Raw genomic sequence first — 57,671 nt, 5'->3', positions numbered from 1 at the left:
GCGATTCGCACGGTCAATCATTTACATGCTTTTATTTCTCATGGTGATTATGATTATGTGATTCCTTCACAATGGGGTATGGAAAGTAAAGAACTGTTTGAGCAATTTGGCGCCACAGTTACTTTCAAGCAATATCCAGATGGACATGGTGTTACACCAGAAAATTGGCGAGATTTAGGCATGTTTTTAGCACAACAACTACAAGAACAAGATCATATGCAGTAACCCTAAGTAATAGATAAAAGGCATCGGGAATTCAATTTCTCGATGCCTTTTGTTCGTAAATATTTATTTAGAGAGACTGCGGTCTTTATCTGTTACAGCTGCAACAGCATCATGGATTGTCGTTTCGAAATGATTGCTTTGAAGGGAAGATACGCCTTGAATGGTTGTTCCACCTGGAGAGCAGACTTGATCGACCAGCGCCCATGGATGCTCTTTTGATTGTAAAATCATTTTCGCACTGCCGAGTACTGCATTTGCAGCAATGTCGAGTGCCATGTTTTTCGGCATGCCTTCACGCACAGCAGCGCGAGCTAAGGCATCGATATACATATAGGTGAATGCTGGTGAAGCCCCACCAATTGTTGTAAAGATGGAGAATAAGTGTTCAGGTACTTCAATTATCGTGCCGATTGTTTCAAATAACATGGTGATAAGACGAAGTTGTGTCTCTGTTACTTGCTCATTTGCTGTATAGCAACTTGTTGATGCGCCAATTAGGGCATTGATATTTGGCATTACGCGAATAATAGGCGTGGACTCTGAAAGATAACCATGGAAGTAATTGAGGTTTTTTCCCGCAGCAATGGATACAATCATATGCTTTTCTTGGAGATGTTTTTTGACCTCAGGTAAAACATCAGGTAGCATTTGAGGTTTCACACCTAAAATAATGACATCACATTTTGCCATGAGTTCCTCGATGGAAGTTGTTGCTTGTATACCATAAGAGGTTGCGAGTTTTGTTGTTTTTGATTTTGTACGATTATAGCCATATATATAAGAGGAATCAAAATCTCCGCTATTGCACATTCCTTTAATAATGGCTGTGGTCATATTACCTAGACCAATAAATCCGTATTTCACGTGTTAGACACTCCTTCGTTTAGATAGAACATACCCATTAGTATAGTGCAGATTGTTTTTCTTGAATAGCATTATGCAGGAAAGAAGGCAATTAGGTTCAAATTCATGCAAGTCGGTGGTATCATAGAAGGAGTTGTGAATTGACATTATACCTTCTATTGATAAAATCATGTACTTTATGTGAACTTTGAGACATAGCTATCCTAAAAGGGGTAAAATAATAATTTGATATGTTTAATGCAAAAAATGTCTCATTCTATCGAAGGACGTAAGTAGAAATTATAAGAGAAAAGGAATTAAGAGGAATGGAACAAAATCTAAAAACGGACCAAAATCCACAAACTGTAGAAAAAACAATAGAGAAACATTCGCGCTCTAATGTTTTAGCTCAAACAGTTAAAACAGGTATCATAAAATCCAATTTAATTCCTATGTGGGCTGGCTTGTCGCTAGGGATGTATAAAAATAAAATGACATTATTGGACAATATACCAGAAATCATTTTCGCAACAATTGGTTCGGCACTTGTTATAGGTGCGGCAGGAGCTTTTAATAATGTGTATGACCGTGATATAGATGCCATTATGCCGCGTACGAAAAATCGTCCGACTGTAACAGGGGAGATGTCAGCAAAATCCACGATGAGTTTAGCGATTATTATGCTTGTTGTTGGAGTAGCTGTACTAGCATTAGCCTCACCACTAGCTGCATTATTTGGATTTTTAGGTGTATTTTTATATGTTGTGCCGTATACAATGTGGACAAAGCGTCGCACTATTTATAATACCGAAATTGGTAGTATATCAGGCGCAGTACCACCTTTAATTGGTTGGGCAGCTGTATCTACTGATATTACACATCCTGCTTTAATGGGGCTCTTTTGTGTGATGGTAATCTGGCAAATGCCACATTTTTATGCGATTGCGATTCGTAAACATGCGGATTATGAAGCAGCTAACGTTCCGATGCTTCCTGTAATAAAAGGGATGCGCCGCACATATTACCAAACAAATTTTTATTTAATACTGTTAATATTATCAAGCTTTTTATTTGGTTCATTAAGTATTGGTATTATGCTTGTCGCACTTATATTAAGTGTGGCATGGCTTGTAATGAGTATTTACGGTTATCATAGTAACACGGATCAAGTGAAGTGGGCGACGAAAATGTTTGTTTTCTCGCTTTTCCATATGACAATTCTCTTCTCAACAGTTATTATTTATTCCCTAGCTGGGGTCATTTTTAAATTATATTAAATAGCATATTTCGATGAATCATAATTGAAAAGCCAACAAGTTATTCTAAGCTTGTTGGCTTTTCTTTTGCAACAGATGTAATTTGTCGATTTGGCCATTCGAGTGCATGAAGCTGCCCTCCAAAAACAGCACCTCCATCAATACCAATAATATTATTATCGCCGAAATAAACACTGTAGTTAGTTGGGTCTTGATGCAATTTATAGGTTGGTGTATGCCCGAAAATTATAGTTTTCTCACCACTGTAGCCTGTATGAAACTCTTCTCGAATCCATAAAAGTTGTAAAGGATCTGTGTCCGCTAAGGCTTTACCAGGTACAACGCCACCATGAACAAAAATGGCATCCTCCAACTCTATATACGTTTCAAACGTCTCGATAAGCTGTAAATGTTCTTCAAGCTTTGGCAATGTTTGAATAAAGCTAGGTAATGTGTTTTGGGCAATGGCATCTTCAAAATCTTCAGGCTGATAGCCGTAGCTTGCAAGTGTTGCATCTCCGCCACAAAGTGAAATCCAATGATGCCATGCTTTTGGAATACCAGAACGACAAGCTTTGAGCATAATAGCCTCGTGATTTCCTAATAGTACACGTGCACCTGTTGCTTGTAGTTCCTCAATTATATTTAAAACGCCACAAGATGCAGGACCCCGATCAATATAATCCCCTAATAAAAGTAACTTATCTTGTGTGGCGTCGAACTTCAATTTTAATAATAATTTTTCCAGAAGTTCTAATTCACCGTGTATATCACTAATTGCTAGTATACGTGTCATAAAAAAGCATCCTTTCCAGTATAACAGGCGTTACTAATTATTATATAGAAGAATCTTACAAAATTCGACTTTTCTCGTTTGTTGATGATTTCCTCGGTATGGAAGAAATATTTTAAAGAGAAGTGTTGTACGACATAGTAATTGTTAGCGTTTGTCGTGTGATTCTATCTTATGTCACAATGTTTAAGAACTATTATTCGTTTGTCCATAGATTTCGAATAGTGGGGGAAGGATGTACTAGTGGAAGATGCGATGTAATTCAGAAGATTAGGTGATTTGAATATAAACCTTTTTTCCAAGGCTTATATTCAAATCGGTTAATATTATTCTTTGAGTTTGTGCCATTCTTGCATGGCAAGTGTTTCGTCAAAGGTTGACAGTAGACGATAGTTGTCTGTATCTAAAATGCGATAATGTTGACTAATGACGTTTTGTTGTAAACGATAGCCTTGCCATTCATTTAGGTTTTTCCACCATATGTATCCGCCCATCGTTTTTTCCTTTGGCGGTAATGTGCCGTTATTGGCGATTAAGTCAACGACCTCAAGTGGATCACCACCTAGCTCATGCTGTAATATGGAACTTTCACGGCATAAAGCACATACTGCAACTGTAGTTGTCCATCCGGTTTTAATGCGACCTTTTTCAATTTGCACGAGTGTTTTTTTGGAAAGCCCAAGGAGATCGCTCATTTGGTCTTGCGTTAATGCTTTTTCTGTTCGAATTAATTTTAGTTTTTCTGAAACGAGTAAAATGAGTTGTTCACGATTCATTCAAACACCCTTTCTTTCAGGTTGTTACGCTCCATTATACATGAAAAAAGTAAAGGAAGGTGTGCAAGTGATGATTTTGAAATTAGAGGTAAAGGGGAGCTTGGGCTAAGCTAAAGAAATAGACTGCTCAAAGAAAAAAGCTTAGTCATTGAGCAGTCTGTTATTTGTAGAACAGGCCATTACTTAATATTCATATTTTTTTGTGTCCGAAATAACACGGAAATGGATTCCTTTAATTTGGGCACTTACTTTATGTCGAAGTGTATCAAGATAGACTAGCTCGTCTCCATCGTTTACACATTCAGCAATTTCCTGTAAAAGTTTAGTGAATGCCTCTTTGAATAATGAGCGCATATTATCAAAGTCAAGACTTCTAAAGCTACCGTCGATATCGAACGCCTCTACAGAATTTAACTGCTTGGAAGCACCAGCAAAGCGGTCATCGTATACTGTGTAGTTTTCATCTGTTACAACGATAATATATAATACTTCTCCTGTAATTGTTTTTAACTCAATATTTGTTTTGTGTTTTTTTACATCCGTAATAATATGGATACCGTCTGAATGATAAAGTTTAAAAAGTTTCATAACAATGCCCCCTGATAATAAAATCATATACAGATTTATTATATCGAAATATGGCTAATAATGGAATGAGACAAAAGTATTTAGATAACTTTGTATAGCCCTAAAGTTGTGAAAGTTATATCAACTGAGCCTTTCGTTTACGTTTATTAGCCTTCTGTAGGAACGGGTGCAGCTTTATGAAGAGGACGCACTTCGATAAAGTGAAGCTGATGACCCTGTTGTTCATAAATGCTAAATACATATTGCGCTAGCTCGATGTTTTTAATCGCTTTGAGCCCGTTGTTCACTGTTAAGAACCAACCACCAAGTGTTTCTACTTCTTCATTATCAAGGGATACTTGCAATAAATTTTCTACATCTTCTACAAGCATTTTTGCATTCAAAATATAATGATTGTCACCAATCTTCCGAATTTCTGCAACTTCATCATCGTCAAATTCATCACGAATCTCGCCAACGATTTCTTCTAAAATGTCTTCCACCGTCACAAGCCCAGAGGTACCACCATATTCATCCATTAAAATCGCCATATGAATGCGATCTTTCTGCATTCGAACTAGTAATTGTTGTATAGGTGTTGTTTCAATTACTCGAATAACAGGGTTAATAAAGTTTTCGAGCACTAAAGAATCATCAGTTATTTGTTCCAATAAGCCATGTGTAAACAACTCTTTTGCATTAATAAAGCCTAAAATATTATCACGGTCACCATCATACACAGGGTAGCGAGTATATTTCTCGGATGCGATAAAGTGAATAATATTAGTGAAGGTTTCATTAATTTCAATACCCGCAATCTCTGTTCGGGGAATCATAATTTCGCGAGCAATTCGTTCGTCAAATTCGAAAACATTATTCACGAACTTTAACTCGGTTTTATTGATTTCACCATTTTTAAAACTTTCAGATAACAATGAACGCAATTCTTCCTCTGTATGTGAAATCTCGTGTTCATTAGCCGGTTTCATACCGAAGAAACTTAGAAGCATACGCGCCGATCCGTTTAAAAACCAAATGAATGGATACATCAATTTATAGAAAGCGATAATCGGTTTAGCAAAAAGCAATGAGATTGTTTCCGTCTTTTGAATAGCTGCCGTTTTTGGCGCTAATTCGCCGACAACGACATGTAGAAAAGTAGCGATAGCGAAAGCCGAACCGATTGTGAAAATAGGGATAAATTTATCCGAAATGCCGATTGTTTCAAAGAGTGGATGTAACATAAATTCAAAGGTTTTTTCACCAACCATCCCTATACCAAGTGCTGTTATTGTTATACCAAGCTGACAGGCAGATAAGTATTCATCTAAATGGTTGACAACATGCTTCGCAGGTATTGCCTTTTTATTGCCCTCTGCAATTAACTGATCAAGTCTAGAGGAACGCATTTTAACAATCGCAAATTCCGTTGCTACGAAAAAGGCGGTTAAAGCTAATAAAATAGTGAAAATCGATAAATTTAATATGGTCTCCAAATAGTCGTTCTGCAAAACAGAACGTCACCTCCTAGGTATTAATGAGTAGTAATAATGATTGCATTAATGCAATGCTTTCAGGTGAAACATTTTTTTTAATCGTTTGGCTATATTTCGTGTCTTGATTGTTCATTTGTTCCAGTAAAGAAGTTACATCATGCTCTAAATCTTGCATTTTTAAACGTAGTATTTGAACATCGATTTCTTCATAAGTTGTTGTGACATTAAGTGCTTGTTGTATTTCTACGAGTGAAAGTCCTTCCTGCTTGCGTTTCTCGATGAAATGAAGTCGTTCAATCATGGCAGGATCATAATAGCGGTAGTTTGATGGGGACCGTTCTGCCTCCAACAGGCCTAAATTTGTATAGTAATCAATTGTTCTTTTAGTAATGCCAGTTTTTTGAGCAAGCTCTCCGATTTTTAATTTTTCTGTCCCAATGCAAATACCTCCCAACCATCACGTGATGCTTTGATTATAACGTGACAGTTTTATAGCATACAAATAATACGCTTTAAAATTTTTAAAAATATGATTTTTTTGTGAATACTGCTTGTTGCTAAGGGCTTGCTAAAGGAATCGTCAATCGTTACAAAAAAAGCTCTTCTAAACGATAATATCGTTAGAAAAGCTACAGACCTTATTTATTTAAATAGGTATCGTATAGATGATGTAATGCATCCTCGCCATTCATTTGTAGTATTTTTTCTTGATTTAAAACAAGTGTTACGGCTGTTTGCGCGCTATCAATTTGATCGTCATCTATTGTACACGTAACAGTCACTAAACCGGTTTCAGCAAGCTTCTTTTGCATAGGAGTATCCCATGCTTGGTCAGAGAATAATGGTGCTCGCCATGTACCTTGAACATGTAGTTCATTTAATTCGGCGTCATATTCCCAGCGTATGTCACGTAAAATAGTTTTAAATAGGTCATTAATAGTAAATGTTTGGTCTTTGTAGTTAATCGTTAGCGCTCTTATTGCATGGACATCACGACTAACAGAGCTCGCGGCAGCATCAGCTGCTGAGTTAATGCCCGATGCCGCATCTTTGATTTCAGATAGTCGATCGCCACAGCCGGTAAGTAAGGTAGACAGGCATGCTACAAAAGTGAGTTTTGTCATCCATTTCACAAGGAGTACCCCCAGTTTACTAGTTGTTACTACTATATTAACGAAAAGAAAATTGTGAAGAAAGGGTATGTAACAGGCAGATTGTGACGGTTTTGCAACGATACAACCTTTTCAAATGAATTGGAAATAGCAATGGTTATCTAGAGTGAAATTTTACGTAACTTAAATCAAGAAGGGGAGCGGTTCATATGAAAATTAATGATGAGATACTCGATCGATTAGGAACATATTTTGTTTATCATGCGGTCTATGATAATTATGGAATAACCTTCGAAAATTTTGTGGAGCGTTGGTTGCGTGGGATACTTGAAGTTTAGTGATGTCTATTCAAATCGCAAGGAAGTCCAACGGGTAGGACCACGACAAGTGCTGTTAGGTTCTCTGTTGTATACATTAACGTTGACGACAAAAAGTGTTAGATTGATCACAGTCAATCTAACACTTTTACTTTTTAATATTTTCTTGTCAGTATTACTTAAAGTAGTTCGTAATAAACTGATTTGCTTCTTGCCAATTATACACTCGCACAACATTGTCAGGTACAGCAAGACGATTATATGGTGTATCGAATAAAATAACAGGTATTTTTAATTCTTCAGCGAGCATCACAGCATTATCATGTTTATCTTCAAAGAAAGCGGCGACATTATGCTTTTTGGCAGTCGCTAATTTATCATGACTTCCGATAAGTTCTATGTGATCGTACGGAATAGCCTGTGATTTAAACCAGTTCATCGTAATATCAGAAACATTCTGACCACGTGCAGAAATATAATATAGCTCATAAGTATGTTGCCAAGCATTTAAAATAGCTTTGGCATCCTTTGCAGCTTCTGATACTTCATACATATAAGGCTCATTTTCCTTAAACCATGCGTTAAATGCAGTGCGATCTACTGGATAAGGAAAGGCCGATAAAAAATCATATTCACAAACATCATCCAGTGTAATATTGACCTTATACTGCTTATTAATATGCGGGATAAGTGTACTCGGACATGTCACTGTACCGTCAATATCAATACCAAAACGGGGCTTTGTCATGCAAGCACCTCCCTTAGGCGTTCGCTTTTGCAGCTTCTTCAGCCGCACGTTTTTCAGCCATTTCTGCAGCTAGCTTATCAATTTCTTTTTTCAATTCTTCTACCATTGTTTCTTCTGGAACTTTACGAACCGTTTTACCTTTCATGAATAGCAGACCTTCACCACGTGCACCTGCAATACCGATATCGGCTTCACGTGCTTCACCTGGACCATTTACGGCACAACCTAGAACAGCTACTTTTAATGGCACATTTAATGTTGAAATATATTCTTCCACTTCATTTGCAATGGAGATAAGGTCGATTTCAATACGGCCACATGTAGGGCATGAAATTAACGTTGCCATGTTAGACGCTAAACCAAATGATTTTAATAGCTCACGAGCAACTTTCACTTCCTCCACAGGGTCGGCAGATAAAGAGATACGTAGCGTATTACCAATACCTTTTGACAGGATTGCGCCAAGGCCAGCAGCAGATTTTACAGTCCCAGCAAACAATGTACCGGATTCTGTAATACCTAAATGTAGCGGATAATCAAAAGCTTGTGCAGCTTTTTCATATGCTTCAATCGCTAAATTGACATCCGATGCCTTCATTGACACGATAATATCGTGGAAATCTAAGTCTTCCAAAATTTTAATATGGTGTAGTGCTGATTCTACCATACCATCGGCAGTTGGATAGCCGTATTTTTCAAGAATGTGTCGCTCTAATGAACCGGCATTTACGCCAATACGAATAGGAATGCCTTTTGCTTTTGCAGCTGTTACAACGGCTTCAACTTTTTCTTTACGCCCAATATTACCTGGGTTAATACGAACTTTATCAATACCATTTTCAATTGCTTTTAAAGCTAATTTATAATCAAAGTGAATATCAGCTACTAATGGAATATGGATACGTTTTTTTATTTCGGCAATTGCATCAGCCGCACGCTCATCTGGCACTGCAACACGAACAATTTGACAGCCCGCCTCTTCTAGTCGCAGAATTTCTGCAACAGTTGCTTCGACATCATGTGTTTTTGTTGTACACATACTTTGAATGAATAATTCATTACTACCACCAATTGTTAAATTACCGACACGTACAGGACGTGTTTTTGAACGGTGACAAATTTCACTCATTAACTTTCTCTCCTTTTCGGGCCACTACTTTCAGCCGTCACTGACACTTATTTTAGCAGTGTAAGAAAATAAGGACAAGGAAGAAACGTTAACTTTTCATTTTCCGCATGCGTTTTCGAATTCAAAAGAGAGGGGAAGCTTAATATTTTCGCCTGGTACAAGTGCTTGTAATTGTAAATGTGGATTTAATTGATAAAAGAGCTCCAGTCGTTCCGGAAAGGTCATCGGCATTTTTGCTGGGTGTAGTGCAAATAAGCTATGGATGGTATCGCCTTGAATTGTTTGGACCGTAATGTAAGCTGGCTCGCGCTGGTCTTCGCAAAGTGTATTTTGCCCATCTTTTGGATAGAAGGCAGCGAGAGATAATGTACCTTCTGTTAAATCTACTTTTACGACAAATGCGATAAGCACAATAGCAACAGTTAACAAGAATGCTCGCAAAAAAACCCCTCCTTTTTCTACACTATATTGAGAAGAGAGGGGAATCATGCCTATTATTTTGAAATTGGTTGTTTTGGATATTTTGTAAAGGCGATAATTAATAGAGTAATGGTTAAAAGTAATGACAAGATTGAGAGTATTGTTCGGGCAGTTGGTACGAATTCTGCTAACATGCTTAAAATAGTCGCCCAAGTAATAGCGAATGTTGTAGTGCGCCAAATATGGCGGTATTCACCACGACGTTTCATAACTTTTAAAATAAATAAACCTGCTAGAGCATAGAGCGCAATTTGACCAAAAACTAACATCGTTGTTAGTACAAATAACATGATGAATGTGACTGGGTATAACAGCCATTTTATTTGATCTATGTATTCCGTTATCCCACTTATATCGAGGGTATTAACAGACATATCAGTAGAAAAACGTCCAAATGAAAATACAGTAACAATGGTAATTAATAGAAAGGTATATTGAATGACTTTGCCGATAGGTAGTAAACGATAAGCTGCTAGTTTTTTAGGGTGTATTAAGCTATCGATTAATAATTGTGAGTGTTTCATATTTATATCTCCTCCATCCGCTATTCTAACATGTTCGTGAATGACTAGATATGGATTGCATCACTTTCACTGAGAATGAGATGCTAAAATGTTAACATTGTGTAAAGAAGTTAAAGGTTTTCTTTACTTTTTGTACATTTTCATTTAATGATTAGGAATAGATTAGTAGAGACGTAGGAATTGGAGCGAATACCATTGACAATAGATTGGCAAAGCATATTATTTCAATTTTTAGGCGGATTAGGGGTCTTTTTATTTTCCATAAAATATATGGGAGAAGGGTTACAAAAATCGGCAGATGACAGACTCCGTGAATGGTTGAATCGATTTACAACGAATCCGTTTATGGGTGTGTTAGTTGGGATAATCGTAACGGTTTGTATTCAGTCAAGTTCGGCTACAACAGTAATTACTGTTGGTCTAGTGAGTGCAGGCTTCTTAACATTACGACAAGCAATAGGTGTCATTATGGGAGCTAATATTGGCACGACAATAACTGCATTTATTATCGGTATTAATATAGGTATTTATTTTTATCCACTCCTCGCGATTGGCGCAGCATTTTTATTTTTCTTTAAAAAGGCTATTTATCATCACATAGGTCAAATTTTATTTGGCTTTGGTGGTTTGTTTTTAGGATTGGAGCTAATGAGTGCTAGTATGCAGTCACTGCATGAATTAGCAGACTTCGCATCATTAACCATTCATTTGAGTAATCAACCGGTAATCGGCATATTTTTAGGGACTATTTTTACATTGCTCGTTCAAAGTTCGACAGCGACAGTTGGCGTATTGCAAGGCTTATATGCTGAACAATTAATCGGTTTAGATAGTGCGCTACCGATTTTATTTGGTGAAAATATCGGCACGACAATAACGGCTGTCCTCGCTTCATTAGGTGCTTCGATTTATGCAAAGCGAGCAGCGGCTGCCCATGTGTTATTTAATGTGATTGGGACGGTTATTTTTATGTTGCTGTTTACCCCCTTTATAAATTATGTGCAGTGGATTAGTCAGTTGTTTCATTTAGAAGCTCGAATGCAAATTGCTGTCGCACATGGTTCGTTTAATGTCTTTAATATGTTGATTCAACTACCGTTTATCGCAGGATTATCATTATTAGTAACAAAATTATTGCCTGGACATGACGGTGGTATTGATGTTGCAACGAAACATCTGGACCCATCCTTCATTGATTCTTCGCCAGCCATCGCATTAGGGCAAGCTAAAGAAGAAGTTTTGCGGATGGGTGAACATGCGCTGAGGGGCTTAGAAGAAACGTTTTACTACATGAAAACAGGGGAGTCATCACATATCCCTACCGTATTACAGTTGGAAGTGGCACTTAATCATTTAGATAAAGAAATAACGAATTATTTAGTGATGGTGTCCAAGCAGCCGCTTTCTCATGCTGATTCGGTACGACACCATACCCTATTAACGAATGTGCGTGATATTGAGCGTATTGGCGACCATTTTGAAAATATTTTGGAGCTATTGCAATATAAGGATCACCATGAAGTGAGTTTAAGTAAGTCAGCGCGGCAAGATTTAATCGGTATGTTTAGTCTTGCCATCGAGGCGGTAAGGAAAAGCTTAGAGGCGCTTGATACGGCGAGTCTTAGCTTAGCGCAAGAAGTAACAGAGTTAGAGAGTTTGATAGATGATATGGAGGATAAACTAAGACAAAAGCATATTGCACGTTTAAATACAAACGAATGTAGTGGCGCAGCTGGTATTGTTTATACGGATATTGTTAGCAACTTGGAGAGAATTGGGGATCACGCTGTGAATATTGCAGATTCTATTTTAGGAATTCGCCACTAGATTGAAACTTTTTGGCAATATTTTTCGTATGTAAGGCATGCAAGACAAAAGGAGAGAGCTTTGATGGAAGTTGTTGGCTGGATCGTAGTGATTGCCTGCTTTATCGTTTCATTTGTTGGATTAGTGTATCCGATAATCCCAGGTGTTCTATTTTTACTAGGTGGATTTATTCTTTATGGATCATTTTTCTCATTTGCTGATTTAAGTTGGTGGTTCTGGGCAATTGAAATTTTATTTGTTGTCCTTCTCTTTGGAGCTGATACGGTTGCAAATGCTGTTGGTATTAAAAAATTCGGTGGCTCCAATGCAGGAATGTGGGGCAGTACAATCGGTTTATTGATTGGGCCATTCGTTATTCCTGTTGCCGGCATTTTAGTAGGGCCTTTTTTAGGCGCCATCATTGCAGAGCTTATTGTAGAGCGAAGAACTTTTAATGAAGCTGTAAAAAGTGGTGTGGGTTCGCTTATCGGTTTTTTAACGTCAACCGTAGCCAAGGCAGTTATTCAAATTGTGATGATTGTCGTATTCTTTATTGCTATTTAAACGTATTGTGGGGGTAACTATAAAGTTTAACAAATTAAAGAAGTGGGTATATTAGAAATTGGATTATTTATTTCGGTCAAAAGGCTGAAATCTTTAATTTGAGGTATTTTTCATTGAATGGTTTGACCAATTTTGATAATCTAAGGATGTACTAATTATTTCTTTATTTTAGGGAGGAACTTAATAATGGCTTACGAATTACCACAATTAACTTATGCTTACGATGCATTAGAACCAAATATCGATGCAAAAACTATGGAAATTCACTATTCTAAACACCACAATACTTATGTAACAAATTTAAACGCAGCAGTGGAAGGTACTGAATTTGCAGAAAAAGACATTAATGACTTAATCGCAAATATCGATGCACTTCCAGCTGACAAACAAACAGCAGTTCGTAACAACGGTGGCGGACATGCTAACCACACACTATTCTGGGAAGTAATCGCACCAGGCGGTTCAAAAACTCCAGTTGGTGAAGTAGCTAAAGCAATCGATGCTAAATTTGGTTCTTTCGATGCTTTCAAAGAAGAGTTTGCAAAAGCTGCAACAACTCGATTCGGTTCAGGTTGGGCTTGGTTAATCGTTGATGGTGATTCAGTAGCAGTTACATCTACACCAAACCAAGACTCTCCAGTTATGGAAGGTAAAACACCAATCTTAGGATTAGATGTTTGGGAGCACGCTTACTACTTAAACTATCAAAACCGTCGTCCAGATTATATCGGTGCTTTCTGGAACGTAGTAAACTGGGATGCAGTAGAAGCTAAATTTCAAGCTGCAAAATAATCATTTGCGATAAAAAAGCAAAATAATTAGGTTTCTGCGGAACTATTGTGAAGCGGAAGTTTACTAATTATTTCTATGTAAAGGGCTATGTATAAGGTGAAAAATCACCTTGGCATGGCCCTTTTTATATGATTTTAGCGCATTTAGTAATGTTGCTTTCGAATAGCAGAAATCCATATATACGGAAGGAAACTTTTCTTGCCAAGTACCGTCATTTAAAATGATGCTTCCTCTAGTTAAGGATTGTTACGGCAGATCATTTCATAAATAGTCGGAAATTACGAATAGGTCGACGAAGCAAACGGCTGGGACTCCTCCAACGAAGTGTGAAAAGCGACCATCTGTAGTGTAAGTGATGTGATTGCTTCTATTTTACATTTTTCAATAATTAGTATTTTAATGATGACAAGGCGAATTATGAAAATGATGCAAGAGTATGCTTTTCTGACGCAACTTCGAATGGTATACTAGGTATCGTGTATTTAAACAGTTATTAGATGAGGAGGGGAATACATATGCGCAAAGCACCGGGGAAAAATCGCGCAGCGAGTGTTAAAGCGAAACATCACTCTAATTTAACATTTCGTATGAATGTCCTTTTCTTTGCTATATTTATCGTATTTTCGATGTTAATTTTTAGACTTGGTTATATGCAAATTGTTAAAGGGGAAGATTATGTTCGTATTTTAGAGCGGACTGAGGAAGTACCTGTCAATACGAGTGTGCCAAGGGGTCGGATGTATGATCGTTATGGGCGTATTTTAGTGGATAATCAGCCTGAAAACGCGATTACGTATACAAAAATGCAGACGACTAAAACGGAGGATATGTTAGCAATTGCTGAAAAGCTGGCTCAATTGATTGAACAACCAACGAATCGTGTCACATTACGCGATAAATTGGATTTTTGGATTTTAAAAAACCATGACGCAGCATATGCAAAAATATCTGATGAAGAGCAAACGAAAATTAAAACACAGGAAAATATTACGACAAGTCAAGCGAATGCAGAAATCGATAAAATTGTACGTGAGCGCATTACAGACGAAGAATTAGCACAATTAACGGAAGCAGATTTAGAAGTATTAGCAATCTACCGCGAGATGGTATCAGGCTATAATTTATCACCTCAAATCATTAAAAGTGAGAATGTATCAGCAGATGAATTTGCGCGTGTTTCAGAGCGTTTAACTGAGTTACCAGGAGTCAACACAACGACAGACTGGAAGCGTGTTAAACTATCATCCCTTTCTGTGTTAGGCCGTACAACTGTACCAACAAAAGGGATACCGAAAGAGAAGCTTAATTATTATTTAGCACGTGATTATTCACGTAATGATCGCGTCGGAGAAAGTTATATTGAAGCGCAATATGAAGAGCTTTTACAAGGGCAAAAAACAGTTGTCAAAAATATTACGAATAAAAAAGGGCAAGTTGTTGATACCATTACAACATATGAAGGCGAGCCTGGTAAAGATTTAGTATTAACATTTGATAGCGAGTTGCAAGTCGCTAATGAAAAAATTGTAGAAGAAGAACTGCTGAAGTTAAAAGCAATGTCTGGCTCAAGTTTATTAGATCGAGCGTTCTTAATCATGATGGACCCAAATACGGGAGATATCCTATCAATGGTAGGTAAAAAAATCGAAAAAGATTCGGAAACGGGCAGAAATGTAGTTGTGGATTATGCATACGGCTCGTTTACAACAGCTTATGAGGCAGGGTCTGTCGTAAAAGCAGGTACACTACTGACAGGCTATAAACTAGGGGCGATTACTCCGAACACAGTATTAGGAGATGAACCAATCCATTTACTTGGTACACCCGTTAAAAGATCGATCTTTAATCCTGGTGGCTATATTTCAATGGATGGTTTAAGCGCACTTGAGCAATCTTCCAACGTTTATATGTTTAAAACGGCAATGCTTATTAATGGCACGCCATATAGTTATATGATGCCGCTGCGATTAAATGATCAAACATTCCCGAAAATGCGTAATTCCTATGCACAGTTTGGGCTAGGTGTTAAAACAGGTATTGATTTACCAAATGAATTTAGCGGTGTCCAAGGTCCGTCTGGTCCAACAATGGGTGGTAAAACACTCGACTTAGCCATTGGACAATATGATACGTATACACCGCTTCAACTAGCACAATATATTTCAACGATAGCGAATGGTGGCTATCGTGTTCAGCCCCATGTCGTGAAAGAAGTGCGTGATCCATCAAAAGATGGTCAACAGCTAGGGCAATTAGTGACAGAAGTAGGACCAAGAATTTTAAATCACATCGATAATACAGAAGAAGAAATTAATTATGTAAAAAAAGGCTTGCATCGTGTTTATACGGGTTCTCGTGGTACGGCACGTTCAGCATTTTCGAACGCACCTTTTACCGCTGCCGGAAAAACAGGGACAGCCGAAGTAGTATATTATGGACCATTACGTGAACGTTATGGTACAAATACGATTAATTTAACGCATGTTGGCTATGCGCCATATGAAAATCCTGAAGTTGCTTATGCTGTTGTCATTCCATGGGCAACTACGAACCTTAATCAACATTTATCGAATAATAACGTGATTGCAAGACGTGCTTTAGATGCTTACTATGAGCTAAAAGCAAAATATGAAAAGACAAAAGTGACAGATAATAAAGTAGAACAACCAATTTTACCTGCGATTACAAAAGATAAAATCGGTGAAGATGAACAAGAATAAAAAAACCGCTAGCGCATATTTATATGCCTAGCGGTTTTTTAGTATCTATATAGCTTTTTACTAGCGATTAAGCTGTTGAATCGCCAATTCAAATTGTTCCTTCGGTTTTTCTCCATAAAGCTCAATATTATTATAGAAATACGTCGTCATCATAAAATCAATAGCCTCCTGTAATGACAACTCTCGATGATCCATGATAAGTGTTAAATATGTTTTAAAGTAATCGGCATTTTGTACATTTGCATGATTAATCACAAAGTCAAACTCCTCTTATAATATTTCCTGACACAAATGAATATTATAGCATCTTTGCTAAAGGAAGCAAATCATTTAATTGCAATTGTAAACGTCTCTTTACAATCGTTTACAAAGCATTACATTCCTTTACGTGTCTTTTACGAACGGTTTATACGAATTCAACAATAAGTCATTATAGTAAAGATTGTAAGGCAAAACACAAATAAAAAAGTTAGTGACGGAGGCAAATGAGATGAAAAAGTGGAAGTACTTAACGATGACAGCGGTAATGGGTTCAGCATTAATGCTTGGTGCATGTAGCGGAGACAACTCAACGCAAAACAATAACAATGCAGAAACGAACTCAGGACAAGAAGCTGCTGACGAAAAACTGCAAGGTTCAGTTGCTGGAGATGGTTCATCAACAGTAGCACCAATTATTGAAGCAGTTGTTGAAGAGTATGCAGGTGCACAACCGGATGTCAAAGTATCGGTAGGTGTTTCTGGTACTGGTGGTGGCTTTGAAAAATTCATCGCAGGTGAGACAGACTTTTCAAATGCATCTCGTTTTATAAAGACAGAAGAGAAAGAAAAACTAGACCAAGCTGGAATAGCTTACACTGAGTTAGCTTTAGCATATGATGGTTTATCAGTAGTGGTGAATCCTGAAAACGATTGGGCAAAGGATTTAACTATAGAACAACTAAAGAAAATTTGGACTGAAGATGGCACAGAGAAAAAATGGTCAGATATCGACCCTTCATGGCCAGCAGAAAAAATCGTATTCTACTCACCAGGTACTGACTCAGGTACGTATGATTACTTTGATGAAGTCGTTTTAGATGGTGCTGATCTAGTAAGTTCAGCGACATTATCAGAGGATGATAATATGCTAGTCCAAGGTATTTCTGGTGACAAGTATGCAATTGGCTTCTTTGGCTTCGCTTACTACTTAGAAAATAAAGATAAGTTAAACATTGTTAAAGTCAATGGAATTGAACCAACACATGACACAATTGAAAAAGGCGAATATACGCCACTTTCACGCCCACTATTCACTTATGTGAAAAACAGTGCGATGAAAGATAATGCAGCAGCATATGATTTCGTTAAGTTCACACTTGAAAATGCAGGAGATATGGCAGAAGCAGTAGGTTATGTTCGTCTACCTGAAGAAAAATATGCTGAAGGCTTAAAAACTTTAGAAGGCTTAAAATAAGTAGACATGCATAGAGGGAAAGAGATGGATGCTCTTTCCCTCGCTTATTGGAAAGGAGCACCCAATGGTTTCTCAAAAGGAAAATAAGACATCATCTGTGCAACAATTAATTGCAAATTCGCGCAATCATAAAACTAAGAAAATAGTGGAAAAAGCCATGCCAGCTTTATTATTTTCTGCAGCGCTTATCTCGATTTTGACAACATTTGGCATTGTTTTCACCCTTATTTTTGAAACGTTTGAGTTTTTCAAGCGTGTTTCGATTACGGATTTTTTATTTGGTACACAGTGGCTACCATTTTCTGGAAAGGAGCCGTTATTTGGGATTTTACCGCTTATCGCAGGAACACTGAAAGTTACATTAATTGCAGTTGCTGTAGCAGTACCATTTGGGATTGCTTCAGCCATCTATTTAAGTGAATATGCGAGTGAGAAAACAAGACGTACAGTTAAACCGATTTTAGAAGTATTAGCAGGTGTACCGACAATCGTTTATGGCTTCTTTGCATTAACGTTTGTCACACCAGTGCTACAAGGAATTATTCCAGAGCTTAAACTATTTAATGCACTTAGTCCAGGGATTGTAGTGGGCATTATGATATTACCAATGATTACATCACTATCAGAAGATGCCATGTCATCTGTACCAAACAGTATGCGAGAAGGGGCTTTAGCGCTAGGGGCTACGAAGTTTGAGGTTGCTATAAAAGTAGTGTTACCAGCCGCTTTATCGGGAATTGTGGCATCAGTCGTACTTGCTATTTCCCGGGCAATTGGGGAAACAATGATTGTGTCCTTAGCAGGAGGATCGACACCTAAATTTGATTTAAATGTCACAGATTCCATCCAAACGATGACAGCCTATATTGTACAAGTTTCTACGGGTGATGCTGGTTATGGAACGACGATTTATTACTCGATCTACTCAGTTGGATTCACATTATTTATCTTTACGTTAGTGATGAACTTAATCGCTCATTATATTTCGAAACGCTTCAGGGAGGTTTACTAGCATGCGCTATATCGATGATACAGTCGTCAAGAAACGAATGACTAAACGTATTACATTCAATAAAGTCTGGAAATCCTTATTTTTCTTGGCAACTACATTTGCGCTTGTAATGCTAGCGATTTTGCTCTACCGCATTGTGACGCAAGGAGTAGGTTACTTAAACATTGATTTCCTAACGAATTTTGCTTCACGCTTTGCGGATAAGGCAGGGATTAAAGCTGCATTAATCGGCTCACTTTGGTTAATGGGAGTAGTAGCTCCGGTATCGATTGTTTTAGGTGTAGGAACAGCGATTTATCTAGAAGAATATGCAAAGAAAAATAGATTGAATGATTTTATTCGCATGAATATCTCAAACTTAGCAGGTGTACCTTCAATTGTTTTTGGTTTACTTGGGTTAACAATTTTTGTTCGTATGATGGAACTAGGTAAAAGTATTTTAGCAGCAGGTTTAACGATGAGTTTGCTAATATTACCTGTAATAATCGTGGCTGCTCAGGAAGCAATACGCGCTGTACCGAATGAACAACGTGAAGCTTCTTATGGGATGGGAGCGACGAAATGGCAGACCATTTTACGTGTCGTATTACCAGCTGCCATCCCTGGGATTTTAACAGGTAGTATTTTAGCTTTATCTCGTGCAATAGGTGAAACAGCACCACTCGTAGTAATTGGGATACCTGTCATTTTACAATTTTTACCTAACGATTTATTAAGCCAGTTTACTGCATTGCCGATGCAAATTTATGATTGGGCTAAACGTCCGCAAGAGGCATTTCAATATGTAGCGGCAGCGGGGATTTTAGTGCTGATGATTGTGCTGCTAATGATGAATTCCATCGCTATTTTTATTCGAAATAAATTCCAAAAACGTTATTAATGAGGTGACCTTATGGTACTAGATTTTAAAGAGGAAAATTCAGTTGTCAAATCAATTAATATAAATGTAAAGCCATCTGCTGAAGTTGCGAAAAAAGTAGTGTATGATACACGTAACTTAAATTTATGGTACGGTGATCATCACGGTTTAAAAGATGTTAATTTAAGTATTTATGAAAATGAAGTCACAGCTATTATTGGCCCTTCAGGTTGCGGGAAATCTACTTATTTAAAAACGTTAAACAGAATGGTAGAGCTAGTACCGATAGTTCGTACATCGGGCGAAATATTATACCGTGAACGAAATATCTTAGATAAAAACTATACAGTTGAGGAATTGCGTACTCGCGTAGGGATGGTATTCCAAAAACCTAACCCATTTCCAAAATCAATCTATGATAATATTGCTTACGGTCCACGTATCCACGGCATTAAAAACAAAAAAATTCTAGATGAAATTGTTGAAAAATCATTGCGCGGTGCGGCTATTTGGGATGAAGTAAAAGATCGTCTAAATCAAAATGCCTATGGTTTATCAGGTGGTCAGCAACAGCGTATTTGTATTGCACGTTGTTTAGCAATCGAGCCAGATGTTATTTTAATGGATGAGCCCACTTCTGCACTTGACCCAATTTCTACGTTAAAAGTAGAAGAGCTTGTACAAGAGCTTAAAAAAGATTATTCAATCGTTATTGTTACACATAATATGCAACAAGCGGCACGTATTTCAGACCGTACAGCATTTTTCCTAAGCGGCGAAGTTGTGGAATATGACAAAACAGATGTGATTTTCCAAACACCTTCAGATCAACGTACAGAAGATTACATTTCAGGACGCTTCGGCTAAGCATAGGGGGAACTATAGATGGTAGTACGTGAACGCTTTGAGCAAGAGCTTAAGGAAATTCAAGAACAGTTTGTAGAAATTGCAACAAATAGTATTAATGCATTAAAAATATCTTTTGAGGCATTGTTAGAGCAAGATTTGGAGAAATCATTAAAAATTATTGAAGATGATTTATATATTAATCGCCTTGAGGAAGAAATTAATGATCGAGTAATTTTGATGATTGCCAAGCAACAACCTGTAGCAACAGATTTGCGCCGACTTATGGTACTTGTAAAAGCTGCATCTGATATGGAGAGAGTGGGAGATTATGCAGTTAATATCGCAAAAGAGACGATTCGTTTAGGTAAGGAGCCTCTAATCTTCCCAACGACCAATTTACAATCGATGTGTAATAAGACAGTCGAAATGCTTGAAAGTATTATTACAGCCTTTAGGGAAGAAGATACTGTCCGAGCAAAAGAAATTGCTGAACTTGATGATTACGTAGATGATTTATATGGGGCAACAGTAACATTATTACTTCGTGCTGGTGCAGAAAGTCCATCTCATATTTCGCAATTTACACATTTAACATTTGTTTGTCGTCATTTAGAACGTTCAGCGGATCATGCAACGAATATTGCCGAACATTTATTTTACTTAATTAAAGGTAAACATTATGAATTGAATAATTAAAAGAGAAGGGCTGCGACTAAGTGGCCGTTCTCTTTTTGCCCTTTAATACACTATTAAATATAAGAAATGGCGGCAACATTACACTCTACACCTACGTCAACTATTGTAGTGTGTTTATTTGTATTGTCAAAAAAATTTTTTGGTTATACTATAGACATTATCCAAAAAAATGTTCTTAGGAGGTGCTGCTTCGTGAAAGACGGTGTAGAATCACTTATAAAGAAATTTGGTCTAGAGATTTCGTCAGAACAACGCAACTACTTAGATTATCTATATGAAAATTTACATGTAGAAGAGCTAAGTGAGAAGGAACAACATTTTTTTATTGATTATTTTTACAAAAGTGAGACACTGCGTAATATGGCAGCATTTGCACTTGAGCTAGCGGATGTTATGCATGAAATCCGAGAAAACGTTCCAGCTATTGAACAGGCCGAGCGCTTAGCCAACGGTAAAGAGCAACGCATGTACTATGCGCAAAAACGGCAAGAAGCGAGACGTCAAAAGTTAAAGCAGCATACAACTAAAAGTGGAAATGTACTATATGTGCCATTTGTTGATTACAAGGAAGAGCAAGGGCCTATTATTATTTGTCTGGAACAAACTTTTGGCATGGAGAGGTATTCAGCGCTTTGTAAAAGTATGATTTTGCCGTTATTTATGAATGCATATAAAGAGCAAAGAGATTTATATATCGTGCCATACGATTGTCAAATTCACGTGCACTTCCGCTTTGAAAATGGTCATTTAAATCTATCTGATTTTAAAGATTTTATTGAATATAAGGCACAAGGTGAAGCAGCTATTTTGCCTGTGCTACAGTTTGTAAAAGGTTTGCTACAAGAAAATCAGCAATGTGCAGAAACGGAGGTTCTTATTTTTACTGAAGGGAATCCTGTTGATGGACCACATTTATTAGGAAAGCGTGCAAAGACCATGTTAGATGAAATGAAGCAGCGCTATCATGCTGAATTTTCTGTTATTGCGATGAATGAGCATTGTTTTAATGAGCATCACTTCTGGTTTGCAAATAGAGCCATTTTTTCAGAGGATGCGATTCAATAAAATGCGAAGCTGACCAAATCGTTATTGGTCGGCTTATTTTTACTGTAAATCGTAACATCAATTTTTTTGCACAAGTATAATTGAAAAAGTACATAGGTATGTAAAAGGAGTATTACATGGATTCATTGAAATGGTTATTACCGAACTTGACTGTACCAACGTGGATAGACATTACCATTGCGGTCGCATTTTGTGTTGTGGGATGGTTGTTTCAGCATTTTGTGCTGAAGAAAATCATTACGAGCAGTGTTACATTTTTAAAGAATAGACAGCGTCATTTTCAAGCGACTGTTCTTGGACAATTTAATAAGGCAATCCGATATGCGTTTATGTCAGCAGTAGTTGTCCTAAGTTTATCGAATTTACTTAAAGTATTTTTATTTACACATTTTGCAACAAAGAATTTTGTGTTGTCTATCATGGTGTTTTTTGCCTTTAAAGGCGTATATGATGTGCTTCACTACTATACAAAGAAACCATTAGAGTTAAATAGTGACGAGGAGCAAAATGTTCTTTTACCGTTTTTCCTGCGTATTGGTAAAGTGCTTATTATGATTTTAGCTATGTTTACAATTGCGTCCTTTTGGAACTTTAATCTAAATGGCTTTTTAACAGGAATTGGTTTAACAGGGGTAGCGATTGCTTTTGGTATTCGTGACACCCTAGCCCATGTTTTTGGTGGGATGTCCGTTGCACTCGACAATCCATTTCAAATAGGCGATTGGATTGCGACAGAGGATCAAAAAATAGAAGGTACCATTGAGGATATCAACCTTCGCAGTACACTTATTCAAACAGGCGACAAAGGGCTTGTTTATGTGCCGAACTCATATTTAGTGAATCGTCCAATATATAATTTATCAAAACGAGAGAAACGAAAATGTGAGTTGTTTTTATATGTAGCTGCGGAAAACGAAGAAGAAACATTACGTAGTGCTTTAAGCACAATTCATCAGCAAATTCATTTGCATGCAAATACTGAAAAAGAGCTGATTCATGTATATATAGATGAGTTCTATCAAGCATCATATCGGGTTCTTGTTCGTTTTTATGTTGCAACCAATGATACGGCTGTTATGTTAAATGTACGGCAGGATATTTTATTTGTGATTCGCCAAGTTGTTCAAGATTATGAGATAGTACTTGCAGAACAACCGGACGAATGTAAACTTGAGAAAAAATAATTTGAATTGTTCGATATTTTACATTACAATATATACTAATAATCGGCTTAGATGAAGAGTAGTAACTATTATTATTTGTTCAAGAGAGCTAGCGGTTGGTGGAAGCTAGTACAAATAAATAGCGAATGGACTTCGGAGCCCTAATCCAGAAGTTAAGTATGGATTAGCGTTTGCCTACGTTACAAGGCGTTGAGAGGGTCTTTTAAGACCAATAAAGGTGGCACCACGGCTTTTCCGTCCTTTGCGATGGAAAGGCCTTTTTATATGGTTTTTTGGTGTAGTAGAGCAGAGCATAGTGAAGGAGAGATTAAGAATGACAGTTGAGCTTAGCAGATTTGCCATCAAAGTATTACAGGGGGATATGATGACGCCTATATCGGTGTATCAATCTCTGACAGGAAAGCATAAGATGCTATTTGAATCTTCAGCCAAGCATGAAGAAAGTGGGCGTTATTCCTTTATCGCCGTTAACCCAATAGCAGAACTGATTGGGGATAAAAACGGTTATCAATATACTAAAGGAATGAAAATGGATACGTCTAACGATAATGTCTTACAAAAACTAAAAGAAGTAATGCCATTCCATGAAGCGGATTATCCTTTTGCTTTTTTTGGTGGCGCAATCGGCTTTTTTGGTTATGAAACCGCCTTTTATGCTGAAAAAATTGGTGAATATTTACATGATAGTTTAGAAATGCCTGATGTCCATGTTTTTTTCTATGATACGTTTATCGTGTTTGATCATTTAAAGCAAGAGGTGACATTAGCAGCAATCGATTTATTTAATGAAGGGCGCACACTAGATAAGATGGAAGCCGCTATTGCTGAAATTGAGCAACAGCTACATGCAGGTACGACATTTGGTGCAATGGAGCTATTTACAATTGATTTTCAACCAATGATACCAAAGGAAGAGTTTATTGCGATTGTTGAGCGCGCAAAACAGCATATTGTGAAGGGAGATATTTTCCAAATCGTGTTATCCCAACGTTTTTCTTCATCGTTTACAGGCAATCCATTTGCCTTATATCGGCAGTTAAGAACGTCGAATCCATCACCTTATATGTTTTATATGGATTTTGAGGCATACACAATTTTAGGAACTTCTCCAGAGAGTCTTGTAAAGGTCAAGGATCGCAAAGTTACAACAAATCCAATTGCTGGAACGAAACCACGTGGTACAACGCAACAGCAAGATGAAGCGATTGCTGAAAGCTTATTGACGGATGAAAAAGAAATCGCTGAGCATCGAATGTTAGTTGACTTAGGGCGTAATGATATTGGAAGAATTTCCAAGATTGGCACCGTAAAGCTTGTGAAATATATGAACATTGAACGCTACAAACATGTCATGCATATTGTATCGGAAGTTATTGGTGAACTGCGTGATGAAGTCCATGTGTTAGACGTTCTTAGCGCATGTTTGCCAGCTGGTACAGTGTCGGGGGCCCCTAAGATTCGAGCAATGCAGTTAATTAATGAGCTAGAGCCAGTGAAGCGTGGCGTTTATGCTGGTGCGGTAGGGTATATTTCAGCTACAGGTGATATGGATTTAGCGTTGGCTATTCGTACGATGGTAATCAAAGATGGGTTTGCACATGTGCAAGCAGGTGCAGGCGTTGTGTATGATTCAGTACCTTTGTCTGAATATGAAGAAACATTAAATAAAGCTCGTGCGCTACTGGAGGTTAAACAATGATTTTACTCATCGATAATTATGATTCATTCACATATAATTTATTTCAGCAAGTCAGTATGCTTGGTAAGGAAGTTCAAGTAGTAAGGAATGATGAAGTAACAATTGAAGAAATAATTGACATGCAACCAGAAGCAATTATTTTATCACCAGGTCCAGGTACACCAAATGAGGCAGGAATCACAGTACAAGTTGTACAAGAACTATATACAAAATATCCGATTTTAGGGATTTGTTTAGGTCATCAGTCGATAGGGCAGGCATTTGGGGGAACAATTGAGCAAGCTAAAAATATAATGCATGGCAAACTATCCGCTTTACAGTATGAGCAAACAGGCGTTTTTGCGCAATTCGAAGGTGACATGGAAGTGATGCGCTATCACTCGTTAATCATAGAGCCATCCACGTTGCATGAAGATTTTATTATAACTGCCAGTTCGCGTGATGATGGAGAAATTATGGCTATTCAACATAAGCACTATCCACTTGTTGGATTGCAATTCCATCCAGAATCAATAGGCACTAAGACAGGTAGTGACATCGTGCAAGCCTTTTTAGCACTCGTTTAGGTGCGTGCCAGGCACTCAAACAATTTCCAAACAATTTGATTTTCAATAGAAAAAATCCACTTGCCTCCTGCGACTTATGAAGTGCTACGCGGAGAGCGAAGTGGATTTTTGTCATTTACGATGTATTATTGCTTTTTCCCAGTTATTAATTTGGCAATTTCCTCTAATGACATGGAAGAATTAACTTCATAAGAGCCGATTTGTAAACTTCGAGCATATTTTGCGTTCGCAAGTAATAGCTCCATCTCTACACTATTTGTAATAATGCCACCGTCTTCGAGCTTTTGCGCCACAATATAGGGCGTTATACCGCTATATATTTGAAGTGTCATTGTGACTTCATTATCAGCGTTCTTATCAGCTTTCGGGGTACTATCAGTACGCTTATCTTCTGCAGACGTGTCAGTTGCATTTTCTTGTTGCTTAGTTTCATTCCCAGTTTCATTCCCAGTTTCTTTCGCCGAGTTCGCTTTTAATGTTGCGATTTCTTTCGTTGCTTGCTCAAGTTTTTTTTGTAGTTCCTCTACATCCTTATCGTTTGAGGAGGCAACTGTCGGTAGACCAATATTCAGATCCAAGCGATCGGCTATAGAAAGCAATGCGCCGACTAGGAAAAGGGCGATACCAAATGCACGGATGGCGGATTTATTCATTATTATCTACCTCCGTTTGCAATCACTTGTCGCACTTGCTCTTCCGTTAAATTGGAGCGAATACTAATATCAGCAATGGAAAGTCCTTGCTTGTTGAGTTCGAGTACCTGACTGATAATGATTTCATGAATCGGCTTTAAGTTGCTTGGCATCGGCTCAGCCTTTTTTACTTGTGCAGCTTGTTGAACAGCCTGCATAACCTGTTGAACCTTTGGATTTTGCGTCGGAGGATTTTTAGCTATGGATGATTTAACCTGAAATTCAGGTTCTAGTAATAGCTCTTCTTCTACAATTTTGAGACGTCGCTTTAAATTATTCGTTTCTTGAAAAATAGAAATGGACAATTCTTCGACATCTTGTTCGACTTTTTTCGCACTATCTTTGAAAAAGAACGATAAAAAGATAAGAACGATACCGACAATCATAAGTATGATGGATAAATCCACTAGTTTCACCCCATTAAATTATGTAATTATAAGGTATTTTACCACATGCAAACTTAATATGAAATGAAGGTAGATTTTTTTTCAGTTTATGTTATAATAGGTTAGTCGTATAAATCATGCTCAAATTTAAATTCTTGATATAGAGTGGGAGGGTTAATAATGCGCGTAAATATTACTTTAGCTTGCACAGATTGCGGCGAACGTAACTACATTTCTAAAAAGAACAAGCGTAACAATCCAGAGCGTCTTGAACTTAAAAAATATTGCTCTCGCGAGAAGAAATACACTCTTCACCGTGAAACAAAGTAATCGCTCATTAAGCCAAAACCACACGTGGTTTTGGCTTTCTACATTTTAAAGGGAGGTGCGATGTCGTGGATAAAACATCGTTGCGAAACAAGGTGCGTGAAGCACTCTCAAATATGAGTGCAACTACATATCGCGAACAATCATTTGCTATCGCAAGAAAAGTGCTACAGGAACCATATATAATAGAAGCAAATACGATTGGCATTACAATTTCTAATAAGCCAGAAGTGGACACAATTCATCTAATCGAAGCACTTTGGAAGCTTGGTAAAACAGTGGCAGTTCCAAAATGTAACGCAAAAACAAGAGAAATGTCATTTTATGCGATAGAATCGTTTGCCCAGTTAGAAACTGTTTATATGCATTTGCGTGAACCAATTCCGGAAATAAGTGAGTTTGTTGACGCAAATGAAATGGATATCATACTTGTTCCTGGCGTAGTTTTTGACACACAAGGCTATCGAATAGGCTACGGTGGTGGTTATTACGATCGCTATGTATTACACTATAAAAAAGGTAAACTAATGTCTGTGCTTTTTGATGAGCAACTATATGAACAGGTGCCTGTAGAGACGCACGACTACCCAGTAGATCTTATCATCACACCGACAAAACGCATTGATTGTGAAGCGCAACGAGGAGCGAAATAAAATGGATAAAATGCTAGATATTTATGATTTATTAAAAACATATGGCACTTATATTTATACACGTGATCCTATTGGCGATTTAATGTTAATGGAGGATGAAATTCGTGAGTTGTACAAGGCGAATGTACTCGACATTAAAGATTACCAAATGGCACTGTTGTTAATACGACAAGAAACGACAAGACTGCGGGTTGAGCAAAATAAGCAGTAATGTTTCAATAGCGAATAATTTGGGTACGGTAAAAATATCGTAATATGTATGTAAAATTAGTAAAAACAGTGGTTTACCACTGTTTTTATGTTTTTACGAAACTTTTTACATTTAAAAACGTATATATTAATGTTAAGCTATAATGAAGCCGAGGAGAAAGGCTGCCAAAAATATATCTGTTGATTATCTGTAAAAAATGGATTAAGATATATTTTGTTTCAGAAATCAAATTGTAAATTTTATTATTTTTTTGTAAGGAATAGGGAGGATGTTAGGAATGAAATTAACTAAGTGGCCTAAACATTCATTTATGATACTAGCAATCGTAGCAACTTGGATAAAAACGGTCATTGTGTACCACACAAGCTTTGAGTTGAAAATTGAAAATGCAATGCAACAATTTATTTTGTTTATTAATCCATTAAGTTTTTTACTGTTTGTTTATGGATTATCGTTATTCTTTAAAACACCTAAAATAAGAAATCGCTATATAATCACTATGAGTATCGTATTATCGATTGTTTTATATGGAAACGTTGCGTTCTATCGATTCTACAATGACTTTATTACATTGCCGGTATTATTCCAGACAAGTAACTTTAGTGATTTAGGAACTTCCGCTGCAGCTATTATTAATCCATGGGATCTTTTATATTTTGCAGATGTCTTTATTATTATTATCGCTAATAAGTACTTACCTAAAATGAAAGCAGCAGTAAAAGTAAACGTTGAATTCCGCCGTGCATTTTTCGTGTTAGCTATTGCGATGACATTTTTAAACTTAGGTTTAGCGGAAACAGAGCGTCCACAATTATTAACACGTAGCTTCGACCGCGAACTACTTGTTAAAAATATAGGTACGTACAACTATCATCTGTATGATATTTATATCCAGTCAAAATCATCTGCACAACGCGCATTAGCGGATGGCAGTGAATTAGTAGAAGTGAATAACTACATTCGTTCTAACCAAGCAGCGATTAACGAAGATATGTTTGGAAAATACAAAGATCGTAACTTAATTGTCGTGTCTCTCGAGTCATTACAAAACTTTGTGATTAATAATGATATGAATGGACACGAAATTACGCCATTCTTTAACTCTTTAACAAAAGATCCAGATACGTATTATTTCAGTAATTTCTATCACCAAACAGGGTTAGGGAAAACATCGGACTCTGAGTTTATTGTAGAAAACTCATTATTTGGTCTTGGCCGTGGTGCGGTCTTCTTCACACATGGTGGTAATACGTATAACTCAATGGCAGAGCGTCTTGGGGAAAATGGGTACTTTACAAACGTTATGCACCCGAACAATAAATCGTTCTGGAATCGTGATATAATGTACCAATCATTAAAAATTGATAAGTTCTATGATGTAGACTCATATAAAGTAGAAGAAGGCCAAGCTGTCAACTGGGGTATGAAAGATATTCCGTTTATGGAGCAGTCCGCTGCATTGATGAAAGACATGCCACAGCCATTCTACTCTCGTTTAATTACGTTAACAAACCACTATCCATTCACTTTAGATCCAGAAGACGTGATGATTCCTGAATACACATCAAACTCAGGAACGTTAAATCGCTACTTCCAAACAGTTCGTTACATGGATGAGGCGCTAAAAGACTTCTTCCAAGATCTAAAAGACCAAGGTGTTTATGATAATTCGATTATCGTTATGTATGGAGACCATTATGGAATTTCCGAAAACCATAATAAAGCAATGGCACAATATTTAGAAAAAGACGGCATTACACCGTATGATAATGCATTATTGCAAGAAGTACCTTTATTCATCCATATCCCTGGCGATGGTCAAGGGAAAGAGATGACAGAGGTATCTGGACAAATAGATTTACGACCAACTATTTTACATTTACTTGGCGTTGAAACGTCAAAAGATATGCAACTTGGTGCAGATTTATTCTCACCAGAGCACGAGGATTTCGTTATTTTCCGTGACGGCCGATTCATTACAGATAAATACGTTTATGCTGGTGAGGCTTGCTACGACAAAGCAACAGGGGAACAAATTGATGTAGCGCCTTGTCAACCTTATGCAGACCGAGCAACAACGGAATTAGAAAATTCGGATGCCATCATAAACGGGGACTTACTCCGATTCTATGATGAAAAAACAGGCAATTTAAAACAAAATGCAGTGAAGTAAATCAAAAAAGGCATACTAGAACTTCTAGTATGCCTTTTTTTTGGTGCCAGTCACCCAAACAATTCAGGTAATTTTGAAAATTTAGCAATGCAATCGTTGCTAGTTATCCTTTATAGATGCGATAGGAACTGTTGTAAGTCCTTTTGTGTAACTTGCCCCTCCACTGTATATCTCAAAGTCCCCTCAGCATCAATAATAAAGGTAGTAGGGTAAGCCATGACTTTGAAAGCCTTCCCGAGTGCTCGATCATGATCTAAGAAAATAGGAAAACTTAAATTGTATAATTGTTGAAACTTGATTGCATTTTCACGACTATCATTTGAAGTTGCATTGATTGCGAGCAACTCAACATTATTTGGTTTTTGCTCATAAAAAGTATTTAAGTCCGGCGCTTCCTCATGACAGGGACCGCACCAAGAAGCCCAAAAATTAATAATTAGAATGTTCCCTTTATATTCTTCTAACGTTGTTGAGGATTCATCTAAGCGTGTTAAAGGGCTTTTGAAGTTAAGCATCTTTGCCCCTGTTTGTTTATCTACAATCAAATTAGGTTGGCTCTCTTTGTATATTTCATTTTTGACAGCAATACCAATGAGTGCCAGTACAACTACTAACGAAATGACCATTAAAATCGTTTTACGTTTCATCATAAATCTCCTTTTTGTGCATATAGATATAGGTTAATTGAATAAATTATTCCATATTTTAAAAATACTCCCTTATATAATAACGTAATTTATGAGAAAAAACCTCCTATTTTTTATAAGGGTTAGCATGATTCATGGATGAAAAAATTCTACAGAAAAGAAAAAGAGCAGCCTCCTAATAGAGACTGCTCTTTTCTGTCTGGATTTTAGTGTAACGCTGGAGGATATCCACTATGAACGATTGTCATGATGACGAACCAACCGAATACCCCAGCACTTGCTAAGTTGAAAACAATGCTTAGTAAGTTTTTTTCTTTAATTGCTTGGAATGTACCAACGACAGCTAAAATCGCTACTAGACCAAAAATAACCATTAATAAGTTCATTAAAAAAGACACTCCTTTCGACATCAGAAAATGAATGTCGTAAACAATATTCCTCCTTAATTGTAAACGTTCTACCTGTTTTTGTCGAGGACTAATATAGAGTAAAGTATGAACTTTTATCGTCAAATTGTGGCAAAGAATGTATAATATGAAGTTGAGGTGATAAAGATGATGAACGTACGAAGCTATTCCCTTGGACCAATCCAAACGAATTGTTATATCGTATCGAATAAAGAGAAAGAATGCTTAATATTTGATCCAGGCGAAGAAGCGACAAAAATTATAAAGGTAATTCGCAGCAATGGATTAAAGCCATTGGCCATTTTTTTAACACACGCCCATTTTGATCATATTGGTGCAGTGGATGAAGTCAGAGAAGCTTTTAATATTCCTGTGTGGATTCATGAAAAAGAGGTTAGCTGGCTAGATGACCCGATGAAAAATGGTTCTGGTAAATATGCTTCTTTACCAGATTATAAGGTTGCTGCTCCTGCTAAAGAACATATTATTAAAAAAGAGCAACTTTTTGAAATAAGTAATTTTGTATTTAATGCCGTATTTACTCCCGGCCATTCACCTGGTAGTATTTCATATATTTTTGAACAAGATGGTTTTGCCATCGTTGGAGATACATTATTCGAACAAAGTATAGGGCGTACAGATTTACTTGGAGGATCAACAAAACTATTACTTGCATCCATTCATGACAAACTCCTATCATTGCCTGAAGATACCATTGTTTACCCTGGTCATGGGAATTACACAACAATTGGTACAGAAATGGAAACGAATCCTTTCTTAAATGGCTTTTAATGGCGTTTTAAACGGCATGTGATAGCGATAGGTAATAAAAAAAGCGTGTCTCAAGATTTTGAGACACGCGATTTTTTGTATTAATGACCGCCACCAGGTACGTGAATGAATGTTGTATAGTACGTGAAGCCAGCGAAGAATACAGTTAAATATGCTCCGAAAATGTACATGTACATACGTTCTGAAAGGTTCAAGAAGCCTAATAATAAGAATAAACCTGTATTACCTACGAATAATAGCGATACCTCGTTCATACCACCAAGGTAGAACATAACTGCAAAAATACCTGTCCAGAATGCCATAACTTTATACATATTATCCATGAAGATTTCCCCTCCTTTTGCCCACGACACAATAATCTCTTACTTATTATAAATGATATGAAAGGTGTCTGTAAACTGGAACTTCTGCTTCTTTGTGACAAACAATTGGATTTTACAAATTAGCTATCGATTTCTGTCACGTTAATTTCATATTTGCATAAATCGCAGTTATGTACCATGCTTTCGATTTGGATAAATTCATTACTAGAAAATAATGCATTTAATTGTCCTTTTAAGTAAGATTCGTGTAAAGTACAAACGATGTCCGAGTGGGTATTAAGCTGCTCTTGGAATGGGCAATTAAAAATGGAGAACATAACTTTTTTCCCTTTTTCCGTTTGCTGTATTTGTGGAGTATAGCCAATTAATGCAGCATTGTCTGTTAATAGCTGAAGCTTTTGTTCGAAGGATAGCATGTTATTAAGTTTTAATTCAGCATTTACATAATTTCTCATTTGTTGATAGCCATCTTGATAACTAATTTCCTGACATTTAGTTAAAGCAGATGGTCCTAACTCTTGTACTAATTGGATCGTCCATTTTAATAAGCGCTCTTCATCACGTCTAGGGAATGTTAGTGAAACACCTTTTTCTGATGCCTTATAAACACGACCAGGTCGTCCACCTTTACCAGTTTTTGCGAAATCTGCTGTAATAATATTGATTTCTGAGAGCTTGGTTAAGTGAAGGCGTGCAACATTTGGATGAATGCTGAATTTATCAGCAATATTTTGTACTGTTACCGTTTTTTTCTCTCTTAAAATATACTCATAAATGGAGTACCTCGTTTCGTCGGCTAAAGTACTAGTAATTTTTAATGGATGGATCATTTACATCACCTCATTGTATTATTTGAAAAATTGCTGTTAATGAAAAGTTAGGAAAAAAATCATGCTGATTCTATTATATTGCATTATTGGAAAAGATACAGATTCTTTAGGCTTAAATATTATCTTTTTCATATGTTTTGTTCATAATTTGTGAAAATTTGTATGTTATCCACAATATTTTTAGAAAAATCTGCGTTTGCTAGTGAAATATCCATCAAATTTTTATTTTAGAAAAAGGGCTTTTCTCGTAACGTGTTCCTCTTTATACTAGGAAATAACGAATAGAGCGGTCATATTCGAATGAACTAGAAAGAAGGGGTAATTATGCAAACTTTTGAATCTGTTGTAGAACAAAAGAGTGAGCATCTTTTAGTGAAAGCCTATCATTTTGGTGCTTCGGATTTATTACTCATACCGCAAGAAAATCGGTATATAATCTATTTTCGAAAATATGATAAGTTACTGACAGCAGGAGAGCTCCCCACTGAACTCGCCGAGCGCATCGTGTCCTATTATAAATTTTTAGCAGCATTAGATATTAGTGAGCGGCGTAAACCACAAAGCGGCTCTTTTCAGAAAATAGTGGAGCAAAATCGTTTTGCTTTACGCGTTTCCACACTTCCTTCTGCTTATTTAAAAGAAAGCCTGATTATACGGCTTCTTCTTCAAAACCACGCATTTCCACTTACATCCTTAAGCTATTCCAAATGTGCAGCTGATAAGTTAACCAAGCTAGTAGACAATCAACAAGGCATTTTATTGTTTTGCGGGGCAACAGGTACTGGTAAAACAACGTCTTTGTACTCTTTAATACACCATTGTTCTAGCGAGCTTCAACGCCATGTTATTTCATTAGAAGATCCTGTAGAAAATAAACAAGTCAATCTTCTTCAAATTCAAGTAAATGAACGAGCGGGTATTACTTATGCGGCGGGCTTAAAAGCGATTTTGCGGCATTCGCCAGACGTGATTATGATCGGTGAAATACGCGATCAAGAAACAGCTAAAATTGCTATCGAAGCAGCTCTTACAGGTCATTTAGTGTTGTCTACTATTCACGCGAAGGATTCAGTAAGTTGTCTCTATCGGCTTTTAGATTTAGGGGTGTCACCAGAAGAGCTTCGTCAAACAGTAATTGCTATTGTGGCACAAATGTTATTACACCTTCCGCAACAGCAAGAGGAAAGACGAGCATTATTTGAAATACTATGTGATAGCCACCTTGATCATGCCATTCAAGCTTTGATACAAAAATCGCATTATGCAATGCCTTATCGTCTAACGTTGGCTGGTCAAAAAGAAGAAATTATGAGGCAACAATATGCTGCAGCTCAGAGCGTTTATTGACAAACTACAACTGGATTATAAAAGAACAACAAAATGGCGACTAAAAGAACAAGCACAATTTATTAGGCGTTTAAGTGTCTTAATACAGGAAGGCTATTTGTTTGCTCAAGCGGTGTCGATGCTGCTGCCACACCATGTGAAAAACTATGAGGAGGTTCAACAATTTGTAGATGAAGCACTTAAACAAGGAAAAGGTGTAATTGGCGTATTTGACACTTTACAATTAGCCAAGCATTATTTGGTAGCCATTTCAATTGCTGAACATAATGGACATATGGTTGAAGCATTAGGTGGTGTGGCCAAGCAAATGACGTTGAGCCAAGAGACTAAGAAAAAATTAATGAAGTTACTTTTGTATCCAGTAGTATTGATTGTATTTTTACTGTTGTTGTTCCTGTTATTTCGTACGTTTTTCTTTCCTAATATTGAAGCAATGGTGACAAGTCGCAACGATTATGGAACAGAGGAACAGTCGTCTATTGCCGTATCTAAATTATTATTACATGTTCCAGACGTATTTATCGTAATTCTTTTTGTTTTGACTTTAGGTAGCATCATTTTTCAGCGTATGCTAAAAAGGTTATCGGTTGCTAGACAGCTCCAAATAATGTTAAAAATACCTTTTGTGAATAGCTATTTTCGCTTAACCATGACAAAACAATTTGCTGCTTATTTGGGTAGCTTGCTGCACAGTGGTTTTTCCTTACAAGCAAGCTTGCAGATTTTAGAGCGACAACGGTACCAACCGAATGTACGCTTTTTAGCTAGTCGCATAAAGGAAAGGGTTACTTTTGGTGATACGTTAACACAGGCAGTTACTTTACTTCCAGTGTGGCAAAATGATTTCGCTACGTTTGTAGAGCATGGGGAGCAAAGCGGTTACTTAGGGAAGGAATTAGTATTGTATAGTGAATTATTGTTAGAAAAGCAAGAACTCCTGTTGCACAGATTGCTTACATTTGTACAACCAACGTTTTTTGTTTTTATTGCTTTATGTATTGTTGCGGCCTATGTCAGTTTATTGTTACCGATTTATCACATGATTGAACTTATATAGGAGGACCTATCATGAAACATATACAACAAGAAGCAGGATTTACTTTAATTGAAATGTTAATTGTTCTGTTGATTATTTCCATTTTAATCCTTATTACAATTCCTAATGTTACAAAACATTTTGCGACGATTGATGAAAAAGGATGTGCTGCATATATCTCGATGGTGCAAGGACAAGTTGAGGCTTATCGGGTAGATTTTATGGAGTATCCTTCATTAGACGATTTGGTGGCAAAGGGATATTTAAAAGAGCAGGGAACGACTTGCCCAAATAAGGAAAAGATCGTGATTACCACTAAAGGAGAAGTGCAATTAGCAAAACAATCCTCTACAGCAGAGGTTGATGGACAATGAATCACATTAAAAATGAACGAGGCTATACGCTACTTGAAATGGTCATGGTGTTATTTATAGTAATGTCATTAACTGCCATTGTAACAAAATTATCAGTGAAAGTAGCTGAAGCAAAAGAAGTGGAACGCTTTTTTATGCAAATGCAATTAGACCTTCACTATTTGCAAACGTATAGTATGCACCATAAGGATTATATATTTATAAAATTTGAGCCACACTTACAACGTTACAGTATTAAAAAAGATTTTTTTACAACAGAATATACTCGCCCCTTTCCAAAAGGGGTAGAACTATTGACAGAAGGGACAAACGTTTATACAGTGCGCTTTAACTTTATCGGTAATATGATGACGCCAGGGACACTTTATTTTCATACACCTCAAGGGCTTAAAAAAGTAGTCATAACGCTAGGGCGAGGGAGAATGAGGGTCGAATGAATGAAATGGGCTACTCCTTTGTTGAAACAATTGTTTCTGTTGTTATTGTAATGCTGTTATGCTCGACGTTAATTCCGATTAGCTACACAATGAAAACAACCCTCTATCATCAAAAGCTTGAAGTTGCCGCTGCCGAAACGGCTTATGAAGGGTTAAAGCAATATCGTTATTTCCAGCAAGTCGCAGGAGTAAAAACGATTGACGATGTAGATTATCATTGGCTATTTGATGGACAGAAAATATGTGTCACATTTCAAAATACAAGAGAACTACGTCAAAAGTGTATTGAATTAGCAGGTGAAATTCGATGAACAACAAAGGATATACTTTATTGGAAGCGCTGATTCAAATGGTCGTCTTTGTGCTCGTTTGCCATGTTTTCATCTTCATTATTCTGTGGGCTCTTACAATAAAAACTTCTATCATGACGGATGAACATTCAAAATGGGAGTTATTTGTTTTCGAAATGACTACTAATTTGGCCAATGCTACTTCCTTATCCGTAAGGCAAAATCAAAGAACGATCATGCTTCAAACAGCCAATACATGGCAGTATTTTGACTGCTATCACAATATGATTCGACAAAGAGTGAATGGTGGTCATGTCCCGATGCTTGTGGGTATAAACAATTGCCAGTTTCAATTGAGTGGCAATGAACTGACAATCGCTGTCGAATTTCCAAGCGGTTTAAAGAAGGAGCGGACCTATTTTGTACCAATTATTGAAAAATGACAGAGGGGCTGTTTTTTTAATCGCAATTGCATTATTATTTTTTGTAACTACTTTTGTTCTTACGTATTGCATGTCTTATGAGATTCAGTTTCGAACATATGATGGGTTAGAAAAGATGAATGTTCGAGCTACGATAAATTTATTAGGACAAATTTTGTCAGACAGTGTAGAATCGTAGTAAGAAGGTGATTCGAATGCGAAAAATATATTTAGTTGGCTTTATGGGCTGCGGGAAGAGTGCGTTAGGTAGACGGTTAAGCTATTTATTAAAATTACCCTACTATGATATGGATCATGAAATTGTCAGACAGCAGGGAATGACGATTCCACAAATTTTTGAGAAGTATGGAGAGGCTCGTTTTCGCGAAATAGAAACGGAATTTTTGAAAAATTTCCGCGACGAGGCATGTATTATCTCTACAGGTGGCGGTGTGGCTATAAATGGGGAAAACCGTAAAATTATGAGACGCAGTGGACTTGTATTCTTTTTAGATGCGACATTCGAAGATATTTATAAACGAATACAGCATGATCCAAATCGACCAATAGTACAAAGCTCAACCAAGGAAGAGTTAGAGGAGCTGTATCATTACAGAAGAAAGTATTATCGCGATGCAGGCCATATTCAAGTGCTGACAGAAGGTAGAACGATTCGGCATATTCTAGAGTATTTAGTATTTCAAGTAAAAAGATTAAAAAGCGAACGATGATTGATTTATATGACTGTAATATTCGTCTTTTGAGTTAAATTAAAAAATGTTTGCCTTTTCAATGCAATCAATGTTAGGATATAGACTAATAAGATAACTTTTTGTACATTGAATACTAAATAGTACCAAGATCATTCTTGGGCGGATGATTGTACGGGGAGAGCGCGTGTAGACGCCACCGAAGGAGCAAGTAGCAAAGGGCTATGAATCTCTCAGGTAAAAGGACTCGTACAAGACGCAACTCTGGAGAGAGCTGTAATACAACAGCCACCAAAGGGGAAAGCCTACTGATTGGCATTTTCGCAATGCGAGTTAGATTGGTGTAACTTTCAGGTGCAAGGACAGAGAATCCCGAAAAGGGGTTCGTCTGTCTTTTTTTATGTCTAGACATTGTTACGGCGTATGCGCTTGAAATGTCAAAAAAGCAGACGAACTACTACCAGTAAAATGATACAAACAATAAGGAGGCAATAGTAATGACGAATGAATTAAAACGTACACCTCTATTTGACGAATACGCAAAGTATGGTGGTAAAACAATTGACTTCGGTGGATGGGAATTGCCAGTACAATTTACTTCTATTAAAGAAGAACATGATGCAGTGCGTAATCGTGCAGGCTTATTTGATGTGTCTCATATGGGCGAAATTTTAGTAACGGGTCCAGATGCACTAGCGTTTTTACAAAATCTTTTGTCCAATGACATCGCTAAAATTGCTACTGGTCAAGCGCAATACAATGCAATGTGCTATGAAGATGGTGGCGTTGTCGATGATTTATTAACTTACAAACTTGCAGATAATCATTATTTACTATGTGTCAACGCAGCCAATATTGAAAAAGACTTTGATTGGATGATGGAAAATCAACATCAGTATGATGTCACAATCGACAATCAATCGGAAGCTTTTGCACAAATCGCTTTACAAGGACCACTTGCTGAAGAGCTTCTTCAATCATTAACGGCTACGGATTTAAGTGCGATTAAATATTTCCGCTTCCAAGAGGATGTTGACATTGCAGGACATACAGCGTTAGTATCTCGCAGTGGTTACACGGGTGAAGATGGTTTTGAGTTATACGGTGCTCCAGCGGATATTAAAGCTCTTTGGGATATTATTTTAGAGGCAGGAAAAGACAAAGGCGTTGTGCCAGCAGGCTTAGGTTGCCGTGATACATTGCGCTTTGAAGCGGGTCTGCCACTTTATGGGCAGGAACTTTCTGCTACAATTTCACCACTTGAAGCGGGCATTGGATTTGCTGTGAAATTAAATAAAGATGACTTCATTGGGCATGATGCGTTAGTAGCTCAAAAAGAGAATGGTTTAGCGCGTAAAATTGTCGGCATTGAAATGATTGATAAAGGGATTCCACGTCATGGTTACAAAGTGTTCAAGGATGGTCAAGAAATCGGTGAAGTGACAACAGGTACGCAGTTGCCTTCTTCAAAACGTAATGTTGGTAACGCCTTAATTGACAGCCAATTCGCAACTATCGGAACAGAATTGGAAATCGAAATTCGTGGTAAGCACTTAAAGGTAGTAACAGTTGAAACACCGTTTTACAAGCGTTCAAAATAAAATTTGAAAAGAGGGACCTACATTTATGAAACATCGTTATTTACCAATGACGGAGCAAGACAAACAAGACATGTTAGACGTAGTTGGTGTATCGTCAGTCGATGAGTTATTCGAGGATATTCCTGAAAAAGTACGTTTCAAAGGCCTTTATGATATTAAAGAAGCAAAATCAGAATCAGCACTTTTAAAAGAGTTATCAGCACTCGCTGCAAAAAATAAAGATACAAATGCGAACGTATCATTTTTAGGTGCAGGTGTCTACAATCACTATAAACCGATTATCGTGGACCATGTCATTTCTCGTTCAGAATTTTATACAGCTTATACTCCGTACCAACCTGAAATTTCACAAGGGGAATTACAAGCTATTTTTGAATTCCAAACAATGATTGCGGAGCTTACAGGCATGGATCTTGCCAACTCTTCTATGTATGACGGCGGAACAGCACTGGCAGAAGCAGGGATGCTAGCAGCAGGTCATACACGTCGTAAGAAAATTTTAGTATCTGAAACGGTTCACCCTGAATATCGTGATGTCGTTGCTACATATGCATACGGTCAATCAATCGACATCGTCACAATTCCTCATAAAGATGGTGTCACAGATGTAGAAGCTTTAAAAGAGCTGATTGATGAAAATACAGCGGCTGTTATTGCACAATATCCAAACTTCTTCGGTCAAGTAGAAGATTTACAAGTTATCGGAGATATTGCACATGATGCGAAAAGTTTATTTGTTGTATCATCTAACCCACTTGCACTAGGAATTTTAACACCACCAGGTAAGCTTGGTGCCGATATTTGCGTTGGCGATGCACAAGTATTTGGTATTGCGGAAAGCTTCGGCGGTCCACACTGTGGATTCTTCGCTGTCACAACAAAATTAATGCGTAAAGTGCCTGGTCGTCTTGTTGGGGAAACAGTAGATGGTGAAGGTCGTCGTGGTTATGTGCTAACACTACAAGCGCGTGAGCAGCATATTCGTCGCGACAAAGCAACATCGAATATTTGTTCAAACCAAGCGCTGTTAGCTCTAGCAGCATCTGTTGCTATGACTGCTTTAGGCAAGCAAGGCGTACGTGAAATGGCCATGCAAAATATTGCGAAAACACGCTACGCAAAAAATGCTTTTGAAGCGGCAGGCTTTACAGTGGCATTCCAAGGTGCACACTTTAACGAAATCGTTGTGAAAACTAATAAATGCGTGAAAGAAATCAACAAAGGCTTACTTGAAAAAGGCATTATCGGCGGTTATCCATTAGGTCAAACATACGATTCACTGAAGCAACACGTACTAATCGCCGTCACAGAATTACGCACGAAGGAAGAAATTGATGCACTTGTTGCAGAAATGGGGGCTCTCAATGCATAACGAAAATCAATCACTCATTTTTGAAATTACAAAAGAAGGTCGCGTAGGGTATAGCTTAGAAGCGTTAGATGTACCAGAAATCGATCTTGCGGATTTACTTCCTGCAAATTGTATTCGTGAAGAAGCGGCGGAGTTACCAGAAGTTTCTGAGCTTGATATTATGCGTCATTATACAGCACTATCTCGTCGTAACCACGGTGTAGACTCTGGTTTCTATCCACTTGGTTCATGTACGATGAAGTACAATCCAAAAATCAATGAGTCAGTGGCACGTCTATCTGGCTTTGCCAATGTACACCCATTACAAGATGAATCTACTGTTCAAGGTGCAATGGAACTTCTTTATGAACTGCAAACGTCTTTAGTCGAAATTACAGGGATGGATGAAGTCACATTACAACCAGCGGCAGGTGCGCATGGTGAATGGACAGCATTAATGATGATTCGTGCTTTCCATGAAGCAAACGGCGAAGGACATCGTAATAAAGTCATCGTTCCTGACTCTGCACACGGTACAAATCCAGCATCAGCAACAGTTGCAGGCTTTGAAACAATTACAGTTAAATCTGATGAAAACGGCTTAGTCGATATCGAGGATTTACGTAAAGTAGTAGGGCCAGACACAGCGGCATTAATGTTAACAAACCCAAATACACTAGGTTTATTTGAAGAAAATATTATCGAAATGGCAGAGCTTATTCATGAAGTTGGCGGGAAAGTATACTACGATGGCGCTAACTTAAATGCCGTAATGAGTAAAGCACGTCCTGGCGATATGGGCTTTGACTGTGTACATTTAAACTTACACAAAACATTTACAGGTCCACACGGTGGCGGTGGTCCAGGTTCAGGTCCAGTAGGCGTAAAGGCTGATTTAATCCCATTCCTACCAAAACCAGTACTTGTCAGAACAGAAGATGGCGCATACCACTTCGATTATGAGCGTCCACAATCTATCGGTCGCGTAAAACCTTACTATGGCAACTTCGGCATTAACGTACGTGCTTATACGTATATTCGTACGATGGGTCCTGATGGCTTAAAAGCTGTTACAGAATATGCTGTACTCAATGCAAACTATATGATGCGTCGCCTAGAGCCATTCTACGACCTACCATATAACCGTCATTGCAAGCATGAATTTGTATTATCTGGTCGTCGTCAAAAGAAACTGGGCGTTCGTACATTAGATATCGCAAAACGTCTGTTAGACTTCGGCTACCATCCACCAACAACGTACTTCCCACTCAATGTGGAAGAAGCGTTAATGATTGAGCCTACAGAAACAGAATCAAAAGAAACATTAGATGCTTTCTGCGACATTATGATTCAAATTGCCAAAGAAGCAGAAGAAAACCCATCGATCGTACAAGAAGCACCACATACAACAGTCGTATCTCGCCTAGACGAAACACGCGCTGCCCGTACACCAGTGCTTCGTTATCAAAAAGCATAAAAACAAAAACTGCTCGACTAGTATTGTAACTGGTCGGGCAGTTTTTTAGTGTAAAAGTGCGAATTGCTGGAAATCATTAGAATGACAATATCCTTCCTATTATTTCGTTTCGTAAAATAGAAAACAAAGCAGACATTTTCAATAAACACTGATATTATAGTTAGTTAATATAGTAATAAAATTGAATAAATACATTTAATTGTAATTAACTCTTGTCTTTTTATTAAAAATATAGTAAAGGATGGGCGGAAATAATGATTGCTATTCATTCGGAGTGTTGTTTATCAGTTCATACAACACTAAAAGATACATATATAATAAAAGAAATTCTATCCACAAGTAAATTGTCTATTGTATATCTTACCGAACAAGTGCAAACTGGCGAGCATCGGGTGATAAAGGAATTTTTCCCCAGTGAAATAGCTTTACGGGATTTAGATAATAAGACGATTATTTATCGCTCGCCATCTAAAAAACAACAGTTTGAGGAACTGAAGGACAATTTTATTCATGAAGCACAGATATTGGAACAAGTAAATCATAAAAATATTGTAGAATATGTGACACACTTTGAGGAGAATAATTCAGTCTATATTGTTATGACACTTCATAAAGGGACGCCAATGGATAAATATTTATTAGATTATCAATTAAATACTAGGGTTCAATTATTTGATACAATATTTCTTCCAATAATAGATGCACTTTGTTATTTACACAACAAAGGAATTATTCATCGAGATATAAAACCTAATAACATTATTATTGATAAGGAAGGCAGTCCTCGTTTACTCGACTTTGGCTCGGCAATTTACTATGAAACAACTATTAATCCTACTATATATACAACTGCAGGATATTCACCAATCGAGCAGTACTCAAGTCAATCTGAACAAGGAATCTATACAGATATTTTTAGCCTAGCTGCTACTATATACTATTCAATGACAAATATTGTGCCACTAGATATTTCGCAAAGAGTGATTGATGACCAGCTGGTGAATATAAGGAACTATAATAAAAATGTGAGTATAGTAATGGCGAAAATCATTAAGTGGTGCCTAATAGTCGAGCCCCAAAAACGGTGCTCCTCACTGAAATGGGTGGAAATAGCTATACTAATTGAGAAATTTAAACAAAAAATGCAAAATTACTTAGCGCGATATAATAATAAATAGCCACATGGGTATCAATTTTAATCCTTATTAATCATTTTATATTTACATAATTATAAATATAAAACAGCTTTTGGAATTTTTATAATGAATCCATAGGCTGTTTTTTTATTGATATATCAGCGTTTTTTTGCAATTTACTACGTCTAGATTGTGCTGTTTTTCTTTTGGTTAAAAATTACTAATAACAGTACATTAATAGAAAAATGTACCAATGCAAATATTGACAATAAAATAAGATATTGTATAGTTACTTTGTGATACAAATTGTTATTAGTGAAGGGTTCATTTAACAAAATTTTAGTGAAGCCATTTTACTCATCAGTGAAGTAGACAGTACATATTTTAAACATCAGGTACTATAGATTATCTATACCATATACGAATTTAAACTATGCTTGATGATGCATTAAAAATCTAAAATAAAAGGGATTCTAACGCCTAATTATTTACATAAAATAACTAAAAAGTTTTAAATAGGAATTTTTAAAGATTTTTAATGTGACTTCACTAATGACTATGCTTATTTAATCCATTATTAAGGGAGGGATGGCTGTACATTACAGCCGAAAAAATGGAGATTATTAATCAAACAAACAGAACGATGCTCTTTGAGGAAATTAATCCGGAAAAGTTAGATTTAATTACACTTGTTGGGGATGTTAAAGGAATTGATAGTCTAAGCGATGAGAAAATTAAAGAAATAAATCAATATCTACTTGTAAAAAGCTTCGATGAATTTTTAGATAAATTCTCTCCAACAGTTTATTCATTCTACAATGCTGCCAATCAAAAAGTAATGTATACGTTAAAAAAACCTGAAGGCATTCAAGACGATTGCATTTCTGAAATCGCAATTGATCAAAACAATGATTTTTTGAAAATGCTTTTCACCCTAATTGATACGAAACGAAGCCAAGGAATTACGAATGTAGATTTTAAATTTGAAAATCTATTAGACATGATTTCTCCTAAAAAAGTAATGGATGATATACGCCAAGTAAGAAAAGAAATTCATTACTTGTATGGTGAATATGACAAATTAGATGATGGTGATCCGAAGAAGCTAGACACTGGAGATAAGTTAAATCTTATGTTCGAGGTTGCCAGCAGAAACTATAACAATGTTATGGCCATGTTGCCATTAGCAATTGAAGATATAAAAACGAGACTTTTACTAGGTGCTAATCAGGAGGAAAATGAGTCCGAAAAGTTACAAATTGGAACACTTACTATTGGGGACACAGGTGAATTAAAAATTATTGAAGCACCTCAAACGAATTCATCAGAGCTGATGGTTATTGAAGAAAACAGTAATTATGGCTTAAGTACTGTTTTCGAAGAAGACTATGAAGCAATCACAGAATCTCCATCTTCTTATGTAAAAGATTTAGTCGTAAGAACATTTTCCCCTTTACCATCAGTGAAAGCGGATTTTGATGTTGAAACAGAAGTACAAAATTACAATACGTACCTAGAATTCTATAAGGATGCTAAGGATGAATTTGTAAAGACAGTAAAGCCATTAGTTGAAAAGCTACTGGGAGTCAAAATGTACTTTGACCAATATGCAACTAAAAATAAAGGGATGCAACCTTCGCTATTAGTTACAAATACAAAACTAGATATGCTTGTTAAAAGTAATAATTTGCCAAGATTGCGTACGTATTTAAATACTGTCAACTCGAAAAATGATTTTACGGATACAGTATGGTATGGAATCGTCCCATCACTTGAACTTGAAGCTTCTGGAAAGATGAAAGTGACTAGATCTCGATTTAAAGGAAATGAAAAAGTTGCAAAGCAGGAAGGCAACACGATGGAATCTTTATCTAGTCTTCTGGATACAGTCAAAGATTATAAAGTCCAAATATTCTTTAATTTTATGGCTGAAGAAGAGACAACGTTTAATGGTATCGCTACGGCAGGTATTGACCGTTTAATCGATAAATGTTCGGTGCTCGTTCGCAAAGATTATAGTGAATTTGCAATCCCTTGCTTGCCAAACTTTACTATAATTCCGAAAGATAAGTCTGGGGTTGTCATTGATACAAGAATGCAGACAACGGAGAATGGTGCACGACTATCAAAAGAAAAAGAAGATATTTTAAAACTTTGGATCGAGGGTGTATATGTAGGCGCAAGCTATGTAGCAGCAGGAATTGTGTCCGCTTATCAATGTCCAGAGTATTTAAAAGAATCATTTAGAAATGTGAAGAGAAATTATCCGGGGGTTCGTTTTGACATTGAAGCAGGTGACAACTCATTACGTGCTGTGACTACGATGGCAAAAGAAATTTCTGGATTTACAAATAATATTAAAGATGCGATTAATAGCAGAAGCTTTGGATTTGTATTCTCATCTGAAAATGCACAACTGCAGGATAAAGATATTAAACGTATTACAGTATATAAAGCTAGAAGCTTAGCGATGGAAGAAGATGGATTCGACTCAATCTACAAAACTCAAGTTAGTACGTATATTGAAAGAATTCTAAGATTCCAATCAGGTGACTTTAAGCATGAGAATATCGTTCGCTTCTTTAGTAATAATCCAAGTAGTCAAAAAAGCAAGTGGCTAAATGATAAAGGTCATGTAAACTCGATCATTCATGATGGAGATGATATTGGCTACATCATTGATGAGAAAACAAGCTTATGTCAAATCGACCTTGTATTTAACGGTAATGTTAAAAATCTTGAAGTCACGATTACTAAAGGGACAAGTGCTGTTAAAGCATAAAACCGAACATGAAGAAACTACGGACATCGATTGTTTAAATCGTATGTTTAAGATTTGTTATTTAAGCAAATCTTTTAACATAAATATGAATTTACTCAAATGACGGGCTTGATAAAATCCTTACATATTTCTCGTTACGTTCTTGCAAAACGATACGAGAAATGAAGTCAGCTAGAAATATGGTCAATTTTATCAAGCACGATTTAAAGAGTGAATTCAACAACTATTAGGAGGGAATAAGAATGGGTTTTGTATTAAAAGTAGAAGGTTCAGAGGCAATTGAATTAGGATTAGAGAGCATTATGACTGTCGAGTATGAAACAGATACACCGAATGACTCTAACGCTCGCTCAACGGATGTGGGTGCAACTTTAAAAGTAAAGGGTAAAATCCTAACAGCAACAGATGGTGATAATTCAGATGATACGATGAAATTAGGATTATGGTCATTAGTACCTGCTGAAAAGTCGGACTGTTACCGTAAAGTAACACTTGAAGTTATCTCAGCTGATCAAGTTGTACGAAAAATTCACTTCCCAAATGCGTTTGTTGTTGACTATACAGAAAGATATGGCGACACAGAAGGTATTGGTGAATTCTTCTTATTCATTAAGCAGAAGAAAGATAAAACAGATTTAGCGAAAATCGAAGGCGGCTATGCTGTTTAATGTAGAAGTTTGATAGAACACACTATTATCTAAGGGACTATATAGTTCCTTAGATAATTTTGAATAATCCTAATACAGGGGATGAAGAATAGTGAAAAATCATTATGAAACTTTAGGTGTCAGCAGACAAGCCACCCAAGATCAAATTAAGCTTGCATACAGAAAATTATCTAAAAAGCATCATCCTGACGTAAGTGGAGGCAATAAAGAGTCCGAAAAAATTTTTTTAGAAGTACAAGAAGCTTACAAAGTATTGAAAGATACGTCTACTAGAGAGGCCTACGATGCTCGCCTGAATGGGACGACAAAAAACAGTGATCATAGTTATGAACATTCGACAAAAACAAAAGCTCAAACAACTACCCATCAACAAGCATTTAATATGAATGATATTGAGAAAAATTTCGAACATTTTTTTGGATTTAATCCAAAAACGAAAGAAACATCATCCACACTGCATAAAACAGCAAAGAAGAACCCTTTAGATACAACTGATTTATTCGAACGATTTTTTAATAAATAAAACAAGTTTGCGAGGAGGAGAATGCTATCGTGAATAATATGAAAAATACTGTAGAAGTAAACACGTACAATGCAAATAGACAAATGATGATAAAAATTATCGATATTATCATCGTAATCATCGCCTTCTTTTTTATTTTATATGTATTTGTGATGAATCAGGACTTTCTGTTAAAAATTATTATTGGGTCGATGCTGGCAATAATTATCATTGCTTATGGATTAATTAAATACGAAGCAAAAGAGACAATGTATGAATATACAGATACAAATATTCAGAAAATTGTATTGCTCAATGAACGTGGGGCAGAAGTAGAAGAATGGTTGTTAAATGATAAAACCTCCATGTTGATTGGCAAAAGCTCTAGTGAACAAGAGGTAGATATTGATTTAACTGGCACGGAATATGAATCGCTTATCAATTATGAACATGCTGTTTTAAATTGTGTATCTGGTATGTGGTACATAGAAGACATAGACTCTGTAAATGGTGTCGGTATAAAAAAAGCACACAAACGTGTAAAAAGTAGTTTAAAACAGGAAAATCCTTATCGCTTAAATAGTGGCGATATTATATACATAGCAAATACACGAATTTTAGCAAAATAAAAAGTTGCTAGATTTGTTGCCAAGATGAAGATGGAGGTTAATGATATGAGTTTGATTAGATGTACAAATGGTCACATGTTTAGTTCAAGAAGACATAGAAATGTTTGTCCTTATTGTAATGTAACGGTTGAACAGGAGCCTAGAACTACTACAGCAACAGCGGTGGCAGAAGTAGATGATAAAACGATGCCCTATCTTGGAGAAATGGACGGGATTGACCCTGTAACAGGATGGTTAGTTTGTATTGAAGGGCCACCAATGGGACGTGACTATCGAATTTTGTCTGAGAAAAATTTCATTGGCCGAGCAGAAGATATGCATATACGAATAATCGGTGATAATAGCATTTCCAAACGTAATCATGCAGTTATAGTATACGATCCTAAAAAAAGAAATTTCTATCTTCTTCCAGGAGATGCATCTGGCTTGGCTTATTTAAATAATGAAGCAGTTTATACACCAACAGAGTTAGCGGCCTACGATGTTATTCAATTAGGAAGAAGTATGTTTTTATTTATTCCCCTATGTGGTGTTCACTTCGAATGGGAAAACAACCAAAGCGAGGAATGATGAGACATGGATCAGACACTACTATCTTACATAATTGTACTTAGTTTCATTGTCGTCATCATGACTTTGCTCATCCTACGCAAGATTCTTATGCGTAAAGGAGAGCACGGCAAGATAGAAATAGGAAATGGTCAAACTATTGGCAGACGAGCCGAACAAGATGATTATTTCTCTACAGTTGAAACAAAAGTTGGCACGATGGCAGTTCTTGCAGACGGCATTAGCGGATTAGCCAATGGCAGAATGGCAAGTACAATCGCAGTTACCACATTTATTCAAGAGTTTATGAAGCAAAAAAGTATAGCAAATATACAATCTTATTTTAAGGAAACGGCCTTAACAAGTAATCGCATGATTGTAGAAAATTTAAATGGTTCTAATGGGGGAACCACTTTAGTAGCTGCAGTAATTGATAAGGAAGGTTTCCTACATTGGGGAGCTGTTGGAGATAGTGTTATTACACTATTTCGAAATGGAGAATTTATAGCAATTAATCAAAAACATATTTTTGAATCTGTATTAAAAGAACGTTATATTTCAGGAGAAATTTCTCAACTAGAAGTTCAAGAAAACCCACTTAAAAAGAGACTTATTAATTATCTAGGATATGAGGGATTTAAAAATTTAGATACTGGAAATAAACCGATTCAGCTAAAAAGAGGGGATAAGGTCTGTCTATTTAGCGATGGCGTCTACGATACCTTAACAGAAGTAGAAATGGAAAGAATCCTTTCTCAGCACGCTCCTCCTTATGATATTGCTCAAAATATAATCAAAGTTGTCGAACAAAAACGCTTAAAAAATCAAGACAATGCAACCATTGTGATATTAGAGAAGACATGGGCTTAATGATTGTTAAGATGTGCATCTGATTAGGTTAGTGAAGAAGGAGGAGAATGATGAGAAAGGAAAACAGCGACTTCAAAACAAGCTTTCTATCTGAAGCGGGTTCATTTATGCAAAATAAAGATTACTTTGCTTATGCGGAGCTGGATGATGTTGCTTGCTGGGTAGCAGTGAAAGGGCTAGATTCTGATCAAGAAATCAATAGTGCAGAATTAGCAGTAAAAGGCATTCTGGAAAAGTTTATGGAAAAACCTTCGATGTCTAGAAAGAGAATAAAAAAGTATATAAAAAATGCCCAAGCTGTTCTTCAGGGCCAAAGCTTAAGGGTAAGGTTAAAAGCAAGCATTATCATGGTCGTCTCGGATTACTCTAAAATGATCTATGCCGTAGCAGGAAACTCCCGACTTTATCACTTTCGAAATGGCATCGTGACTTATAAAAGCAATGATCAAAGTTTAGCAGATGAACTAGTGAATGATAGAAACCGTTCTCTCGATATCAGCCATCATGAAGAAAGAAATAATTTACTCAATTATCTTGGTAAACCATCAAATTTCCAACCGTATATTTCGAAAAAGATGAAACTTATGGATGGCGATGTGTTGCTACTATGCACAGCTGGATTTTGGGAAGAAGTTAGTGAAATTGAAATGGCTGATGCGTTGGAAAGTATAAAGGATCCGGAGCAATATACTGAATTATTAGAAGAAGTACTATTAAGTAGGCAGCGCAAAGTTGTCAATAACTATACAATGGCAGCGATATTTGCTAATAAAGTTTATCAAGAAACAAACAAGAAAAAAATGAAATACATCAAAATGATTGCTGCTGCGCTTATTGTAACATTAATTGTTGGGGGTAGTACGATTTACTATCAAGCAAAACAAGCAAAAAAATTAGCAGAATTAACAGTAGAGATGAAAGAGCATGAAAAGACAGGAAACTTGAATTTCCAAGATGGGAATTATGCGGATGCTTTACTGGAATATAGTGAAGGTAGAAATGCTGCGAAAAAATTAAAAGACCCCGTACATAGAAAATTGCTTGCGAAAAAGTTAAGAGTAACACAACTCATCATAAACGGAGATAAGGCATCTGAAGAAGGGCAATTTTCTGAAGCAATGGAACATTATGAAAAAGCCAATAAAGAAGGAAAACTTATAAAAGATTTCGGAAAAGAAGTCATTGAACAAAGAATTGCGAATATGGATTCCATCGTACAAATTGTGGAAGCTATCAAGGATGGAGATTTTCGATTTGAGGCTGAAGATTATAATGGTGCCTTACAAATCTATCAAAAAGCAAGAAAGAAAGCGCTAGCTGTTGCTTTTACTGGTGAAGAGCAAATCAAGACAAAAATTGAAGAAACAGAAGAAAAAATAGCTGAACTAAAGAAGGCTCAGAAACAATTACAAGCTGAAGGTTTAGAAAAGAGTGGAGACCAAAGCTATGCGCGTTTAGATTACGGGAAAGCGATTGAATCTTACACATTGGCTCAGGAAATTTATCAGGAAACAGAGTTACTTGCAAAGGTTTTAGGACTAGAGCGAAAAATTATGAATGCAAATGATAAATTAAACCCAGTTCCTCAAGGACAAGCAGCTGACGCTGCAACCCCATCGATGGATGAAGCAACAGGCGCTGAAGAGCCTTCAAATATGGAGATGATGAAAGAAGGAAAGTAACGTGATGAAAGAGCTCATGTTTGAACGGTTACGTAAAGTTGAAAATTTAGAGCAACGGCAACTGTTAAAAGATATTGTTAGTGGCGTATTTGTCAATTTAATAGACTATCAAGAAGAAATGAATAAAAGGCTAGAGGAACGGATATTCAATGAAATCGATGATTTGGAAAATAAGTACGATATTTATGTCACACTTTGTGCAAAAGAAGATGTCGATCCAATTCATGATTGCTTATTCCCGATGCTCCCATCTGATCTTGATAAGCAGCCAATCGATGCGGCAACATTACTCGATTCACTAAATGAATATAAAAAAACAGTCCTTCTTACTTTGTTCTTACAATGTGATACATGGCAACTTAATCAATTAATTACAGAACAAAGGCTTTTTACAGGAACACTATTAACGACAGATGGATCTGTAGAGATTAAGGTGCGTTTGCAAAAAAATACAATGTATTTAGATGAAATTGAAAAATTATATCCTATATTTCATATGAATGGGTTACCGTGGAAAACAATCAATCATCCCTTTGCTCACAAGTTTTTTGATGTTGTGTTAGTTGAATGTCCGACCTTCAACGAGGATACGGAGATTATTAACATAACCATTGATTTACAAGAGTTTGAACAAATGAAACACCTGAACATGGTACCATTGTGGAACATTCAAAGGCACGAAGTAAAAAATGTAGGATTTCCAATACCTGCAATTGATAAAGTGAATTACGAACATGTCCTTTCGCTTCGAAAAATGGGAAACCAGCATGGCTATCTCATTGAAAGTGATGAAAACAATGTTAGATATGTTAAGCGCTCCGACAGTGAATTGACGGTCGTATCTCCGCAAGATAAATCGGGAAGTTGGCAATTATTAAAAATAGCACAATTGGAAAAAGAAAAGATTGGCAAGTTACATTACGAGCTACTGTCTAATCGCAGAATGGATCGTTTTATGCATAAATTTGCTAGTAAGTATAGCGTAAATGTGAAAACAAAAGGAGAAATAATTCGCCTTGTTAATTCATTTGAAATAGCAGAAAAACTAGAACTTGTTGACATAAAAATTATGGAGGCATTCCAAGGCAAAAGTTTTAGCTATGCAGCCAATCCTTTTTTAATAAATATGTTAGGCGAGCACAGTAACAAAAAAACGATGTTGTTGGAATTTAAAGCGAAAGAGGCCAAAAATTTTATTTCAAACGACATCTTAAGCTTTCTAGTGGCCGAAGTACAAAGGCAGTTCTTTGAATATAAATGCGAAGGTACATGGCTATGAACTATATTTGGGATTTTCTTATTAGTGCAGAAGAGAAGGGTTTTAGTAAAAAGGATATTCAATTTATGCTGGCTAAAACATTCTCACCATATATGGAATTAAGCCCACCATTATTAAATACACAAGATGTAGTGCAACATATGGAGATCAATCCATATTATCGCTTTGATGAAATATTTAAAGACCTATTTCATCCTGATAATTTAACAGATTTGGAATTAAGAGAATACTTACTCGATATCGTCCTTCATTTTCTAGCCGATATTGATCGCATGCAAGGTATGAATAAGAGAGAATATTATGTTCGATTTATATTAAAAGAAATGGAAATGAACGTATTCGGAGAACGAGTACGGGACAATTTATATGCTTTGACGAAAAAGGAACAAGAAATAGTAGTACTCAATCTTTTAAGGTTATATCAAACAGGAGATGCTATTTATCTGTTAAAAGATACACTCAAAAAGCTCTTTAAGCACTGTGTTATTTATGTTAGATCAGAGGAACACGATGAGCTACTGTTATACATTGCTCAAAAAAAGACTGAACGCAATGCTAGCAAAGTGCAGCTTATTCAAGAACTGTTTTTGCCAGTAAGTTTCCATATGGAGGTTTATTGGGAATATCACTTTGGCATAATCGGTACAGAGGAGACCATGAAGCTAGATCAAATAGCCCTTTATTGATCTTTTAGCGGAGGAGGATGCAGGATGAATAAATATTCGTATAAGCTGTATGCGAATAATCGTTACACAGAAAAGAAGTATATGACATTTACACGGGTTGAGTTAATGGAGATGACAACTTTCCAACTTCGAAATATTTGCTACAAGGAAAAGTTGGTTACAGGTCTTATGAATACTCTTACAAGAGATCAACTCATCGAAACGATATTACGTTATCGTGGTGCTGAAGAAACCCTTCTTATAAAAGAGCGGAAAGATGGGGGTTTTGAACGAGTTGAAGCAGCGATGCAAACATATTTAAAGACGCCTCTTTCTGATAATGGAGAAATTAAAATTCCTGCAAAGATGAGTTTATATAATGGCATGAAAATCGATAAGCCTGATCAGTATCTCGTAGAAACAGGTGGATTTCTTACAGAGTCCAATGTGTTGCTAGTGAATGAGCAACTTGAGCTATGTGGTCTTCTGAATTTACGCAAGGATGACCAATATCCAAATCGTTATTTTCTAGCTGCAGATCAAGCAATTGGCATTAGACAAACGAAAAACAAAAATTACAGCTTTATTTTTTTAAGAAAACAAGATTCAGAGTATATGTACAAAACGTATTATCAAGAACATCCGCTACCACCTACTAATCTCCATTATTATAAGGTACCTATACCAGATTTAGAAATTAAAGAACTTGAAACAACTACAGCTATTCTTGCAATCGACTTTGGAACGACTAATACGACGGCAGGAGTCTATTTAGATAGTGATTATGTGTCCTCGCCATGTAGTCACGATTTGCTCAATAAAAGAATTCACTTAAATACCATAAACTTTGTTGCTTTTCCTGATTCTCTCCATCAAAACGAATGGATTGAAGTAGTACCGACTGTGATGAGTGTGGCAGATTGTTCGAATCCAGATCAAATAAACTATCATGTCGGTTATGATGCTTTAAAGATGATGAAAAAAAATAGCTATACCTCTCTTGCCACAAAGTTTCAAGGAATTAAACGATGGGTTAGTAATTATACAAAATTAGAAGAAGTAATGGATGCAAACGGCAATACAGCCATTGTTCCTCGTAGTCAAATTATAAGGGAATTTTTGTTATATATAATACGCATGGCGGAGCATCAATTTAAATGTCGCTTTAAGCATTTGCATATTTCCAGTCCAGTGAAACTAAAGACACAATTTTTAGATATGTTCCACACCATATTGCCAGAATATCAAATTGAAACTGAGCATGCACTCGATGAAGGAATGGCCGTACTCTATAATACAATTGCTAATCAAATCGAGAATAATAGTTTTATGGATGGAAAAAAGTATAAAGCACTCGTAATTGATTGTGGAGGTGGTACGACCGATTTATCGTCTTGTCAATTTGCAATAGAGGATGGACATATTTCTTATAAAATTGATATCCATACAACGTACGAAAATGGAGATACAAATTTTGGCGGTAATAATATTACCTATCGAATTTTTCAATTTATGAAAATTGTCTTTAGCAATTATTATAGTCGTGGCACAAGCGTCTACGATATTGATACTTTCATTGATATACCTGGCAAGGATATCTATCGCTATGTCGACGATTATGGTGTGGAAGCGGTCTATGAACAATTTGAAAAGGCCTTTCGTGAAGCAGAAGACATTATTCCTACACGTTTTAAAGAATATGAAAATCGTACACGTGATGAGTATTTGCGCGTGCGCAATAATTATTATTTTTTATGGGAAATGGCTGAGGAAATGAAGAAGGAGTTTTTCCGAAAAACAGGCATTTTACGAAGTCGTTTTTATTCGGAAAAAGATTTACAGCAGGAGAGCGATTTGAACGTAACTGCTGTTGACCGATGGTGTCTATCTTTAGTAGAAAACAATCAATTCAAAGATGTGTATGATTATCCGAACGTATTTTTTAATATTAAGGAAATTAACCATCTTATTAAGGCTGATATATATGATATTGTACGAGAGTTTTTGGAAGAGTTTTATGAAAATGGGCAACTTAGCGAATATTCCATTATTAAGTTAACAGGCCAATCGTGTAAAATTGATGCTTTTCGTGAGGCATTAAAGGAATTTGTACCTGGACGAAGTATTGAATTTAGGCAAAAGGCTGACAATGTCGGGAAAGTACCTGAACTAAAATTATCTTGTTTAAGAGGCGCACTGCGTTACTTAAATGCCAAAAAGATAGGCATGATTGAAACGAATGTCACGAACCATGCACCTGTTGTGCCTTATGCTGTTAGTGCTTTTACACATAACCGCCAAGAAAAATTACTGATAAGCAGTTTAGAACGACTGAACCAAATTCATGGCAGCATTTCTCGACCTTGGGGTGTGACGGAAGTTGAATTCTTCCTAACGGGTAGCGATAACCAAACGCCATATAAATATATTTATATAAACCGTAAAGAAGACTTTACGCCGACTCTATATGAAAATATCGCAGCGCAATATCAAGATAAAATTCCACAAGATGAGACGGATTCCATTACAAATGGCGAAGTGAAGTTCTTTGTATTTGCCGCAGAAGATCACTGGGGTTTCCATGTCGTTCCTGTAGCGAGAAGAGAAGAACAACTTTTTGTTGGCAATAAAGCATTCTTTGCGTTTGAAACGGAGTTATCCGAATTAGATTTCTTCGACGGCTTAAAGTAAGCACTCAAAAGTGAAAACAAGAAAAGAGGTGGGTGACAGCTTGTTTGCCAATCAATATCCACATTTTCAAAAAGGTCGTATTTTAAAGCGAGAAATGTTGGAGAATTTACGAGATTATCCAAGAGAGTTTTTAGATCTGTATTTCCAAGATTACTCGAATGGCATTATTGCGGGTGTCCATATTATTGTAGCAGATTCACAACTCATTATTACAAAAGGCATTATTAAGCATAATGGAAGGCTATATATGCTACATAGTAGCTATGAGCTTCCTTATGAAGCTACAGGGCACGAAACGATATTAAAAGTACGATTTCCTGAAGCAGTGAATAACCTTGATTATACCCATTACACAACAGAAATTATTTTAGATGATTCCGTTGATCTTGCACAAAATGAACTAGAATTAGCACGCTTTAAATTAAAATTAGGAGCCAAACTGCGCTCACAGCATATCGACTTTCTCGACTTTGCAACTGAATATAACACAGTAAACTATCATCATTGTCATTATGCTGGCATACAAAAAAGCACCTACCACCCACTTATATTGCAATATTTTGCACGAGAGCTTTTAAAATATCGTCCAACCAATCCATATGATATAGCCTTTGCCTTAGAGTGTTTAAATCAGGAGAGAGTGCAACGAGATGCGATTGATTTCTATATTTGCAATAGGCTAGAGCTAGACTATCAAACGTTAAGTAATAGTCAAATTCATAAGTATTTAAATCGTATTTTAATGGACGTAAAGGGTGGCAGCCGTATGAAGGGACTCAGTCAAGGTCGCCCAAAACGTATGATTGTGGATTAGGTAGTGATGTGCTAAGAAAACAAGATTAATAGAGAAGAGCATGTTTTAACGATTTCATCACAAAGCAAGTCGTATTATACCAACACTAGCTATAAGAAAAATAAAAGAAGGTCTATGCATACTAAAAGACTTTTTAACAAAGGAGGGCGAAAAAATGAGTTATATGGATGAAGAAGTAATTGAGATGACCAAGCATGCAAGGCAGAAAAAACGAACAGAGAACATTGAAAAGCAATTGTTACATACGGACATTGTGAAAGCCATTCAAAATGGCCAGCTAACAATTGAAGATGAAACAATTGAATTTGCACAGATTGGCTTTTACGAGAATCAAATACAAATGTTTATGCCTGTAGCATTTGAAGAGATGGAATCGGAATTAATGAATATTAAATATCCATCAAGCCGTAGACCGGATTACATTTACACAAGTGATAGCACGTCCATAAACGTCACGATGAAACTAATGGAACAACAATTAAAAGAAGAAGAGTTAGAAGATTTTACTGAAGCGATGATGAATATCGTGCAAAAGTTCCAGCCAGGTGCTGAAATGTTAGATATCGGCATGAAAGAAGTGAACGGTCTACAAATTGGTTATTTTGATTTTATTTCGAAGGCACTCGATAACAAAATTTATAATTTAATGTTTTTATTTATAGTAGATGGCCATGTGGCTACGGGTTCAGTTAATTGCTTGAAAAAAGAAATGGATATATGGCAACCGATTGCTTATGGCATGTTGGAATTAATCTCAATCGAAAACAAATCATTGGATGGAGAAGGTGTTGTTTGATGGAGCGAGTTAACAAGGAAACAGCAATGACGTATAAAGATTTAATTGTGATGCCCTATAATATCCGCGTCAGCGAAATCGAAATCACACAACAAATGAATGAACATGCGGTATTACATTTAACAGGCATTATACCAGATGAACTTGAAGACTCCTACGTTTACATGACTGACGCTGAAACAGCTATCGAAGTATTGCAAATCGGCAGTAATGGCCAATCGCCTATTTTTAATGGATTAGCATTAGATGTACAAGTGAAATCGGTGCTGGGTACGTATTATTTGGAGGTGAAGGCAGTTTCACATACGTATGTATTAGATGTGAAGAAAAAAAACCAAACGTACCAACATGCTAAGATGCCATATACAGAATTGATCAATGAATGTATTGCCGACCAACCAGGTGCCGACTTTATGGATCATGTCACAAAGGGTGCTAGTATTGGTAGCTTTACAATGCAATATTTAGAGACAGACTGGGAGTTTCTAAAACGTATGGCTTCTAGATTTCATACGGGCTTAGTGCCAGACACAGTTCATAGTGCACCAAAGTTTTACTTCGGCGTACCATTTCAAGCAGGTGCTGTAC

Annotated in this window: 63 protein-coding genes, 1 riboswitch and 1 other annotated feature (2 of these 65 only partly in view); of the genes, 45 read left to right on the top strand and 18 right to left on the bottom strand. The window is 36.6% G+C overall.

Going from position 1 to position 57,671, the window contains the following annotated elements:
- Positions 1-225, top strand: partial view of an alpha/beta hydrolase gene (locus I5435_RS14680; RefSeq protein ID WP_024362960.1) — the end only. Its footprint begins 435 nt before the window's first position; 225 of the gene's 660 nt are visible here — the last part of the coding sequence; its start codon lies beyond the left edge, outside the window; it ends in the stop codon at positions 223-225.
- 63 nt (positions 226-288) lie between these two features.
- On the opposite strand, the gene proC is transcribed toward I5435_RS14680, so the two are convergent.
- Entirely contained in the window at positions 289-1,089 is an 801-nt protein-coding gene (proC, locus tag I5435_RS14675; protein WP_024362959.1) for a pyrroline-5-carboxylate reductase, read from the bottom strand.
- Positions 1,090-1,394: 305 nt separating this feature from the next.
- On the opposite strand from proC, the gene cyoE reads away from it, so the two are divergent.
- A complete protein-coding gene (gene cyoE, locus I5435_RS14670; protein ID WP_024362958.1) occupies positions 1,395-2,345 on the top strand; it encodes a heme o synthase in 951 nt (316 codons plus the stop codon).
- Positions 2,346-2,385: 40 nt separating this feature from the next.
- Here the strand turns inward: cyoE and I5435_RS14665 are convergent, their stop codons facing one another.
- The 6 genes from I5435_RS14665 to I5435_RS14640 all read right to left on the bottom strand — a co-directional run bounded on the left by I5435_RS14665 (position 2,386) and on the right by I5435_RS14640 (position 7,080).
- Entirely contained in the window at positions 2,386-3,120 is a 735-nt protein-coding gene (locus tag I5435_RS14665; protein ID WP_025219990.1) for a metallophosphoesterase, read from the bottom strand.
- 323 nt (positions 3,121-3,443) lie between these two features.
- The gene (locus I5435_RS14660; protein WP_108029772.1) at positions 3,444-3,893 is read right to left on the bottom strand and encodes a helix-turn-helix transcriptional regulator; all 450 of its coding nucleotides are present in this window, start codon (positions 3,891-3,893) and stop codon (positions 3,444-3,446) included.
- Between the two features lie 183 nt (positions 3,894-4,076).
- Complete coding sequence (locus I5435_RS14655) at positions 4,077-4,481, bottom strand: hypothetical protein (protein WP_024361300.1); 405 nt, start codon at positions 4,479-4,481, stop codon at positions 4,077-4,079.
- A 146-nt stretch (positions 4,482-4,627) separates the two neighbouring features.
- Positions 4,628-5,956 carry a hemolysin family protein gene (locus I5435_RS14650; RefSeq protein WP_024361299.1) on the bottom strand — a complete coding sequence of 443 codons (1,329 nt, stop codon included), beginning with the start codon at positions 5,954-5,956 and terminating at the stop codon, positions 4,628-4,630.
- 31 nt (positions 5,957-5,987) lie between these two features.
- On the bottom strand, positions 5,988-6,410 hold the full coding sequence (locus tag I5435_RS14645; RefSeq protein ID WP_227665360.1) for a MerR family transcriptional regulator: 423 nt from the start codon (positions 6,408-6,410) through the stop codon (positions 5,988-5,990).
- Between the two features lie 184 nt (positions 6,411-6,594).
- Positions 6,595-7,080 carry a hypothetical protein gene (locus tag I5435_RS14640; RefSeq protein WP_238600150.1) on the bottom strand — a complete coding sequence of 162 codons (486 nt, stop codon included), beginning with the start codon at positions 7,078-7,080 and terminating at the stop codon, positions 6,595-6,597.
- Positions 7,081-7,277: 197 nt separating this feature from the next.
- On the opposite strand from I5435_RS14640, the gene I5435_RS14635 reads away from it, so the two are divergent.
- Positions 7,278-7,406 carry a hypothetical protein gene (locus I5435_RS14635; protein ID WP_255313805.1) on the top strand — a complete coding sequence of 43 codons (129 nt, stop codon included), beginning with the start codon at positions 7,278-7,280 and terminating at the stop codon, positions 7,404-7,406.
- A 154-nt stretch (positions 7,407-7,560) separates the two neighbouring features.
- Here the strand turns inward: I5435_RS14635 and I5435_RS14630 are convergent, their stop codons facing one another.
- The 4 genes from I5435_RS14630 to I5435_RS14615 all read right to left on the bottom strand — a co-directional run bounded on the left by I5435_RS14630 (position 7,561) and on the right by I5435_RS14615 (position 10,266).
- Entirely contained in the window at positions 7,561-8,133 is a 573-nt protein-coding gene (locus I5435_RS14630; RefSeq protein ID WP_024361296.1) for a 5' nucleotidase, NT5C type, read from the bottom strand.
- A 13-nt stretch (positions 8,134-8,146) separates the two neighbouring features.
- The gene (ispG, locus tag I5435_RS14625; RefSeq protein WP_024361295.1) at positions 8,147-9,262 is read right to left on the bottom strand and encodes a flavodoxin-dependent (E)-4-hydroxy-3-methylbut-2-enyl-diphosphate synthase; all 1,116 of its coding nucleotides are present in this window, start codon (positions 9,260-9,262) and stop codon (positions 8,147-8,149) included.
- A 96-nt stretch (positions 9,263-9,358) separates the two neighbouring features.
- Positions 9,359-9,703 carry a hypothetical protein gene (locus I5435_RS14620; RefSeq protein WP_024361294.1) on the bottom strand — a complete coding sequence of 115 codons (345 nt, stop codon included), beginning with the start codon at positions 9,701-9,703 and terminating at the stop codon, positions 9,359-9,361.
- A gap of 53 nt (positions 9,704-9,756) precedes the next feature.
- Entirely contained in the window at positions 9,757-10,266 is a 510-nt protein-coding gene (locus I5435_RS14615) for a DUF1189 family protein (RefSeq protein WP_024361293.1), read from the bottom strand.
- Positions 10,267-10,461: 195 nt separating this feature from the next.
- Here I5435_RS14615 and I5435_RS14610 point away from each other — a divergent pair, with 195 nt between their 5' ends.
- From I5435_RS14610 to I5435_RS14595, 4 genes are all read left to right on the top strand, one after another.
- A complete protein-coding gene (locus tag I5435_RS14610; RefSeq protein ID WP_024361292.1) occupies positions 10,462-12,093 on the top strand; it encodes a Na/Pi cotransporter family protein in 1,632 nt (543 codons plus the stop codon).
- 63 nt (positions 12,094-12,156) lie between these two features.
- Positions 12,157-12,636 (top strand): DUF456 domain-containing protein, encoded by a 480-nt coding sequence (locus tag I5435_RS14605; protein ID WP_108029770.1) that lies wholly within the window; start codon positions 12,157-12,159, stop codon positions 12,634-12,636.
- Positions 12,637-12,822: 186 nt separating this feature from the next.
- Positions 12,823-13,428, top strand: coding sequence for a superoxide dismutase (locus I5435_RS14600; RefSeq protein WP_024361290.1), 606 nt, complete (start codon positions 12,823-12,825; stop codon positions 13,426-13,428).
- Between the two features lie 515 nt (positions 13,429-13,943).
- Positions 13,944-16,148, top strand: coding sequence for a peptidoglycan D,D-transpeptidase FtsI family protein (locus I5435_RS14595; protein WP_258842324.1), 2,205 nt, complete (start codon positions 13,944-13,946; stop codon positions 16,146-16,148).
- Between the two features lie 60 nt (positions 16,149-16,208).
- Here I5435_RS14595 and I5435_RS14590 read toward each other — a convergent pair whose 3' ends face one another.
- Positions 16,209-16,403: a hypothetical protein gene (locus tag I5435_RS14590; RefSeq protein WP_036204720.1), complete on the bottom strand. Its 195-nt coding sequence runs from the start codon at positions 16,401-16,403 to the stop codon at positions 16,209-16,211.
- Between the two features lie 235 nt (positions 16,404-16,638).
- Here I5435_RS14590 and I5435_RS14585 point away from each other — a divergent pair, with 235 nt between their 5' ends.
- The 9 genes from I5435_RS14585 (at position 16,639) to I5435_RS14545 (ending at position 25,534) form a co-directional block, all read left to right on the top strand.
- The gene (locus tag I5435_RS14585) at positions 16,639-17,604 is read left to right on the top strand and encodes a PstS family phosphate ABC transporter substrate-binding protein (RefSeq protein ID WP_024361287.1); all 966 of its coding nucleotides are present in this window, start codon (positions 16,639-16,641) and stop codon (positions 17,602-17,604) included.
- 64 nt (positions 17,605-17,668) lie between these two features.
- Entirely contained in the window at positions 17,669-18,616 is a 948-nt protein-coding gene (pstC, locus tag I5435_RS14580; protein WP_024361286.1) for a phosphate ABC transporter permease subunit PstC, read from the top strand.
- Position 18,617: 1 nt separating this feature from the next.
- On the top strand, positions 18,618-19,496 hold the full coding sequence (pstA, locus tag I5435_RS14575) for a phosphate ABC transporter permease PstA (protein ID WP_024361285.1): 879 nt from the start codon (positions 18,618-18,620) through the stop codon (positions 19,494-19,496).
- Between the two features lie 54 nt (positions 19,497-19,550).
- Entirely contained in the window at positions 19,551-20,342 is a 792-nt protein-coding gene (pstB, locus tag I5435_RS14570; RefSeq protein ID WP_172583046.1) for a phosphate ABC transporter ATP-binding protein PstB, read from the top strand.
- A gap of 18 nt (positions 20,343-20,360) precedes the next feature.
- Entirely contained in the window at positions 20,361-21,020 is a 660-nt protein-coding gene (phoU, locus tag I5435_RS14565) for a phosphate signaling complex protein PhoU (RefSeq protein ID WP_024361283.1), read from the top strand.
- A 192-nt stretch (positions 21,021-21,212) separates the two neighbouring features.
- Positions 21,213-22,085 carry a hypothetical protein gene (locus tag I5435_RS14560; RefSeq protein ID WP_337982509.1) on the top strand — a complete coding sequence of 291 codons (873 nt, stop codon included), beginning with the start codon at positions 21,213-21,215 and terminating at the stop codon, positions 22,083-22,085.
- 116 nt (positions 22,086-22,201) lie between these two features.
- Positions 22,202-23,269, top strand: a complete 1,068-nt coding sequence (locus I5435_RS14555) for a mechanosensitive ion channel family protein (protein WP_025219984.1) — start codon at positions 22,202-22,204, stop codon at positions 23,267-23,269.
- 39 nt (positions 23,270-23,308) lie between these two features.
- Positions 23,309-23,514 (top strand) — a binding site (T-box leader).
- 68 nt (positions 23,515-23,582) lie between these two features.
- On the top strand, positions 23,583-24,968 hold the full coding sequence (trpE, locus tag I5435_RS14550; protein WP_337982508.1) for an anthranilate synthase component I: 1,386 nt from the start codon (positions 23,583-23,585) through the stop codon (positions 24,966-24,968).
- Positions 24,965-25,534 (top strand): anthranilate synthase component II, encoded by a 570-nt coding sequence (locus I5435_RS14545; protein WP_337982507.1) that lies wholly within the window; start codon positions 24,965-24,967, stop codon positions 25,532-25,534. The genes trpE and I5435_RS14545 overlap by 4 nt, the downstream gene beginning before the upstream one ends.
- 125 nt (positions 25,535-25,659) lie before the next feature.
- Here I5435_RS14545 and I5435_RS14540 read toward each other — a convergent pair whose 3' ends face one another.
- Together I5435_RS14540 and I5435_RS14535 are read right to left on the bottom strand one after the other, a co-directional pair.
- A complete protein-coding gene (locus I5435_RS14540) occupies positions 25,660-26,187 on the bottom strand; it encodes a hypothetical protein (RefSeq protein ID WP_337982506.1) in 528 nt (175 codons plus the stop codon).
- A gap of 2 nt (positions 26,188-26,189) precedes the next feature.
- Positions 26,190-26,633, bottom strand: a complete 444-nt coding sequence (locus tag I5435_RS14535) for a hypothetical protein (protein WP_108029765.1) — start codon at positions 26,631-26,633, stop codon at positions 26,190-26,192.
- Positions 26,634-26,792: 159 nt separating this feature from the next.
- On the opposite strand from I5435_RS14535, the gene rpmG reads away from it, so the two are divergent.
- The 4 genes from rpmG (at position 26,793) to I5435_RS14515 (ending at position 29,976) form a co-directional block, all read left to right on the top strand.
- Positions 26,793-26,942 carry a 50S ribosomal protein L33 gene (rpmG, locus tag I5435_RS14530; RefSeq protein ID WP_008408521.1) on the top strand — a complete coding sequence of 50 codons (150 nt, stop codon included), beginning with the start codon at positions 26,793-26,795 and terminating at the stop codon, positions 26,940-26,942.
- Positions 26,943-27,007: 65 nt separating this feature from the next.
- The gene (locus I5435_RS14525; RefSeq protein WP_229387083.1) at positions 27,008-27,592 is read left to right on the top strand and encodes a 5-formyltetrahydrofolate cyclo-ligase; all 585 of its coding nucleotides are present in this window, start codon (positions 27,008-27,010) and stop codon (positions 27,590-27,592) included.
- Between the two features lies 1 nt (position 27,593).
- On the top strand, positions 27,594-27,803 hold the full coding sequence (locus I5435_RS14520) for a YqgQ family protein (RefSeq protein ID WP_024361277.1): 210 nt from the start codon (positions 27,594-27,596) through the stop codon (positions 27,801-27,803).
- Positions 27,804-28,080: 277 nt separating this feature from the next.
- Complete coding sequence (locus tag I5435_RS14515) at positions 28,081-29,976, top strand: LTA synthase family protein (RefSeq protein ID WP_024361276.1); 1,896 nt, start codon at positions 28,081-28,083, stop codon at positions 29,974-29,976.
- Positions 29,977-30,086: 110 nt separating this feature from the next.
- Here the strand turns inward: I5435_RS14515 and I5435_RS14510 are convergent, their stop codons facing one another.
- Together I5435_RS14510 and I5435_RS14505 are read right to left on the bottom strand one after the other, a co-directional pair.
- On the bottom strand, positions 30,087-30,623 hold the full coding sequence (locus I5435_RS14510; RefSeq protein WP_025219981.1) for a TlpA family protein disulfide reductase: 537 nt from the start codon (positions 30,621-30,623) through the stop codon (positions 30,087-30,089).
- Between the two features lie 206 nt (positions 30,624-30,829).
- Positions 30,830-31,009, bottom strand: coding sequence for a DUF2759 domain-containing protein (locus I5435_RS14505; protein ID WP_024361274.1), 180 nt, complete (start codon positions 31,007-31,009; stop codon positions 30,830-30,832).
- A 168-nt stretch (positions 31,010-31,177) separates the two neighbouring features.
- Here I5435_RS14505 and I5435_RS14500 point away from each other — a divergent pair, with 168 nt between their 5' ends.
- The gene (locus I5435_RS14500; RefSeq protein WP_024361273.1) at positions 31,178-31,822 is read left to right on the top strand and encodes an MBL fold metallo-hydrolase; all 645 of its coding nucleotides are present in this window, start codon (positions 31,178-31,180) and stop codon (positions 31,820-31,822) included.
- Positions 31,823-31,902: 80 nt separating this feature from the next.
- On the opposite strand, the gene I5435_RS14495 is transcribed toward I5435_RS14500, so the two are convergent.
- A complete protein-coding gene (locus tag I5435_RS14495) occupies positions 31,903-32,145 on the bottom strand; it encodes a DUF2626 family protein (RefSeq protein WP_024361272.1) in 243 nt (80 codons plus the stop codon).
- 119 nt (positions 32,146-32,264) lie between these two features.
- Complete coding sequence (locus I5435_RS14490; RefSeq protein ID WP_337982505.1) at positions 32,265-32,975, bottom strand: helix-turn-helix transcriptional regulator; 711 nt, start codon at positions 32,973-32,975, stop codon at positions 32,265-32,267.
- A gap of 324 nt (positions 32,976-33,299) precedes the next feature.
- Between I5435_RS14490 and comGA the strand changes: the two genes are divergently transcribed.
- From comGA to I5435_RS14370, 24 genes are all read left to right on the top strand, one after another.
- Complete coding sequence (comGA, locus tag I5435_RS14485; RefSeq protein ID WP_024361270.1) at positions 33,300-34,322, top strand: competence type IV pilus ATPase ComGA; 1,023 nt, start codon at positions 33,300-33,302, stop codon at positions 34,320-34,322.
- Positions 34,297-35,379 carry a competence type IV pilus assembly protein ComGB gene (gene comGB, locus I5435_RS14480; protein WP_337982504.1) on the top strand — a complete coding sequence of 361 codons (1,083 nt, stop codon included), beginning with the start codon at positions 34,297-34,299 and terminating at the stop codon, positions 35,377-35,379. The genes comGA and comGB overlap by 26 nt, the downstream gene beginning before the upstream one ends.
- A gap of 11 nt (positions 35,380-35,390) precedes the next feature.
- Positions 35,391-35,732 carry a competence type IV pilus major pilin ComGC gene (comGC, locus tag I5435_RS14475; RefSeq protein ID WP_258842330.1) on the top strand — a complete coding sequence of 114 codons (342 nt, stop codon included), beginning with the start codon at positions 35,391-35,393 and terminating at the stop codon, positions 35,730-35,732.
- A complete protein-coding gene (comGD, locus tag I5435_RS14470) occupies positions 35,729-36,169 on the top strand; it encodes a competence type IV pilus minor pilin ComGD (protein ID WP_024361267.1) in 441 nt (146 codons plus the stop codon). Before comGC ends, comGD begins: the two co-directional genes overlap by 4 nt.
- Positions 36,166-36,480 (top strand): type II secretion system protein, encoded by a 315-nt coding sequence (locus I5435_RS14465; protein WP_025219979.1) that lies wholly within the window; start codon positions 36,166-36,168, stop codon positions 36,478-36,480. The genes comGD and I5435_RS14465 overlap by 4 nt, the downstream gene beginning before the upstream one ends.
- Positions 36,477-36,902 (top strand): competence type IV pilus minor pilin ComGF, encoded by a 426-nt coding sequence (gene comGF, locus I5435_RS14460; RefSeq protein ID WP_024361265.1) that lies wholly within the window; start codon positions 36,477-36,479, stop codon positions 36,900-36,902. Before I5435_RS14465 ends, comGF begins: the two co-directional genes overlap by 4 nt.
- Before the next feature lie 194 nt (positions 36,903-37,096).
- Positions 37,097-37,612 carry a shikimate kinase gene (locus I5435_RS14455; protein ID WP_337982503.1) on the top strand — a complete coding sequence of 172 codons (516 nt, stop codon included), beginning with the start codon at positions 37,097-37,099 and terminating at the stop codon, positions 37,610-37,612.
- Positions 37,613-37,757: 145 nt separating this feature from the next.
- Positions 37,758-37,850, top strand: a riboswitch (glycine riboswitch).
- Positions 37,851-38,088: 238 nt separating this feature from the next.
- Entirely contained in the window at positions 38,089-39,192 is a 1,104-nt protein-coding gene (gene gcvT, locus I5435_RS14450; protein ID WP_337982502.1) for a glycine cleavage system aminomethyltransferase GcvT, read from the top strand.
- 25 nt (positions 39,193-39,217) lie between these two features.
- Positions 39,218-40,564: an aminomethyl-transferring glycine dehydrogenase subunit GcvPA gene (gcvPA, locus tag I5435_RS14445; RefSeq protein ID WP_024361261.1), complete on the top strand. Its 1,347-nt coding sequence runs from the start codon at positions 39,218-39,220 to the stop codon at positions 40,562-40,564.
- On the top strand, positions 40,557-42,020 hold the full coding sequence (gcvPB, locus tag I5435_RS14440) for an aminomethyl-transferring glycine dehydrogenase subunit GcvPB (RefSeq protein ID WP_024361260.1): 1,464 nt from the start codon (positions 40,557-40,559) through the stop codon (positions 42,018-42,020). The genes gcvPA and gcvPB overlap by 8 nt, the downstream gene beginning before the upstream one ends.
- Positions 42,021-42,274: 254 nt before the next feature.
- On the top strand, positions 42,275-43,198 hold the full coding sequence (locus tag I5435_RS14435) for a serine/threonine protein kinase (RefSeq protein WP_337982501.1): 924 nt from the start codon (positions 42,275-42,277) through the stop codon (positions 43,196-43,198).
- Between the two features lie 571 nt (positions 43,199-43,769).
- Positions 43,770-45,938, top strand: a complete 2,169-nt coding sequence (locus I5435_RS14430) for a hypothetical protein (protein WP_024361258.1) — start codon at positions 43,770-43,772, stop codon at positions 45,936-45,938.
- 242 nt (positions 45,939-46,180) lie between these two features.
- Complete coding sequence (locus I5435_RS14425) at positions 46,181-46,606, top strand: hypothetical protein (RefSeq protein WP_024361257.1); 426 nt, start codon at positions 46,181-46,183, stop codon at positions 46,604-46,606.
- Positions 46,607-46,697: 91 nt separating this feature from the next.
- On the top strand, positions 46,698-47,129 hold the full coding sequence (locus I5435_RS14420) for a DnaJ domain-containing protein (protein ID WP_024361256.1): 432 nt from the start codon (positions 46,698-46,700) through the stop codon (positions 47,127-47,129).
- Positions 47,130-47,167: 38 nt separating this feature from the next.
- Positions 47,168-47,737: an FHA domain-containing protein gene (locus I5435_RS14415; RefSeq protein WP_051147702.1), complete on the top strand. Its 570-nt coding sequence runs from the start codon at positions 47,168-47,170 to the stop codon at positions 47,735-47,737.
- A gap of 45 nt (positions 47,738-47,782) precedes the next feature.
- Positions 47,783-48,307, top strand: coding sequence for an FHA domain-containing protein (locus tag I5435_RS14410; protein ID WP_024361254.1), 525 nt, complete (start codon positions 47,783-47,785; stop codon positions 48,305-48,307).
- Positions 48,308-48,313: 6 nt separating this feature from the next.
- Complete coding sequence (locus tag I5435_RS14405) at positions 48,314-49,156, top strand: PP2C family protein-serine/threonine phosphatase (RefSeq protein WP_337982500.1); 843 nt, start codon at positions 48,314-48,316, stop codon at positions 49,154-49,156.
- A 50-nt stretch (positions 49,157-49,206) separates the two neighbouring features.
- The gene (locus I5435_RS14400) at positions 49,207-50,838 is read left to right on the top strand and encodes a PP2C family protein-serine/threonine phosphatase (RefSeq protein WP_337982499.1); all 1,632 of its coding nucleotides are present in this window, start codon (positions 49,207-49,209) and stop codon (positions 50,836-50,838) included.
- A gap of 4 nt (positions 50,839-50,842) precedes the next feature.
- Complete coding sequence (locus I5435_RS14395; protein ID WP_337983873.1) at positions 50,843-52,117, top strand: normocyte-binding protein; 1,275 nt, start codon at positions 50,843-50,845, stop codon at positions 52,115-52,117.
- Positions 52,108-52,803, top strand: coding sequence for an iron-dependent peroxidase (locus I5435_RS14390; protein ID WP_229387063.1), 696 nt, complete (start codon positions 52,108-52,110; stop codon positions 52,801-52,803). Before I5435_RS14395 ends, I5435_RS14390 begins: the two co-directional genes overlap by 10 nt.
- A 24-nt stretch (positions 52,804-52,827) precedes the next feature.
- Positions 52,828-55,473 (top strand): molecular chaperone, encoded by a 2,646-nt coding sequence (locus I5435_RS14385; protein ID WP_337982498.1) that lies wholly within the window; start codon positions 52,828-52,830, stop codon positions 55,471-55,473.
- A gap of 40 nt (positions 55,474-55,513) precedes the next feature.
- Entirely contained in the window at positions 55,514-56,287 is a 774-nt protein-coding gene (locus tag I5435_RS14380; protein ID WP_024361248.1) for a hypothetical protein, read from the top strand.
- Between the two features lie 154 nt (positions 56,288-56,441).
- Positions 56,442-57,083 (top strand): hypothetical protein, encoded by a 642-nt coding sequence (locus I5435_RS14375; protein ID WP_337982497.1) that lies wholly within the window; start codon positions 56,442-56,444, stop codon positions 57,081-57,083.
- Positions 57,083-57,671, top strand: partial view of a phage baseplate assembly protein V gene (locus I5435_RS14370; protein WP_337982496.1) — the start only. The gene runs 914 nt beyond the window's last position; the window shows 589 of its 1,503 coding nt (coding positions 1-589); its start codon is at positions 57,083-57,085; its stop codon lies off the right edge, out of view. Before I5435_RS14375 ends, I5435_RS14370 begins: the two co-directional genes overlap by 1 nt.

Source organism: Lysinibacillus sp. C5.1, from assembly GCF_016350185.1.
GTDB classification, from domain to species: domain Bacteria; phylum Bacillota; class Bacilli; order Bacillales_A; family Planococcaceae; genus Lysinibacillus; species Lysinibacillus sphaericus.
The sequence above is the reverse complement of the archived record's forward strand: the minus strand, read 5'-3'. Positions and strand labels throughout refer to the sequence as shown.

What these genes read in the sequence shown, in the direction of transcription:
- I5435_RS14455 (WP_337982503.1), top strand. Translation starts at nt 37,097, where the DNA reads ATGCGAAAAATATATTTAGTTGGCTTTATGGGCTGCGGGAAGAGTGCG.
- I5435_RS14615 (WP_024361293.1), bottom strand. Translation starts at nt 10,266, where the DNA reads ATGAAACACTCACAATTATTAATCGATAGCTTAATACACCCTAAAAAA.
- comGC (WP_258842330.1), top strand. Translation starts at nt 35,391, where the DNA reads ATGAAACATATACAACAAGAAGCAGGATTTACTTTAATTGAAATGTTA.
- I5435_RS14410 (WP_024361254.1), top strand. Translation starts at nt 47,783, where the DNA reads ATGAGTTTGATTAGATGTACAAATGGTCACATGTTTAGTTCAAGAAGA.
- I5435_RS14395 (WP_337983873.1), top strand. Translation starts at nt 50,843, where the DNA reads ATGAAAGAGCTCATGTTTGAACGGTTACGTAAAGTTGAAAATTTAGAG.
- gcvPB (WP_024361260.1), top strand. Translation starts at nt 40,557, where the DNA reads ATGCATAACGAAAATCAATCACTCATTTTTGAAATTACAAAAGAAGGT.
- comGA (WP_024361270.1), top strand. Translation starts at nt 33,300, where the DNA reads ATGCAAACTTTTGAATCTGTTGTAGAACAAAAGAGTGAGCATCTTTTA.
- ispG (WP_024361295.1), bottom strand. Translation starts at nt 9,262, where the DNA reads ATGAGTGAAATTTGTCACCGTTCAAAAACACGTCCTGTACGTGTCGGT.
- I5435_RS14500 (WP_024361273.1), top strand. Translation starts at nt 31,178, where the DNA reads ATGATGAACGTACGAAGCTATTCCCTTGGACCAATCCAAACGAATTGT.
- I5435_RS14505 (WP_024361274.1), bottom strand. Translation starts at nt 31,009, where the DNA reads ATGAACTTATTAATGGTTATTTTTGGTCTAGTAGCGATTTTAGCTGTC.
- I5435_RS14665 (WP_025219990.1), bottom strand. Translation starts at nt 3,120, where the DNA reads ATGACACGTATACTAGCAATTAGTGATATACACGGTGAATTAGAACTT.
- pstA (WP_024361285.1), top strand. Translation starts at nt 18,618, where the DNA reads ATGCGCTATATCGATGATACAGTCGTCAAGAAACGAATGACTAAACGT.
- I5435_RS14515 (WP_024361276.1), top strand. Translation starts at nt 28,081, where the DNA reads ATGAAATTAACTAAGTGGCCTAAACATTCATTTATGATACTAGCAATC.
- cyoE (WP_024362958.1), top strand. Translation starts at nt 1,395, where the DNA reads ATGGAACAAAATCTAAAAACGGACCAAAATCCACAAACTGTAGAAAAA.
- gcvPA (WP_024361261.1), top strand. Translation starts at nt 39,218, where the DNA reads ATGAAACATCGTTATTTACCAATGACGGAGCAAGACAAACAAGACATG.
- I5435_RS14555 (WP_025219984.1), top strand. Translation starts at nt 22,202, where the DNA reads ATGGATTCATTGAAATGGTTATTACCGAACTTGACTGTACCAACGTGG.
- I5435_RS14495 (WP_024361272.1), bottom strand. Translation starts at nt 32,145, where the DNA reads ATGGATAATATGTATAAAGTTATGGCATTCTGGACAGGTATTTTTGCA.
- I5435_RS14520 (WP_024361277.1), top strand. Translation starts at nt 27,594, where the DNA reads ATGGATAAAATGCTAGATATTTATGATTTATTAAAAACATATGGCACT.
- rpmG (WP_008408521.1), top strand. Translation starts at nt 26,793, where the DNA reads ATGCGCGTAAATATTACTTTAGCTTGCACAGATTGCGGCGAACGTAAC.
- I5435_RS14540 (WP_337982506.1), bottom strand. Translation starts at nt 26,187, where the DNA reads ATGAATAAATCCGCCATCCGTGCATTTGGTATCGCCCTTTTCCTAGTC.
- I5435_RS14635 (WP_255313805.1), top strand. Translation starts at nt 7,278, where the DNA reads ATGAAAATTAATGATGAGATACTCGATCGATTAGGAACATATTTTGTT.
- comGD (WP_024361267.1), top strand. Translation starts at nt 35,729, where the DNA reads ATGAATCACATTAAAAATGAACGAGGCTATACGCTACTTGAAATGGTC.
- trpE (WP_337982508.1), top strand. Translation starts at nt 23,583, where the DNA reads ATGACAGTTGAGCTTAGCAGATTTGCCATCAAAGTATTACAGGGGGAT.
- I5435_RS14390 (WP_229387063.1), top strand. Translation starts at nt 52,108, where the DNA reads ATGGCTATGAACTATATTTGGGATTTTCTTATTAGTGCAGAAGAGAAG.
- I5435_RS14415 (WP_051147702.1), top strand. Translation starts at nt 47,168, where the DNA reads ATGAAAAATACTGTAGAAGTAAACACGTACAATGCAAATAGACAAATG.
- I5435_RS14400 (WP_337982499.1), top strand. Translation starts at nt 49,207, where the DNA reads ATGAGAAAGGAAAACAGCGACTTCAAAACAAGCTTTCTATCTGAAGCG.
- I5435_RS14425 (WP_024361257.1), top strand. Translation starts at nt 46,181, where the DNA reads ATGGGTTTTGTATTAAAAGTAGAAGGTTCAGAGGCAATTGAATTAGGA.
- phoU (WP_024361283.1), top strand. Translation starts at nt 20,361, where the DNA reads ATGGTAGTACGTGAACGCTTTGAGCAAGAGCTTAAGGAAATTCAAGAA.
- I5435_RS14510 (WP_025219981.1), bottom strand. Translation starts at nt 30,623, where the DNA reads ATGAAACGTAAAACGATTTTAATGGTCATTTCGTTAGTAGTTGTACTG.
- comGF (WP_024361265.1), top strand. Translation starts at nt 36,477, where the DNA reads ATGAACAACAAAGGATATACTTTATTGGAAGCGCTGATTCAAATGGTC.
- I5435_RS14375 (WP_337982497.1), top strand. Translation starts at nt 56,442, where the DNA reads ATGAGTTATATGGATGAAGAAGTAATTGAGATGACCAAGCATGCAAGG.
- I5435_RS14465 (WP_025219979.1), top strand. Translation starts at nt 36,166, where the DNA reads ATGAATGAAATGGGCTACTCCTTTGTTGAAACAATTGTTTCTGTTGTT.
- I5435_RS14655 (WP_024361300.1), bottom strand. Translation starts at nt 4,481, where the DNA reads ATGAAACTTTTTAAACTTTATCATTCAGACGGTATCCATATTATTACG.
- I5435_RS14405 (WP_337982500.1), top strand. Translation starts at nt 48,314, where the DNA reads ATGGATCAGACACTACTATCTTACATAATTGTACTTAGTTTCATTGTC.
- I5435_RS14385 (WP_337982498.1), top strand. Translation starts at nt 52,828, where the DNA reads ATGAATAAATATTCGTATAAGCTGTATGCGAATAATCGTTACACAGAA.
- I5435_RS14490 (WP_337982505.1), bottom strand. Translation starts at nt 32,975, where the DNA reads ATGATCCATCCATTAAAAATTACTAGTACTTTAGCCGACGAAACGAGG.
- I5435_RS14630 (WP_024361296.1), bottom strand. Translation starts at nt 8,133, where the DNA reads ATGACAAAGCCCCGTTTTGGTATTGATATTGACGGTACAGTGACATGT.
- I5435_RS14585 (WP_024361287.1), top strand. Translation starts at nt 16,639, where the DNA reads ATGAAAAAGTGGAAGTACTTAACGATGACAGCGGTAATGGGTTCAGCA.
- pstC (WP_024361286.1), top strand. Translation starts at nt 17,669, where the DNA reads ATGGTTTCTCAAAAGGAAAATAAGACATCATCTGTGCAACAATTAATT.
- I5435_RS14600 (WP_024361290.1), top strand. Translation starts at nt 12,823, where the DNA reads ATGGCTTACGAATTACCACAATTAACTTATGCTTACGATGCATTAGAA.
- I5435_RS14595 (WP_258842324.1), top strand. Translation starts at nt 13,944, where the DNA reads ATGCGCAAAGCACCGGGGAAAAATCGCGCAGCGAGTGTTAAAGCGAAA.
- I5435_RS14605 (WP_108029770.1), top strand. Translation starts at nt 12,157, where the DNA reads ATGGAAGTTGTTGGCTGGATCGTAGTGATTGCCTGCTTTATCGTTTCA.
- comGB (WP_337982504.1), top strand. Translation starts at nt 34,297, where the DNA reads ATGCTGCAGCTCAGAGCGTTTATTGACAAACTACAACTGGATTATAAA.
- I5435_RS14545 (WP_337982507.1), top strand. Translation starts at nt 24,965, where the DNA reads ATGATTTTACTCATCGATAATTATGATTCATTCACATATAATTTATTT.
- gcvT (WP_337982502.1), top strand. Translation starts at nt 38,089, where the DNA reads ATGACGAATGAATTAAAACGTACACCTCTATTTGACGAATACGCAAAG.
- I5435_RS14435 (WP_337982501.1), top strand. Translation starts at nt 42,275, where the DNA reads ATGATTGCTATTCATTCGGAGTGTTGTTTATCAGTTCATACAACACTA.
- I5435_RS14660 (WP_108029772.1), bottom strand. Translation starts at nt 3,893, where the DNA reads ATGAATCGTGAACAACTCATTTTACTCGTTTCAGAAAAACTAAAATTA.
- I5435_RS14640 (WP_238600150.1), bottom strand. Translation starts at nt 7,080, where the DNA reads ATGACAAAACTCACTTTTGTAGCATGCCTGTCTACCTTACTTACCGGC.
- I5435_RS14430 (WP_024361258.1), top strand. Translation starts at nt 43,770, where the DNA reads ATGGAGATTATTAATCAAACAAACAGAACGATGCTCTTTGAGGAAATT.